49 protein-coding genes and 10 pseudogenes (2 of these 59 only partly in view) are annotated in these 56,291 nt (G+C 62.7%); 31 read left to right on the plus strand and 28 right to left on the minus strand.

Going from position 1 to position 56,291, the window contains the following annotated elements; translation table 11 throughout:
- Positions 1 to 585: the 5' portion of a universal stress protein gene (locus K3724_RS02960; protein WP_259989935.1), read on the minus strand. 255 nt of this gene lie to the left of the window's left edge; 585 of the gene's 840 nt are visible here — the first part of the coding sequence; it begins with the start codon at positions 583 to 585; its stop codon lies off the left edge, out of view.
- A gap of 204 nt (positions 586 to 789) precedes the next feature.
- Here K3724_RS02960 and ccoN point away from each other — a divergent pair, with 204 nt between their 5' ends.
- From ccoN to K3724_RS03005, 9 genes and pseudogenes are all read left to right on the plus strand, one after another.
- Positions 790 to 2,400 carry a cytochrome-c oxidase, cbb3-type subunit I gene (gene ccoN, locus K3724_RS02965; protein WP_259989937.1) on the plus strand — a complete coding sequence of 537 codons (1,611 nt, stop codon included), beginning with the start codon at positions 790 to 792 and terminating at the stop codon, positions 2,398 to 2,400.
- 14 nt (positions 2,401 to 2,414) lie between these two features.
- Positions 2,415 to 3,143, plus strand: coding sequence for a cytochrome-c oxidase, cbb3-type subunit II (gene ccoO, locus K3724_RS02970; protein WP_129369760.1), 729 nt, complete (start codon positions 2,415 to 2,417; stop codon positions 3,141 to 3,143).
- 10 nt (positions 3,144 to 3,153) lie between these two features.
- A complete protein-coding gene (locus K3724_RS02975; RefSeq protein WP_259989940.1) occupies positions 3,154 to 3,366 on the plus strand; it encodes a cbb3-type cytochrome c oxidase subunit 3 in 213 nt (70 codons plus the stop codon).
- Positions 3,363 to 4,232, plus strand: coding sequence for a cytochrome-c oxidase, cbb3-type subunit III (ccoP, locus tag K3724_RS02980; protein WP_259989942.1), 870 nt, complete (start codon positions 3,363 to 3,365; stop codon positions 4,230 to 4,232). Before K3724_RS02975 ends, ccoP begins: the two co-directional genes overlap by 4 nt.
- A 214-nt stretch (positions 4,233 to 4,446) precedes the next feature.
- Positions 4,447 to 5,875, plus strand: a pseudogene (locus tag K3724_RS02985) (IS1182 family transposase).
- Between the two features lie 46 nt (positions 5,876 to 5,921).
- A complete protein-coding gene (locus tag K3724_RS02990; RefSeq protein ID WP_259989944.1) occupies positions 5,922 to 6,179 on the plus strand; it encodes a hypothetical protein in 258 nt (85 codons plus the stop codon).
- Positions 6,180 to 6,224: 45 nt separating this feature from the next.
- A pseudogene (locus tag K3724_RS02995) lies at positions 6,225 to 6,865 on the plus strand (tyrosine-type recombinase/integrase); the annotation flags it as partial.
- Between the two features lie 65 nt (positions 6,866 to 6,930).
- Positions 6,931 to 7,365, plus strand: a pseudogene (locus tag K3724_RS03000) (helix-turn-helix domain-containing protein); the annotation flags it as partial.
- A pseudogene (locus K3724_RS03005) lies at positions 7,352 to 8,189 on the plus strand (transposase); the annotation flags it as partial. The pseudogenes K3724_RS03000 and K3724_RS03005, both read left to right, overlap by 14 nt.
- A gap of 391 nt (positions 8,190 to 8,580) precedes the next feature.
- Here the strand turns inward: K3724_RS03005 and K3724_RS03010 are convergent.
- Both K3724_RS03010 and K3724_RS03015 read right to left on the minus strand, forming a co-directional pair.
- Positions 8,581 to 10,212, minus strand: a complete 1,632-nt coding sequence (locus K3724_RS03010; RefSeq protein ID WP_259989946.1) for an arylsulfatase — start codon at positions 10,210 to 10,212, stop codon at positions 8,581 to 8,583.
- A gap of 20 nt (positions 10,213 to 10,232) precedes the next feature.
- A complete protein-coding gene (locus K3724_RS03015) occupies positions 10,233 to 11,069 on the minus strand; it encodes a TauD/TfdA family dioxygenase (protein ID WP_259989948.1) in 837 nt (278 codons plus the stop codon).
- Between the two features lie 90 nt (positions 11,070 to 11,159).
- Between K3724_RS03015 and K3724_RS03020 the strand changes: the two genes are divergently transcribed.
- On the plus strand, positions 11,160 to 12,098 hold the full coding sequence (locus K3724_RS03020) for a LysR family transcriptional regulator (protein ID WP_259989949.1): 939 nt from the start codon (positions 11,160 to 11,162) through the stop codon (positions 12,096 to 12,098).
- 171 nt (positions 12,099 to 12,269) lie between these two features.
- On the opposite strand, the gene K3724_RS23920 is transcribed toward K3724_RS03020, so the two are convergent.
- From K3724_RS23920 to K3724_RS23925, 3 genes and pseudogenes are all read right to left on the minus strand, one after another.
- On the minus strand, positions 12,270 to 12,599 hold the full coding sequence (locus tag K3724_RS23920) for a transposase domain-containing protein (RefSeq protein WP_409201400.1): 330 nt from the start codon (positions 12,597 to 12,599) through the stop codon (positions 12,270 to 12,272).
- Positions 12,488 to 13,753: pseudogene (tnpC, locus tag K3724_RS03025) on the minus strand (IS66 family transposase); the annotation flags it as partial. The gene K3724_RS23920 and the pseudogene tnpC, both read right to left, overlap by 112 nt.
- Positions 13,754 to 13,768: 15 nt before the next feature.
- Positions 13,769 to 13,819 (minus strand): annotated as a pseudogene (locus K3724_RS23925) (hypothetical protein); the annotation flags it as partial.
- 629 nt (positions 13,820 to 14,448) lie between these two features.
- Between K3724_RS23925 and K3724_RS03030 the strand changes: the two are divergent.
- Positions 14,449 to 14,598, plus strand: a complete 150-nt coding sequence (locus K3724_RS03030) for a hypothetical protein (protein WP_259989951.1) — start codon at positions 14,449 to 14,451, stop codon at positions 14,596 to 14,598.
- A 73-nt stretch (positions 14,599 to 14,671) separates the two neighbouring features.
- Here the strand turns inward: K3724_RS03030 and K3724_RS03035 are convergent.
- The 3 genes and pseudogenes from K3724_RS03035 to K3724_RS03045 form a co-directional block, all read right to left on the minus strand.
- A pseudogene (locus K3724_RS03035) lies at positions 14,672 to 15,816 on the minus strand (IS1182 family transposase); the annotation flags it as partial.
- Between the two features lie 383 nt (positions 15,817 to 16,199).
- Positions 16,200 to 16,892, minus strand: coding sequence for a DUF2270 domain-containing protein (locus K3724_RS03040; protein WP_259989953.1), 693 nt, complete (start codon positions 16,890 to 16,892; stop codon positions 16,200 to 16,202).
- Between the two features lie 262 nt (positions 16,893 to 17,154).
- Positions 17,155 to 17,334: a hypothetical protein gene (locus K3724_RS03045; RefSeq protein WP_259989955.1), complete on the minus strand. Its 180-nt coding sequence runs from the start codon at positions 17,332 to 17,334 to the stop codon at positions 17,155 to 17,157.
- Between the two features lie 98 nt (positions 17,335 to 17,432).
- On the opposite strand from K3724_RS03045, the gene K3724_RS03050 reads away from it, so the two are divergent.
- From K3724_RS03050 to K3724_RS03075, 6 genes and pseudogenes are all read left to right on the plus strand, one after another.
- The gene (locus K3724_RS03050) at positions 17,433 to 18,308 is read left to right on the plus strand and encodes a LysR family transcriptional regulator (protein ID WP_259989957.1); all 876 of its coding nucleotides are present in this window, start codon (positions 17,433 to 17,435) and stop codon (positions 18,306 to 18,308) included.
- A 232-nt stretch (positions 18,309 to 18,540) separates the two neighbouring features.
- A complete protein-coding gene (ccoG, locus tag K3724_RS03055) occupies positions 18,541 to 19,974 on the plus strand; it encodes a cytochrome c oxidase accessory protein CcoG (protein WP_259989959.1) in 1,434 nt (477 codons plus the stop codon).
- A gap of 3 nt (positions 19,975 to 19,977) precedes the next feature.
- Complete coding sequence (locus tag K3724_RS03060) at positions 19,978 to 20,442, plus strand: FixH family protein (protein ID WP_259989961.1); 465 nt, start codon at positions 19,978 to 19,980, stop codon at positions 20,440 to 20,442.
- A 5-nt stretch (positions 20,443 to 20,447) separates the two neighbouring features.
- Complete coding sequence (locus K3724_RS03065) at positions 20,448 to 22,625, plus strand: heavy metal translocating P-type ATPase (protein WP_259989963.1); 2,178 nt, start codon at positions 20,448 to 20,450, stop codon at positions 22,623 to 22,625.
- Positions 22,626 to 22,655: 30 nt separating this feature from the next.
- A complete protein-coding gene (gene ccoS, locus K3724_RS03070; RefSeq protein ID WP_027257996.1) occupies positions 22,656 to 22,814 on the plus strand; it encodes a cbb3-type cytochrome oxidase assembly protein CcoS in 159 nt (52 codons plus the stop codon).
- Between the two features lie 97 nt (positions 22,815 to 22,911).
- A pseudogene (locus K3724_RS03075) lies at positions 22,912 to 24,080 on the plus strand (IS3 family transposase).
- 267 nt (positions 24,081 to 24,347) lie between these two features.
- Here K3724_RS03075 and K3724_RS03080 read toward each other — a convergent pair.
- The 3 genes from K3724_RS03080 to K3724_RS03090 form a co-directional block, all read right to left on the minus strand.
- Entirely contained in the window at positions 24,348 to 25,964 is a 1,617-nt protein-coding gene (locus K3724_RS03080; protein ID WP_259989967.1) for a D-alanyl-D-alanine carboxypeptidase family protein, read from the minus strand.
- Between the two features lie 262 nt (positions 25,965 to 26,226).
- On the minus strand, positions 26,227 to 26,553 hold the full coding sequence (locus K3724_RS03085) for a hypothetical protein (protein ID WP_259989969.1): 327 nt from the start codon (positions 26,551 to 26,553) through the stop codon (positions 26,227 to 26,229).
- 80 nt (positions 26,554 to 26,633) lie between these two features.
- Positions 26,634 to 27,347: an HAD family hydrolase gene (locus K3724_RS03090; protein ID WP_259989971.1), complete on the minus strand. Its 714-nt coding sequence runs from the start codon at positions 27,345 to 27,347 to the stop codon at positions 26,634 to 26,636.
- Between the two features lie 106 nt (positions 27,348 to 27,453).
- Between K3724_RS03090 and clpS the strand changes: the two genes are divergently transcribed.
- The 7 genes from clpS to K3724_RS03125 all read left to right on the plus strand — a co-directional run bounded on the left by clpS (position 27,454) and on the right by K3724_RS03125 (position 32,537).
- A complete protein-coding gene (clpS, locus tag K3724_RS03095) occupies positions 27,454 to 27,777 on the plus strand; it encodes an ATP-dependent Clp protease adapter ClpS (RefSeq protein WP_129372831.1) in 324 nt (107 codons plus the stop codon).
- Positions 27,778 to 27,789: 12 nt separating this feature from the next.
- Complete coding sequence (locus tag K3724_RS03100) at positions 27,790 to 28,779, plus strand: class I SAM-dependent methyltransferase (RefSeq protein ID WP_259989973.1); 990 nt, start codon at positions 27,790 to 27,792, stop codon at positions 28,777 to 28,779.
- Between the two features lie 115 nt (positions 28,780 to 28,894).
- A complete protein-coding gene (locus K3724_RS03105; RefSeq protein ID WP_259989975.1) occupies positions 28,895 to 29,701 on the plus strand; it encodes an SDR family NAD(P)-dependent oxidoreductase in 807 nt (268 codons plus the stop codon).
- A gap of 15 nt (positions 29,702 to 29,716) precedes the next feature.
- Positions 29,717 to 30,610, plus strand: a complete 894-nt coding sequence (gene hemF / locus K3724_RS03110; protein WP_259989977.1) for an oxygen-dependent coproporphyrinogen oxidase — start codon at positions 29,717 to 29,719, stop codon at positions 30,608 to 30,610.
- Positions 30,611 to 30,790: 180 nt separating this feature from the next.
- Positions 30,791 to 31,606: a glycoside hydrolase family 25 protein gene (locus tag K3724_RS03115; RefSeq protein ID WP_259989979.1), complete on the plus strand. Its 816-nt coding sequence runs from the start codon at positions 30,791 to 30,793 to the stop codon at positions 31,604 to 31,606.
- Between the two features lie 238 nt (positions 31,607 to 31,844).
- Entirely contained in the window at positions 31,845 to 32,177 is a 333-nt protein-coding gene (locus K3724_RS03120; protein WP_259989982.1) for a hypothetical protein, read from the plus strand.
- Between the two features lie 57 nt (positions 32,178 to 32,234).
- Entirely contained in the window at positions 32,235 to 32,537 is a 303-nt protein-coding gene (locus K3724_RS03125; protein WP_259989983.1) for a hypothetical protein, read from the plus strand.
- Between the two features lie 305 nt (positions 32,538 to 32,842).
- Here K3724_RS03125 and cobA read toward each other — a convergent pair whose 3' ends face one another.
- The 13 genes and pseudogenes from cobA to hemC all read right to left on the minus strand — a co-directional run bounded on the left by cobA (position 32,843) and on the right by hemC (position 47,600).
- On the minus strand, positions 32,843 to 33,589 hold the full coding sequence (gene cobA, locus K3724_RS03130; protein WP_259989985.1) for a uroporphyrinogen-III C-methyltransferase: 747 nt from the start codon (positions 33,587 to 33,589) through the stop codon (positions 32,843 to 32,845).
- 11 nt (positions 33,590 to 33,600) lie between these two features.
- A complete protein-coding gene (locus K3724_RS03135; protein ID WP_259992549.1) occupies positions 33,601 to 36,231 on the minus strand; it encodes a nitrate reductase in 2,631 nt (876 codons plus the stop codon).
- Positions 36,231 to 36,563, minus strand: a complete 333-nt coding sequence (nirD, locus tag K3724_RS03140) for a nitrite reductase small subunit NirD (RefSeq protein WP_259989987.1) — start codon at positions 36,561 to 36,563, stop codon at positions 36,231 to 36,233. Before nirD ends, K3724_RS03135 begins: the two co-directional genes overlap by 1 nt.
- Positions 36,560 to 39,001: a nitrite reductase large subunit NirB gene (nirB, locus tag K3724_RS03145; RefSeq protein WP_259989989.1), complete on the minus strand. Its 2,442-nt coding sequence runs from the start codon at positions 38,999 to 39,001 to the stop codon at positions 36,560 to 36,562. Before nirB ends, nirD begins: the two co-directional genes overlap by 4 nt.
- 4 nt (positions 39,002 to 39,005) lie before the next feature.
- Complete coding sequence (locus tag K3724_RS03150) at positions 39,006 to 40,688, minus strand: ABC transporter ATP-binding protein (RefSeq protein ID WP_259989991.1); 1,683 nt, start codon at positions 40,686 to 40,688, stop codon at positions 39,006 to 39,008.
- 6 nt (positions 40,689 to 40,694) lie between these two features.
- Complete coding sequence (locus tag K3724_RS03155) at positions 40,695 to 41,768, minus strand: ABC transporter permease (RefSeq protein ID WP_259989993.1); 1,074 nt, start codon at positions 41,766 to 41,768, stop codon at positions 40,695 to 40,697.
- A 76-nt stretch (positions 41,769 to 41,844) separates the two neighbouring features.
- Positions 41,845 to 43,212, minus strand: coding sequence for a CmpA/NrtA family ABC transporter substrate-binding protein (locus tag K3724_RS03160; RefSeq protein ID WP_259989995.1), 1,368 nt, complete (start codon positions 43,210 to 43,212; stop codon positions 41,845 to 41,847).
- Between the two features lie 263 nt (positions 43,213 to 43,475).
- On the minus strand, positions 43,476 to 43,667 hold the full coding sequence (locus K3724_RS03165) for a hypothetical protein (protein ID WP_259989997.1): 192 nt from the start codon (positions 43,665 to 43,667) through the stop codon (positions 43,476 to 43,478).
- Entirely contained in the window at positions 43,592 to 43,999 is a 408-nt protein-coding gene (locus K3724_RS23930) for an ABC transporter substrate-binding protein (RefSeq protein ID WP_409201413.1), read from the minus strand. Before K3724_RS23930 ends, K3724_RS03165 begins: the two co-directional genes overlap by 76 nt.
- Positions 44,000 to 44,012: 13 nt before the next feature.
- The gene (locus K3724_RS03175) at positions 44,013 to 44,597 is read right to left on the minus strand and encodes an ANTAR domain-containing response regulator (protein WP_259990001.1); all 585 of its coding nucleotides are present in this window, start codon (positions 44,595 to 44,597) and stop codon (positions 44,013 to 44,015) included.
- Between the two features lie 375 nt (positions 44,598 to 44,972).
- Positions 44,973 to 45,187, minus strand: a pseudogene (locus K3724_RS03180) (transposase zinc-binding domain-containing protein); the annotation flags it as partial.
- Between the two features lie 186 nt (positions 45,188 to 45,373).
- A pseudogene (locus K3724_RS23795) lies at positions 45,374 to 46,072 on the minus strand (tyrosine-type recombinase/integrase); the annotation flags it as partial.
- A 568-nt stretch (positions 46,073 to 46,640) separates the two neighbouring features.
- Positions 46,641 to 47,600, minus strand: coding sequence for a hydroxymethylbilane synthase (gene hemC / locus K3724_RS03190; RefSeq protein ID WP_259990002.1), 960 nt, complete (start codon positions 47,598 to 47,600; stop codon positions 46,641 to 46,643).
- A 197-nt stretch (positions 47,601 to 47,797) separates the two neighbouring features.
- On the opposite strand from hemC, the gene hemE reads away from it, so the two are divergent.
- Both hemE and K3724_RS03200 read left to right on the plus strand, forming a co-directional pair.
- Entirely contained in the window at positions 47,798 to 48,832 is a 1,035-nt protein-coding gene (hemE, locus tag K3724_RS03195) for a uroporphyrinogen decarboxylase (RefSeq protein ID WP_259990004.1), read from the plus strand.
- 115 nt (positions 48,833 to 48,947) lie between these two features.
- Positions 48,948 to 49,085: a hypothetical protein gene (locus K3724_RS03200; protein WP_164982652.1), complete on the plus strand. Its 138-nt coding sequence runs from the start codon at positions 48,948 to 48,950 to the stop codon at positions 49,083 to 49,085.
- Between the two features lie 2 nt (positions 49,086 to 49,087).
- Here the strand turns inward: K3724_RS03200 and K3724_RS03205 are convergent, their stop codons facing one another.
- On the minus strand, positions 49,088 to 50,173 hold the full coding sequence (locus tag K3724_RS03205; protein WP_259990007.1) for a CaiB/BaiF CoA-transferase family protein: 1,086 nt from the start codon (positions 50,171 to 50,173) through the stop codon (positions 49,088 to 49,090).
- 44 nt (positions 50,174 to 50,217) lie between these two features.
- On the minus strand, positions 50,218 to 51,078 hold the full coding sequence (locus K3724_RS03210) for a helix-turn-helix domain-containing protein (protein ID WP_259990009.1): 861 nt from the start codon (positions 51,076 to 51,078) through the stop codon (positions 50,218 to 50,220).
- A 103-nt stretch (positions 51,079 to 51,181) separates the two neighbouring features.
- On the opposite strand from K3724_RS03210, the gene pobA reads away from it, so the two are divergent.
- On the plus strand, positions 51,182 to 52,363 hold the full coding sequence (gene pobA / locus K3724_RS03215) for a 4-hydroxybenzoate 3-monooxygenase (protein ID WP_259990011.1): 1,182 nt from the start codon (positions 51,182 to 51,184) through the stop codon (positions 52,361 to 52,363).
- 232 nt (positions 52,364 to 52,595) lie between these two features.
- Here pobA and K3724_RS03220 read toward each other — a convergent pair whose 3' ends face one another.
- Complete coding sequence (locus tag K3724_RS03220) at positions 52,596 to 53,270, minus strand: NAD(P)-dependent oxidoreductase (protein WP_259990013.1); 675 nt, start codon at positions 53,268 to 53,270, stop codon at positions 52,596 to 52,598.
- A gap of 213 nt (positions 53,271 to 53,483) precedes the next feature.
- On the opposite strand from K3724_RS03220, the gene K3724_RS03225 reads away from it, so the two are divergent.
- From K3724_RS03225 to K3724_RS03240, 4 genes are all read left to right on the plus strand, one after another.
- Entirely contained in the window at positions 53,484 to 54,023 is a 540-nt protein-coding gene (locus tag K3724_RS03225) for a CoxG family protein (protein ID WP_259990015.1), read from the plus strand.
- Between the two features lie 112 nt (positions 54,024 to 54,135).
- Positions 54,136 to 55,095 carry an ABC transporter ATP-binding protein gene (locus K3724_RS03230; RefSeq protein ID WP_259990016.1) on the plus strand — a complete coding sequence of 320 codons (960 nt, stop codon included), beginning with the start codon at positions 54,136 to 54,138 and terminating at the stop codon, positions 55,093 to 55,095.
- Positions 55,092 to 55,853 (plus strand): ABC transporter permease, encoded by a 762-nt coding sequence (locus tag K3724_RS03235; protein WP_129369797.1) that lies wholly within the window; start codon positions 55,092 to 55,094, stop codon positions 55,851 to 55,853. The genes K3724_RS03230 and K3724_RS03235 overlap by 4 nt, the downstream gene beginning before the upstream one ends.
- Before the next feature lie 243 nt (positions 55,854 to 56,096).
- Positions 56,097 to 56,291, plus strand: partial view of a S49 family peptidase gene (locus K3724_RS03240; protein ID WP_259990020.1) — the 5' end (the start) only. The gene runs 603 nt beyond the window's last position; only the first 195 of its 798 coding nucleotides appear in the window; its start codon is at positions 56,097 to 56,099; its stop codon lies beyond the right edge, outside the window.

Raw genomic sequence — 56,291 nt, forward strand, 5'->3', positions numbered from 1 at the left:
GTGCTGCGGCGGGTCGATCACTGCGATACGCACCAGATCGGCGCCTATCAGGAATGGCATTGCCCGGCGGATCGCGGTCATCGCCTCGATGCTTTCGTTCCAGGCCACCAGAACGGTTTTGGGCTGGCGCATCGGTGCGGCATCGTCGGGCACCACCAGCACCGGGGCGCGGCCTTCGAACAGGGCGGCTTCGACGATCGGTTCGGCTTCGGCACGCTTGCCCGGGCCATAGGGTTTGCTTAGCACAACCAGGTCGGAAAAACGCGCCTGACGCGCCACATGGCGGCCAAGGTCCGCGATTTGGGCGACACCGCTGTCGGTTGCAAACGGCACGCCGGCCTGCTGCAGCGCGGTTTCGGCCTGGGCTTCGACCTGCTCGGCCTCTTCCTGGGCACGGGACAGGGTTTCCTGCAGCACCATCGCATTGGCGCCTGCGTAATAATAGCCGGTCTGGGTACGGTCGACCCCAAGGCAGAGCGCATTGGCATGTGCACCAAAGTCTTCGGCCAGGGCCGTAATCTGCGCCAAAGGCGCTGCTGCTGTTTCCGCAGCTGTGAGAATGGTTAGCAAGGACTTGTAGGACATTGGCACCTCTCGGCGGATGAAGCGGCGCAGCCCGGATGGCCGCGGTGCGGAGAATTCCGTTACACGGGCAGATGTGTCACATGTTGCACGGATTTGTCTTGATGCAGATCAAGGCATCAAAGATGCGCCTTTTGCATGAAGGGCGCGGTCTAATAACGTTCCCGTATCCGCAGGATTCGCGGGGGCATGGCAAAGGGACGCAAGATGTCTAACTATATCAAGCTGATAGCGCTTGGTCTGGTCACGCTGTTTGCGATGATCGGTTCCAATTACGCGCGGGATCTGGCTTACCAGGTGCATGCGATCATCGTGATGATCGTGGCTGGCGGCCTGTTCCTTTATACTTTGCGCCACACCAACGAGCCGAAACCGGCAGTTGTTGGTCTGGAGAATGAGTATTTCGACAGCGTCGTGCGCGCTGGCACAATCGCAACCGCCTTTTGGGGCGTGGTCGGATTTCTGGCCGGGACTTTCATTGCGTTCCAGCTGGCCTTTCCGGCACTGAATTTCGAGTGGGCGCAAGGGCTTGCCAATTTTGGCCGCCTGCGTCCGCTGCATACTTCGGCAGTGATTTTCGCCTTTGGCGGCAACGCGCTGATTGCAACCTCGTTTTATGTGGTGCAGCGGACTTCCGCGGCACGGCTGTGGGGCGGCAACCTGGCGTGGTTCGTGTTCTGGGGCTATCAGCTGTTCATCGTGCTGGCGGCGACCGGCTATCTGTTCGGCTCAACCCAGTCCAAGGAATATGCAGAACCCGAATGGCACGTTGATCTGTGGCTGACCGTGGTCTGGGTGGCCTATCTGGCGGTGTTCCTGGGCACCGTGATCAAACGCAAAGAGCCGCATATCTATGTGGCCAACTGGTTCTATCTGGCCTTCATCGTCACCGTGGCGATGCTGCATCTGGTCAACAACATGACCCTTCCGGTCTCGATCTGGGGTTCCAAATCGGTGATCGTCTGGCCGGGTGTGCAGGATGCGATGATCCAGTGGTGGTACGGCCACAACGCTGTGGGCTTCTTCCTGACTGCCGGCTTCCTGGGGATGATGTATTACTTCATCCCGAAACAGGCCGAGCGTCCGGTGTTTTCCTACAAGCTGTCGATCATCCACTTCTGGGCGCTGATCTTCCTCTATATCTGGGCCGGCCCGCACCACCTGCATTACACCGCGCTGCCGGACTGGGCCTCGACCCTGGGCATGGTGATGTCGATCATCCTGTGGATGCCCTCGTGGGGCGGCATGATCAACGGTCTGATGACCCTGTCAGGTGCCTGGGACAAGCTGCGCACCGACCCGGTGATCCGGATGATGGTGATCTCGGTCGGCTTTTACGGCATGTCCACCTTTGAAGGTCCGATGATGTCGATCCGCGCCGTGAACTCGCTGTCGCATTACACTGACTGGACCATCGGTCACGTGCATTCCGGTGCTTTGGGCTGGAACGGCATGATCACCTTTGGTGCGCTGTACTATCTGGTGCCGGTGCTGTGGAAGCGGGAGCGTCTGTACTCGCTCAGCCTCGTCAGCTGGCATTTCTGGCTCGCCACCATCGGTATCGTGCTCTACGCCGCGTCGATGTGGGTGACCGGGATCATGGAAGGCCTGATGTGGCGCGAAGTGGACGCCAACGGCTTCCTGGTGAACTCCTTTGCCGACACCGTGGCAGCGAAGTTCCCGATGTATGTGGTGCGCGGTCTGGGCGGGGTCATGTTCCTCGCTGGTGCGCTTATCATGTGCTACAACCTGTGGATGACTGTCCGTAAGGCCCCGGCAAAAGAAGCCAGCCTGACGGTTCCGGTCCCGGCTGAATAAGGAGCCAGGCAGCTATGTCCATTCTCGACAAACATAAGATCCTCGAGACCAACGCGACCCTGTTGCTGATCTGCAGCTTCCTGGTTGTGACCATCGGCGGCCTGGTGCAGATCGCACCGTTGTTCTACCTGGAAAACACCATTGAGAAGGTGGAGGGCATGCGCCCTTACACCCCTCTCGAACTGGCGGGCCGTGACATCTACATCCGTGAGGGCTGCTATGTCTGCCACAGTCAGATGATCCGCCCGATGCGTGATGAGGTCGAACGCTACGGCCACTACTCGCTGGCGGCAGAGTCGATGTACGACCGTCCGTTCCAGTGGGGCTCCAAGCGGACCGGGCCGGATCTGGCCCGTGTCGGCGGCCGCTACTCGGATGAGTGGCATGTGGACCACCTGCGCAATCCGCAGGCCGTGGTGCCGGAATCGGTGATGCCGAAATACGGCTTTCTTGAGCGTAAGCGGGTCGACGGCAAATACATCGGCGACGTGATGGCGACCAATGCGATGCTGGGCACCCCCTACACGGACGGGATGATCGAGGCCGCTCAGGCCGACTTCCGCGCCCAGGCAGATCCCGACAGCGACTATGACGGGCTGCTGGAGCGTTACGGCGAGAAGGTCAATGTGCGCAACTTCGACGGCCAGCCGGGGGTATCCGAGGCCGATGCGCTGATCGCTTATCTGCAGATGATGGGCACGCTGGTCGACTTCTCGACCTTCACCCCGGACGCGAGCCGTTAAGGAGGGACAGATGGAATTCTATACACTCCTCAGGCAATTTGCGGACAGCTGGATGCTGCTGTTCCTGTTCACCTTCTTTATCGGTGTGGTGGTCTGGGCGTTCCGCCCGGGCAGCACCAAGGTTTACCAGGACACCGCCGACATCCCGTTCCGGCATGATGATGCACCGGCGCCTGCTGCAGGTGCTGACGAACCCGCCGAGACCAAGGAGGCGAGGGCATGAGCAAGAAATCGCAGAAGTTCGAAAGCGATCCGAACACCACCGGCCATGAGTGGGACGGGATTGAGGAATTCGACAACCCGATGCCGCGCTGGTGGCTGTGGACCCTGTATGCCACCATCATCTGGGGCGTTCTTTACACCATCGCCTATCCGGCCTGGCCGCTGATCAACGGCGCCACCGCCGGGGTGCTGGGCTGGTCGACCCGCGCCGACGTGGCGGCTGAAATCACCGCGGTGGAAGAAGCCAACGCGCCGGTCAACGCCAAGCTGGAAGCAATCGATCTGACAGCCATTGCGGAAGATGCTGAGCTGAACGCCTACGCGGTGTCGGCAGGCTCAGCCGTGTTCAAGACCTGGTGCGCCCAGTGCCACGGGTCCGGTGCGGCAGGGGCCAAGGGTTACCCGAACCTGCTGGATGACGACTGGCTTTGGGGCGGTTCGGTGGAGGATGTCCACGCCACCATCACCCACGGCATCCGCAACGAGGACAGCGACGATGCGCGCTATTCCGAGATGCCTGCATTCGGCCGTGACGAGCTGCTTGAGAAAGAAGAGATTTCCCAAGTGGTCAATTACGTGATGTCGCTGTCGGGCGAGGCGCAGGATGCCTCGAAGGTTGAGGCCGGATCGGTTGTCTTTGCCGACAATTGTTCCTCCTGCCACGCCGAGGACGGCACCGGCGACCGCAGCCAGGGCGCGCCGAATCTGGCCGATGCGATCTGGCTTTACGGCGGCGATTACGCCACTCTGAGCGAGACTGTGACCAATTCGCGCTATGGCGTGATGCCGGCCTGGAACACCCGCCTGACCGAGGCGCAGATCCGGGCGGTCTCGTCTTATGTCCACCAGCTGGGCGGCGGCGAATAAGCCGGATCCGGTTGATCAGAATGATGAGAGGGCTGCCTGCGGGCGGCCCTTTTTTAAACTTGTTGTGATGGGAGGCTCGGCAGTCAGCCCAAACCGGCCGCCGAGAGTCATTGCAGCGAAAGCCTGGAACGAGCCTATTCCGTTGAAAAACTCAGGTTGCCTTGCGGTCTGAGCGCTGATTCAATCTTCAAATTGGTATCTGGGATTGATGGCGATGATGGGACCGAGGCAGGACGCGCAAGGTGCGCTGTTCTATGAGTTCTCCATTGAGGATCATGTGCCGGGTGACCACATGCTGCGGGCGATTGACCAGTTTGTGGACCTGTCTGGTATCCGCCCGCACCTTGCTCCCTATTACAGTTCGACCGGCAGGCCGTCTGTGGATCCGGAACTGATCATCCGGATGCTTTTTGTGGGATACGCTATGGGCATCCGGTCCGGGCGGCGGCTTTGCGAAGAAGTTCACTTGAACCTTGCGTACCGCTGGTTCTGCCGCCTCGATCTCACCGACCCGGTGCCGGATCACTCGACCTTCTCGAAAAACCGGCCCTCTCGGCGATGCTTGCATCGCCTGCCGGGTGATACATGGGCGTTTCCGCGACAGCGATCTCCTGCGGCATGTCTTCGGGACCGTGGTTGCGCGCTGCATTGAGGAAGGGCTGGCCAGCGGCCAGCGTTTTGCAGCTGATGCCAGCCTGATCCAGGCGGATGCCAATCGGCAGAACTCCTCGCCGCAGGACGATTGGGAACCGGCGACGCTTGACCCGACGGATGCGCCGCGCGCAGTCAGGGAGTAACTGGACACACTGGATGACGCCGCCTTTGGCGCGGCAAGCCCGGTGAAGCCGAAGTTCACATCGCATTCCGGCCCTGCCTCGCAATGGACCGGCGCGCGGGGCGGGCCTGCCTATTTTGCCTATTCCGCGAACTACCTGACCGACACCGGCAATGCTGTGATCCTGGATGTCGAGGCCACCCGTTCGATCAGGCAGGCCGAGGTTGGCGCCGTACGGACGATGGTGGACCGGGTCACTGATACTTTTGGTCTTAAGCCCGAGCGGCTGATAGCCGATACGGCCTATGGAACCGGGCCCATGCTGAACTGGCTGGCTGAAGAGCGAGGGATTGCACCGCATATCCCGGTGGTAGATAAATCAGGCCGTAAGGACGGCACCTTCGAGCGAGCCGCCGTCACCTATGACGCCGCGAACGACGCTTACATTTGCCCAGGTGGCAAGGAGCTCAGGCAATTTCGCCGGGCGTTCTCAAAACCGAGGGAAGCCAAGCCGGATCAGGATGGCATGCTGCGCTACCGGGCCCGTAAGTCCGATTGTGATGCCTGTGCCTTGAAACCAGGCTGCTGCCCGAAAGCTCCCCAGCGCAAAGTGACCCGGTCGATCTATGAACCCTCCCGCGATGTGGCTCGTGCAATCGCCCAGACAACGCAATACGCGATTTCCTGCAAACTCGGGAAGAAGGTGGAAATGCTGTTTGCGCACCTGAAGCGGATCCTTGGGATTGACCGGCTCCGATTACGCGGCCCATGCCGCGCGCGGGACGAGTTCCACCTCGCAGCTGCCGTCCAGAACCTCAGAAAGCTCGCAAAGCTGCTGCCCGTACCGCAAACGCCCCGTCCGGCATGAAGAGCGGAGAACGCGCCTTGTTGAAGAAGACTTCAGGGCGGTGGCAATGCGGAGTTTTTCAACGGAATATGCCCGGAGCGGTCGTTGTGATTATTCTCTGCACGAGCCCGCAGCGGAAGAAATGCTGCATGCGCTCAAAATCTGGCGCTGTGACGCGGCGATGAAACTGGCCATTGGTGCAGCGCGCAGCGAGACTGGAACGGTCAATTCACAAAGAGCGGACGAAGCCGCTGTCGCGGCAATGGCGTTTGTGGCTGATGTAGGGGATGAACCGGAAGCGGTGAGCATTTTGCGATCTTGCTGACCTGTCTGACGATTGGGGCTTTCTCAGTCGACAGAGGAGGTTCCAATGACAGAGGAGAGAACGACACCGCTTCGCGAGCGGATGATTGAAGACATGCGCATTCACGGGATGGGCGACAAAGCCCAGAAGGCACGCATTCGGGCGGTGAAGGATTTTGCGGGGTTCCTGAAGCGCTCGCCCGAAACCGCGGCACCGGACGATCTTCGCGCCTATCAGCTGCACATGACCGATACCGGCGTGACGCCAACGACGTACAATGCGGGGATCATGGCGCTGAGATTTCTGTTCGGGAAGACCTGCAGGCGCGAGGACATGAAGAAGTACATGCAGTTTCGCACGCAGCCCCGGAAGCTGCCGACGGTGCTGAGTGTCGAAGATGTTTCGGAACTTCTCGCCGCAGCGCCCGGCCCGGGTCTGAAGTATCGCGCCGCGCTCAGCATTTCCTATGGTGGGGTCTGCGGGCTTCAGAGGTCTGCAGTCTCAAGGTCTCCGACATCGATAGCGACCGGATTCTGATCCATGTCGATGAAGGCAAATGCCGGAAAGACCGCAAGGTGATGTTGTCGCCCGCTCTGCTGGACCTGCTGCGGGAGTACTGGGTTGAGGCGCGACCCGAAGGCTGGCTTTTCCCGGGCAAGCCCAAGATCAATCCGGTCGCATCAAGGCAACTGGGCCGGGCTTTCAACTGTAGAACACGCGACTTGATCTGACATTTCTGCTCTGTTGGAGCGCAAGCATGGAGTGCCGATCAATGACGAGTATTCAGGATAAGATCATCAAACCGAAGCTGGGGCTGCTGGAACTTGCCAAGCAGCTCGGCAGCGTCTCGCAGGCCTGCACGGTGATGGGGTACAGCCGGGACAGCTTCTACCGCTTCAAGGAACTCTATGAACAGGGCGGCGAGCAGGCGCTGATGGATCTCAGCCGCCGCAAGCCGGTCCTGAAGAACCGGGGGCCGGAGCATGTCGAGCAGGCAGTGATCGAGCTGGCCATCGAAAACCCGGCGCTGGGGCAGAAGCGCGCCTCGTGGGAGCTTCAGCAGCAGGGCATCATGGTGTCGTCTTCCGGCGTCCGCTCGATCTGGCTGCGGAACGATCTGGAAACCATGAAGAAGCGGCTGAAGGCCTTGGAGGCCCTTGCCGCCCAGGACGGCATCCTGCTCACCGAGAGGCGATCCCAAGCGCTTGGGTGCACGTTTCGGCATGACGTCCGTGTTGCACACTTGGGGATCGGCGATGACGCATCATCCCCACATTCACATGATCGTACCCGGTGGCAGTCTTTCACCGGACGGCTCCAGATGGGGCGCCTGCAAGCCGGGGTTCTTTTTACACGTCCGTGTCCTGTCGCGGCTGTTTCGCCGTCTGTTCATCGAAGGGTTGATGGCTCTGCACTGCACCGCACCGGGCAGCTTGCTTTCTTCGGCGACCTGAAGGGACTGGCGGATGCAGAGGCCTTTGTCAGATACCTCGCACCGCAGCGCAAAACCGAACGGGTGGTCTATGCCAAACCGCCCTTCGGCGGACCCGGGCAGGTGCTGGCCTATCTCAGCCGCTACACCCACCGTGGCGCCATCTCCAACAGCCGCCTCATCAGCGCGGATGCCCAGGCGGTGGCCTTTCGCTGGAAAGACTACCGCGTCAAATCAGGTGACCGCCAAAAGGTCATGCGCCTGAGCACAGACGAGTTCATCTGCCGGTTCCTGATCCACGTCCTGCCCCCTTTCGGCAGATTTGGCTCTGCCAAATCGCCTGCCGGGCAATGGATGGCTTCCACCGCATCCGTCACTACGGCCTGCAGGCCAGTTCCGCCCGCAAAGCCAATATCGCAAAAATACGGCAGCTACTTGAAGTGGAACAGACGCCGGAACCCAAGGAAAGCACCGAGATCATCCCGCTCACACTGCGCGAGCCGTGCCCTGACTGCGGTGGCCCCATGCGCATCATCGAGATCTTCCGGCGCGGCCAGAAACCAACCACCCGCGCACCGCCAAGGAACCAGGCCGCATGATGGAACGCAAATCAAATTGCTCAATAGCAGCCTGAGCCGGTGAGGCGGTTTTGGACAGTGCCGCCCTGCACCGGATCATGCCGCAGCTCAAACATCCAGCAACGCGCACCGGGGAAATGGCGATGCCCGGATGCCTGACAGCGCTGAACAAGGCTCTTGGCACAAAGGAAAGAACCGCTTCCAATCGGTCAGCACTTCCCGGAAAATAACATCGGCGAAACGCTTTCCCCATAGACACCGGCCAGCTCCCGCGGCCTCCTCCTTGTCAGGGTTTCCCAACGCGGGCCACAGTCAGTACACGTCGATACCCCGCGCCATGGCACGCATCGAAAAACCTTAAAAGGACCGGCCTTTTTCCAAGTGGGGCCCAGTAGCCGCTTTGCCGTTAGTTTCAGCCACTTGGGGTTTCCATCTTCCACGCCGCCAGAAGTTTCGGCAGCGCTTCGTTCCAGTCCAGCACTCCGGTGGCGTCTGCCCAGGTTTGGTACTGGCGGATCAGGTCGTTCTCAAGGGCGGGGGTAAGGCCCGCAAGGTTGGTCAGTTCGGTGCGGTCGGCCTCGATGTCGTAAAGCTCCCAAGGGCAATCATGCAGTCGAACCAGCTTGAACTGCCCCAGCCGGATCGCGGCGTTGCCTTCGTGCTCAAAGAAGATCGGTTGCTCGCGCTGCCAGTCCTTGCCTTGAAAATGGCTCATCAGCGATTCCCCCTGCAGCGGCTGGATTTCATGGCCGCCCATCTCGGTCTGATAGGCGGCGCCGGCGGCTTCCAGGATGGTCGGCAGGATATCGACCACATGACAGGGAGCATGAGCAGTTTTGCGCGGTTTAAATCCCTCTGGCCAGTGGGCAACCAGCGGAGTCGAGATGCCGCCCTCATGCACATAATGCTTGTACAGGCGGAAGGGCGCATTGGAGACATTGGCCCAGGGCTTGTCATAGCTCTGGAAGGTCTGGGCATCGCCCGGGCGCAGGTCGGTCACATTGCCCATGGTTATCTGCCTGCCGTCGTGCGTTTTGTCCGGGTAGAACTTCGCCCAGCCGTCCTCGGCCATGAACTCAGCGCAGCCGCCGTTGTCGCTCAGGAAGAGGATCAGCGTGTTGTCGAACTGCCCCAGCCGTTTCAGGGCCGAAATCAGTGTGCCAATCGACTGATCCATGCGGTCCACCATCGCCGCATAGGTGGCCATCTTGCTGGCTTCCCAATCCCGGTTCTTTTCCTGTTCCCAGCCATGCACGGTGCTGTCACGCGGGGAGATGTCCCAGCTCCGCTGGAAAATGCCCTGGCCGTTCATCGTTTCATGGCGTGCGGTGCGGATACGGTCCCAGCCTTTGGCATAGACGCCGTCGTATTTCGCAATGTCCTCAGGGTGGGCATGCAGCGGCCAGTGCGGCGCGGTATGGGCAAGGTAGAGGAAGAATGGCTTTTGGTCCGCCACCGCGCCTTCGATCATGCCGATGGCCTTATGGGTGATGGCGTCGGTGAAGTAGAAATCATCCGGGAAGGTTTCGACCCGGCTGTCGTCCTCCAGCATGTAATGCGGCGAAAAGAAATGCGTCGCCCCGTCCATGATTCCGTAAAAGCGGTCAAAGCCGCGCTGGCGCGGTGTCGGATGCTCAACATCGCCGATCCGCCAGTGGTCTACGCTGCGGGGTTCGAAGTCGCCAGCCACATGCCATTTGCCGGACATCAGTGTGGCATAGCCGCTGGCGCGCAGATGCTCGGCAATGGTGGCGCTGTCGTTGCGCAGGAATCCCTGATAGGCAGGCGTGCCCAGATTGGCGCCCATATGTCCGACGCCGGCGTTATGCGGGTAGAGCCCGGTCAGCAGCGACGCCCGCGTCGGGCAGCAGCGGGCACAGTTGTACATCGCAGACAGCATCACGCCGCCCCGCGCGAGGGAGTCGATGTTGGGGGTCTGGATTTCCGACCCGGTGCAGCCGAGATCGGCAAACCCCATGTCGTCCGCGAGGATCAGGATAACATTGGGGCGACTGATTTCTGCCTGAGGGTTGTTGTTAGTCATACCGGTACATTCACTAAGACTCAGGCTGCGGGAATGGTCGCAAGCGGGCCGCCCTCAACGGTGACCCGATGCATCAGGCGGCGGAAGCCGTGATAGTCATTGATCGCCTTGTGCCAGGTGGCGCGGTTATCCCACATGGTAATGTCACCGGCCCGCCAGCGCACGCGGCATTGAAACTCCGGTTGCTGGCAGTGGGCATAAAGCATGGCCAGAAGCGCCGAGGATTCTTCCGGGTTCAGCCCTTCAATGCGGGTGGTGAAGACCGGGTTCACAAAGAGGCCGCGCCGTCCGCTCAGCGGATGGGTGATGACCACCGGATGACGGACATCCTGGGTGGCGGCCTTTGCATTGCCCAGACGGCCCGATTTCACCGCCTCGCTGTCCATCGCGGCGGCGCCGAACACATGCCGCGAGGAATGCAAGGCCGTCAGACCATCAAGAAACCTGCGCATCGGCTCTGAAAGCGCCTCATAGGCGGCGCCCATGGAGACAAACAGCGTGTCGCCGCCATAGGGCGGCATCTCGATGGCGTGAAGAATAGAGCCCATCGCCGGTTCCTGATCATAGGAATGATCGGTATGCCACCCCTCACCAACGGCCTCTGTCTGGTCCTTCTCTTTCAGGACCGTGGCGATTTCCGGGTGGCCCTCAACCGGCTTGAAGAACCGGTTGACATTCACAGGTCCAAAACGGCGGGCAAAAGCCAGGTGATCCCCCGGTCCGGCGGTCTGCCCCCGCAGCACGATCACCGAATACTCCGCAAAGGCGTCCCGGATGGCGCTGAAATCCTCGCTGCGGCGGATATCCGCCCCCAGGATTTCCGCACCTAGCCCGCCGGTCATTGGCAAAATGTCCATGATATCCTCCGCTGTTACCTGCAGGCAGCATAGGGCCTGCCCAAAAGCTGGAAAAACTGATTTAATCTGTTTCAAAGAGAGATTTTCCCAATGGTTCGCTTCACCCTTCGCCAACTCACCTACCTGACGGAAACCGCACGGCAGGGCGGTATTGCCCAGGCGGCGCGGCAGCTGAATGTCTCTGCCGCAGCCGTCGCCTCGGCTCTGGATAAGCTGGAGGCCGCCACCGGCCTGACCCTGTTTGACCGGTTTCCGGCACAAGGCATGCGGCTGACCCGCGCTGGCGAGACGTTCGCCACCCAGGCCGAGGCGCTGCTGGTACAGGCCTCGGCGCTGGACCGACGGGCCGCGGATCTTGCGTCAGGCCGCGCTGGCAGGATCCACATCGGCACCCATCACGCACTGGCGCAGCAGATCGTGCTGCCTGCGGTGCTTGCTTTCCGCGAAAACCATCCGGGCGTTCGTATCGAGGTGAAGGAAGCGGACTATCCGGCATTGGTGGCCGCGCTGGACGCTGGCGAGGTGGATGCGCTGGTGGTCTTTGACCAGGGGTTCGATCCCGGTCGGCATGAGGTTGAAGTGCTATTGGAGCTGCCGCCCTTGGTTCTGTTGTCAGGCTCACACCCCTTGGCAGCGAAAGCCCGGATCAGCCTGTCCGACCTGACCGGTCTGCCCTATATCTCCGTCTCGCCTGCTGGCCCCGGGCCAAGCTACCTGCAACTGCTGCAGGCCGCGGGCGTTCACCCCGAGGTTCCGTTCCAGTCCCAATCGCGCGAGCTGGTGCAGGCTTACGTGGGCAAGGGGTTCGGTTTCACGCTTGCAGGCTTCCCGCCCAAACAGGACTGCACAACTGAAGGCGACCCCATCGTTGCGCGGCCGCTCAAGGAAAGCATTGGTCATTACAGGGTGGTGATAGCCCGCTCACGCCAAGCAGTGCAAACAGCGCTGATTGACCGGTTTCTAGAGGTCTGCAGGTCGCCGATCTCTGTCTCAGACCTTGCAGGTATCCAAAGCTCTGCAAACCTTTGATGCTGCCGTTCGTCTTTTCTGCAGCATCAGTCAGAATGAGCTCAGTGCCGTCGAATGCCAACGCAGCAGGCGCCGCGGTAGGGACAGGCCGGAACCGGCCATCAGCGAAATGGGCTAAACCCTTGAACTTCAGCGGGCTCTTTGTAAGCGTTGCCCCCGCCCCACGCGGGATCAGCTTGACGGCTGGAAATTCCAGGGGAGGAGCTCGTCGAGCTGGCTGGCAGGGTGACCTGCAGCGATGGCTTCGAGGGTGGCCTGGAGGCAGGCGAAGGGCTCGGCGCCGTTGATCTTTGCTGTGGCGATGAGCGAAGCGATGCGGCCCCAGGCGCGGCCGCCTTCATCATGGCCGGCGAATAGCGCGTTCTTTCTTGTCAGGGCGATCGGGCGGATCAGGTTCTCGCACCGCTGCCCGGCAGGCGATTGCGAAGCAATCTGCCGAGAGGGGCATTGGAGCCGGTCCCGGCGCGGCCGTCGTGAAGGAAGGTCTGCAGCCCGCCCCACTGGCGGTGGATATAGGCCAGCTTCTCACCGAGACGCGACTTTGAGGAGATCCGGCGGCGCTGGTTTTGCAGCCATTCTCCGAACCCGGCGACCAGCGGCGCAGTGCGGGCCTGCCGGGCCGACAGCCGCTGGCCGGGACCCATGCCGCGGATCTCAGCCTCGATGCGGTAAAGCTCCGCAATCCGGCGCAGCCCCTCGGCGGCGATCGTCATGCCGGAGGCGTGCTTCCAGCACGGTGCCGTCGCGGTCGAAGACCTCCTTCAGCTTCCTGCGGGCATGCGCCCAGCAATACGCGACGGTGACCGGCGCGCCGCCTTTCCGCGAGGGGCGCGTCAGCCGGTTGCAGCCGGTATAGCCATCTGTCACCCGGCAGGCGCATCCGCAGGATGCTGCCGGGAGGGCAGCTGCAGGATGCCATCAAAGCCCTGCAGGATCTGTTCCGCGTTCTGCCCGGCGCGGCCGGGAGCATAGGTGAACACCACGCCGGGCGGGTCATCGCCGCCCCATCCCCTGTCGTCCCGGGCCAGGGCCCAGAGATCCCCGGTCTTTGTCCGGCCGCGGCCCGGGTCCAGGACCGGCGCCGTGGTCTCGTCTATTACCCGGCAGGCGCATGCGACGCATGCTGCCGAGAGGGCATGAACAGCTTGCCCGAGCCCTTCAGGTGCTCGGCCAGCCGGTCGACTACGGGACCGAGGTGGAAGGCGGCTGTCCCCACCCAATCGGCGAGCGTGCTGCGGTGCAGGTCGGTCCCGGAGCGGGCCAGGATCTGGCTCTGGCGGTATAACGGCAGATGATCCGAGAATTTGCTGACCAGAACATGCGCGATGGCGTCCTCGGTCGGCAAACCGCCCTCGATCAGGTGCGCGGGGGCCGGTGCCTGGGTGACGCCCTCGGCGCAGGCGCGGCAGGCATACTTGGGCCGGGCAGTGACCCCTCTCGTGCATGTAAACATGCACTGCCGGGCAGTGAATGACGCGGAGCTGCGCGGGAATAATATCCAGCCGCTCGGTGCGGTCGTCACGCCAAAGGCGTGCCTGCGGCACGACGCCGATCCGGTGCATCTCGCCGCACCCGCATGGGCAGTCCAGGCTGTCCGGCTCGATCACCCTCTCGATCCGCGGCAGGTCCTTGGGCAGATTGCCCCGGTTGCGGCGGGCTGGCTTGCGCGGCGCCGGACCGGTGGATGTCTGCGTGTTTTGCTGGATCTCAACCTCGGCCACTGCGGTCTCGAGATCCTCGAAGGCCAGCTGCCGGCCGCCATTGTCGCTCGAACCAATGGCGCATCAATGGCTTGCTCCTCGCTCAGCCTCTCCGGCCGTTTGCCACGCACGGCCTGGTTCAGCTCGGCAACGAGGTGCTCCAGGCGTTTGTTCGCCTCCCTGAGCGCATCCCGCTCGCGCAGCACCGCCAGGACAGCGTCACGCTGGTCTGCGGGAAGGGCAGAAAGGTCGATGGGCGGGGTGCTGGACATGGCCGGACCATACCCTGATCCACCCCTCTGGACGCAGGCTTTCGGCTGCCCGAGTCACTCTGCCACAGCCGGGCGCCGCGCCTCCAGCGGCCGCACCCGCCACGCCATTCACAGTCGCGCCCGGTTCGAGCGTATCCGCCACTGCCTGGGCCTTGGCTTCATCCGGCCACCGCCGGTGACCCGACGCGTAGATCTCCACGCCCAACGATTTGAGAAACGAATTTGCAGCGCACATTGTGAAACGAACTCCCCACTGTGAGATGTGCAAGATCTCGCAGCACGGGATAGGCGCTACAACGTGGGGCCGGGACAGCACTTACGGGTCATTGAATTCCCTAAGTTTACTTCTCCCGAGTTAAGCTAAAGACGAAATGTTAGATGGACAAAAAAACCCTGAAAAACCACCCGGCAAAAAAACGGTCGTTTTTATCACTGACCACCCCTACACCAGAGTCATGGAAAAATATCGTGCCACAAACCTTTGGCAAAACTCAGCTTGATTTTGTCACGTTTTTGGCCGTCTGTTGAAGGCCGGACCTTCGTTCACTGATCCTCCGTTTTCCTAAACATAACGGCGGGCCACTTCAGTGGGGGAGGATCACCGCGGCTTCAGGGCACAGGCCTCACAGTCTGGTTTGCGGGCCCGGTAGCGCAGGGTGCCGTCCTTATTGTCGCCCGATCTGGGTGTCGTGAACGCGCGCCGGTATTGCTTGAGCTCCTTGCCGCCAGGGCAGATGCAGGCGTCGTTCCCGGCATCCTAGGTGAAGCCGGCCCGTTCAAAGGTGCCGTCCTTGCGCCCGGACTTGTCCCCTCTCGGGACATTGCTGCGCAATGCCCTGCCGGGCAGTGGATCACCGGGATATGCGGGGCGATCCTGCGCTGCCGGTCCAGCCAATCGAGCATTTCGCCCGTGCCGTAAGCGGTATCGGCGATCAGGCGTTCAGGTTTCAGGTCGAAGGCATCGCTCACCCGATCCACCATTGTCCGCACGGCACCGGCCCCGGCTTGCCGGATCGAGCGGGTCGCCTCGACATCGAGGATCACGCCATTGCCGGTGTCGATCAGGTCGTTCGTGGAATAGGCAAAATAGGCGGGTCCACCCCGTGCGCCGGTCCATTGCGAGGCCGGATCGGAATGCGAGGTGAACTTCGGCTTTACCGGGCTGGCCGCGCCGAAGGCCGCATCGCCGAGCGTCGCCAGATCCTCCCTGACAGCGCGCGGCGCGTTCTCGGGGTTGATCTTCTCGGGGGCCCAGTCCGCTTGCGGCGACGAGTTCTGCCGGTTGGCATCGGCCTGGATCAGGCTGGCGTCCGCCGCAAAGCGCTGACCACTCGCCAATCCTTCCTTGATGCAGCGCGCGGCCACCGTCTCGAACAGATGCCGCAAGAGATCGCTATCGCGGAACCGGCCGTGCCGGTTCTTTGAGAAGGTCGAATGGCCGGGCACTGGGCCGGTCAGATCGAGGCGGCAGATCCAGCGATAGGCGAGGTTGAGATGCACCTCCTCGCAGAGCCGCCGCTCCGAGCGGATGCCCATCGTGTAACCGGCCAGGAGCATCCGGATCATCAGTTCCGGATCAACCGGCGGCCTGCCGGCCGAACTGTAGAAAGGAGCCAGGTGCCGCCGGATGCCAGACAGGTCGACGAACCGATCTATCGCCCGAAGCATGTGATCCTGCGGGACATGATCCTCGATCGGGAACTCATAGAACAGCGCGCCCTGCGCTTCCTGCCGTGGCCCCATCATTGCCACGCACCTCCGCTTGCCTCGCGGAAAGTGAATCAGCACTCAACACCCAAAACAACCCGGGTTTTTCAACAGAACAGGCTGGCTGCGGTCATCCAGACCAAGAGAGCGGATGGCAACAACGCCCGCTCCTCGTTGGCAGATCCTGGCTGCAGCGAAAGGACGGTTTGAATTCCGCGCCTCAGAGTGACTTTGAATGGCCGGTCTCGCGACAACGGGTGCAACGCAGCGATTAGCTTGCCGCACCTGCAAGCGAATGCTGCATCAGCAAACGCCTGGAAGGGCAATGGCAGCAAAGTCCCGTTAGCCACCAGCTACAACAAGGCTTTGCTTAGGTAGCTTCCAGCGCAAAGCGGCTGTAGAGATTCAGTGCGGGATGCCCCTTAGCCCATCGACGTCATCGAACTGCGTTTGCGGGCGCGGGCGGCGTCAGCTCTGGTGCTCCACCAGGCGATGCTGCCCCACAGCAGCACATAGAAAACACCGGTGCCAAGCACCAGCTCGCCCGGAAACGGGCCGATGTCAGCGCGGTCCACCGCTTGCTGCAGGGACAGGACAGCGGTTGGATGCACCACCAGTTTGCCCGCATAGGCCAGTGACTGGATCAGCAGGATCCAAAAGTAGTTGCGCCGGATCCGCCGTCCGATCGCAGTCATGACACTTACATGGTATTGGGGCCGCAGATAATCCGCGGCCAGAACGTCCTGCCAATGATCTTCCAGATGCAGGTCGCCCTCCTTCAGCATCGAGGTATAAAAATGCGTCTCCATCCAGCGGGCGCGGGCGCGGAAGACGTTGAAATAGCGGTAGCGGCGGGCCTCCAGCATCAGAAAGAAGATAATCAGCACCCCCACCAGGATCAGCGGCAGGGGCGAGGCTTCGGGCGAGGAAAAGGAAATCGACAGTGCCACGCCCAGCGTGACGACCGCCCAGTTTGTGGTGGTGTCCAGCCGGGTGCGCCAGACGGTGCTGCGGTAAATCTCGCCCCGGTACAAATGCGCCAGGGCGCCGACTTCGGCCGCCGTCAGCGGTGCACGGTCACTGGTGACCGCCTGTTCGCGCGTTTCGATGTTCATAAGACCGAGCGTAGATTTTTTCCCGGAGCCGGGCAATTAATTTGCGCCTTTTTGATCCGTGTCAAACTTTGCCGGCGGCAAACCGGGTAAAACCACAGGTGAAAGAGATTGCTGCTTGGCTTAACAGCCCTCCTGGGCAGCATGATATCCCGTAAGGCCGACGTGCAGGCTGAACGGGGTCATGCGCCGGTTTTCCGATCTGTTCGCGCGTTTCCTGGAAAACCGGCGCTTTTTCTTTCTTCCCCAAGGTCAGGGTCTCAGGTCAGATGTTCTGCGGATGAATGCAGCGGGTTTTTGGCGGCTTTGCTGCCAGCCAGCGCATCAGCCGGGTGAACCTGCCTGCAGGGCGGGACAGGGGTTCAGGCGCAGGCAGGTCCCGCAGCCTTACACAGTCCTGCCGCGTGGCGGTCATCATCGAGCGGGCATAGATATCAATCAGCATTTCAGTGCCTCCTATCCTGGCGTCTGTTTCTGATACTTGCGTGAATGCGCGATTCCTGCGAGTTAATTGGAATAGCATTATGTAAGGCTGGATTACATATGGATTGGCTGAACATGCCGCCATTGGCGGCGCTCAGGGCTTTTACTGCCTTTGCTGAGACCGGGAATGTGGTGCGGGCAGGGGCAGCTTTGAATGTCAGCCACGCTGCCATCAGCCAGCAGCTGCGCGCACTGGAGGCGTATTTGGGCGCGGCATTGCTGGACCGCAGCGGCAGGGCGCTGGCACTGACGCCGGACGGGGAGCATCTGGCCCGCGCGCTGCATCTGGGGTTTGGCGCGATCGAGGCGGCGGTGCAGGAGATTTCTGCCGCTGGGGCTGCCCGGCCGCTGCATGTGACCTGCACGCCGATGTTTGCCGCGCATTGGCTGATGCCGCGGCTGGCCGGGTTTCAGGCAGAGCATCCGGAGATTGATCTGGTGCTGGACCCGCGGGGCGAGATTGTCGAGCTGAAGCCGGGCGGTGTGGATATTGCCATCCGCTATGGCGACGGCAGCTGGCCGGGTCTGGAGGCCGGGATGCTGCTGCAATCGCCGATGGTGGTCATTGCGGCCGGCAGTCTTCTGGGCGGGCGGCAGGTGGCATCCCCGGAGGATTTGCTGGATCTGCCCTGGCTCGAAGAGCTGGGCACCTCGGAGGCCTCGCGCTGGCTGGAATCACGCGGTGTCACCGAGGCTTTGCGCGGGGCGCGCACCCGGCTGCCCGGCAATCTGCTGATGCAGGCGGTGCGGGCGGGCCAGGGGGTGGCCGTCAGTGTGCGGGAGTTTGTTGCCGAGGATCTGGACAGCGGGCGGTTGCTGGAACTGTTCACCGAAGGCGCAGACCGGGGCTATCACATCGTGACCCGCCCCGGCGTGCTGCGCCGGGAGGCGCGCAAGCTGACCAGCTGGCTGCGGCGGCAGCAGAAGGAGGAGTGAAGCCGCTGGCGTTCTGACGGAGATCATCTTTGCAATGCCGCAATCGCTGCGCTGCGGCAACTTGCCCCTGGCGGCGCCGGGCGGGCAGGCATAGGTGGCGTTTTGCCTTCACAGTACGCGGAGAAGGTGCCTGAAAACATGATTGTGCGATGCGCTTTTTGATCCACGTCAATGTTCTGGCATTATGCATCTGTGACAACGGCGCGAGACAGCCACAAGACGGAGAGTGTCCGTGAGCGATTCCAAACCAGCCCCGAGCCTGTACGCCGCCCAGGAGCCGATTTATCCGCGGCGCGTGTCCGGCCCGTTCCGGAACCTGAAATGGTACATCATGGCGGTGACGCTGGGGATCTACTATCTGACGCCGTGGATCCGCTGGGACCGCGGGCCAAGCTTGCCGGATCAGGCCGTGCTTTTGGATCTGGCGGGCCGCCGGTTCTATTTCTTCTGGATCGAGATCTGGCCGCATGAGTTTTACTTCGTCGCCGGATTGCTGATCATGGCGGGGCTGGGGCTGTTCCTGTTCACCTCGGCGCTGGGCCGGGTCTGGTGCGGTTACACCTGCCCGCAGACGGTGTGGACCGATCTGTTCATTCTGGTGGAGCGCTGGATCGAGGGCGACCGCAACGCCCGTTTGCGCCTGCACCGGCAGAAGAAGATGGATTTCCGCAAGGCGCGGCTGCGGCTGACCAAATGGGTGTCCTGGTTGCTGATCGGTCTCGCCACTGGCGGTGCCTGGGTGTTCTATTTCGCCGATGCGCCGACGCTGGCCTATGATCTGGTGACGCTGAATGCGCACCCCGTTGCCTATTCCACCATGCTGGTGCTGACCGGCACCACCTTTCTGTTCGGCGGTTTCGCACGCGAGCAGATCTGCATCTACGCCTGCCCCTGGCCGCGCATCCAGGCCGCGATGATGGATGAGGACACGCTGACCGTCGGCTACCGCGAGTGGCGGGGCGAGCCGCGCGGCAAGCCGCGCAAGACCGACGAGGCGGGCACCGTGCATGGCGATTGCATTGACTGCATGGCCTGCGTCAATGTCTGTCCGATGGGGATCGACATCCGCGACGGCCAGCAGATGGAATGCATCACCTGCGCCCTGTGCATCGACGCCTGCGACGACGTGATGGCCAAGATCGGCAAGCCGCGCGGGCTGATCGACTATATGGCGCTGTCGGATGAGGCAGAGGAGCGCGCAGGCAAACCGCCCAAGAACATCTGGAAGCACATCCTGCGGCCGCGCACCATCATGTACACCAGCCTTTGGTCGCTGGTCGGTGCGGGGCTGCTGTTTGCCCTGTTCATCCGCTCCGACATCGAATTGACCGTCGCACCTGAACGCAACCCGACCTTTGTGACGCTGTCCGATGGTGCGATCCGCAATACCTATGACGTGCGCCTGCGCAACAAGCATGGCGAGGACCGGGTGTTCAAACTGTCGATCAAGGGCGATCCGGCTATGCGGCTGCAGCTGGAGGGTACGATGTATCACTCGGTCAACGTGCCGGTCGATACCGCACTGCTGCAGCGGGTCTATATTGTGGCACCCAAGGGCTCCGCCCCGTCGCAGGCAGGGTCAACCCCGGTTCGCATCTGGGTGGAGGATCTGATAAACGGGGAACGCGCCCACAAGGACACCAGCTTTAACGGCACGGGGGACTGAGCCATGGCGAAAAGCGAACGCGAATTTACCGGCAAACACGCCCTGATGCTGTTCTGCGGTGCCTTTGCGGTGATCATCGGGGTGAACATTGCCCTGGCGGTCAATGCAGTGAAGACCTTTCCAGGGCTGGAGGTGAAGAATTCCTATGTTGCCAGCCAGGAATTCGATCTGCGCCGTTCTGCGCAGGAGGCGCTGGGCTGGTCGGTCTATGCGTCTTCGCAGGGGGATCAGGTCAAGCTGGAGATCACCGATGCCGGCGGCGCCCCGGTGGAGGTCGCCAAGCTGAGCGCAACGCTGGGCCGGGCGACCCATGTGCAGGACGACCAGCGCCCGGCGTTCACCTTTGACGGCCAGGCCTATGTGGCGCCGGCCAAGCTGGGGCCGGGCAACTGGAATATCCGCATGGTGGCGCGGGCCAAGGATGGCACCGAGTTCACCCAGCGCGTGATCCTGCATGTGAAAGGCTGATTGCCATGACTGCCCAGATCCGCCCCTCGCTTGCGGCCTGTCCGGCCTGTGTCGCGGCCCCGCAGGACGTTGCTGAACAAGCTCCAACCGAGGCGCGGCTGGCGCTGTCCTTGCCCGGCATTCACTGCCAGGCCTGTATTTCAGCGGTGGAGCGGGAGCTGAGCGCACACCCCGGCATTCATTCCGCACGGGTCAATCTGACGCTGAAACGCGCATTGATTGAGGCCGAGCCGGACCTGCGCGCCGTGGATCTGATTCCGGTATTGGAAAGCATCGGCTACGAGGCGCACGAACTGGATCTGGCAGCGCTGGCTGCCACCCAGAACGACAAGGCAGGCCGCGATCTCTTGATGCGGCTGGCGGTGGCTTTCTTTGCCTCGATGAATGTGATGCTGCTGTCGGTTTCCGTTTGGTCCGGGGCATCGGATGCGACGCGGGACATGTTCCATTGGATCTCTGCCGCGATCACTTTTCCCGCGATCATCTTCGCAGCACAGCCGTTTTTTGCCAACGCCTGGACCGCCTTGCGGGTCGGGCGCCTGAATATGGATGTGCCGATTGTGCTGGCGCTGGTTCTGGCGCTGGTCACCTCGCTTTGGGAGACGTCACTGTCGGGCGAGCATGCCTATTTCGATGCCGCGCTGACGCTGACGTTCTTCCTGCTGGCGGGCCGCTATCTGGATTACCGCACCCGTGCGGTTGCGCGTTCTGCCGCCGAGGAGCTGGCAGCGTTGGAAGTGCCCCGCGCCATCCGGTTGCTGGACGGGGATGAGTACGAGGTGCCGGTGGCGGATCTGGCCATCGGCGACCTGATCCTGGTGCGCCCCGGCGGGCGGATGCCGGTGGACGGTGCGATTGTCGAGGGGCGGTCGGAACTGGACCGCTCGCTGCTGACCGGCGAGACGCTGCCGGTCTTTGCAGAACCCGGTCTGGCGGTGTCAGCCGGCGAGGTGAACCTGACTGGCCCGCTGACCATCCGGGCGACTGCGGTGGGCGAGGATACCTCGCTGCACCGGATGACCGATCTGGTCGCCATCGCTGAATCGGGCCGCTCGCGCTATACTTCTCTCGCCGACAGTGCGGCTAAGCTTTATGCGCCCGGGGTGCATATCCTGTCGGCGCTCGCTTTTGCTGGCTGGTACTTCTACACGTTTGACATCCGCACGGCGCTGAACATTGCCGCGGCGGTGCTCATCATCACCTGCCCCTGCGCGCTGGGCCTTGCGGTGCCAGCGGTAACCACCGCTGCCTCGGGCCGGTTGTTCAAGAAGGGCATGCTGATCAAACACGCCACAGCGCTGGAGCGGCTGGCGGAGGTCGATACCGTGGTCTTTGACAAGACCGGCACGCTGACTGCCGGCACGCCGCAAGTGATCAACCTGGGTGATCATGCCCGCGCCGATCTGGAGATTGCGCTGGCGCTGGCCGAAGGGTCCTCGCATCCGCTGTCGGTGGCACTGGTGCGTGCTGCGCGGGACGCCGGGGTCGCTGCTGCCGAGGTGCAGGACATCGCCGAGGTGCCGGGCTATGGCACAGAAGGCCTGTTCCGCGGGACCCGCGTGCGGCTGGGGCGTGCGGCCTGGGCCGGCGCCGAGCAGGGCAGCCAGACGGCGGCCTGGCTGGACAGCGGGACGGGGGAGGCGAAGGCGTTTTTGTTCACCGATGCCCTGCGTCCCGGTGCTGCGGAAGCGGTGCAGGCGCTGAAGGACGCAGGCAAGGATGTGCTGCTGATCTCCGGCGACACCACTGGCGCGGTGGAGGATCTGGCCGGGCGGCTGGGGATTGCAAAATGGGTGGCCGAAGCGCTGCCGGCTGACAAATCCGCCCGTGTGCAGATGCTGACAGAGCAAGGCAAAAAGGTTCTGATGGTTGGCGACGGCCTGAATGACACCGCGGCGCTGGCGGCGGCGCATGTGTCAATCTCGCCTGCATCGGCGCTGGATGCGGCGCGGGTGGCCTCGGATATCGTGCTGCTGGGGCAGGATCTTTCCCCGATTGCCGAGGCCTGCAGCGTGGCGCAAAAGGCAACCCGCCGGATCCGTGAGAATTTCCGTATTGCCACGCTGTACAACGTGATTGCAGTGCCGCTGGCGATTGCCGGGCTGGCAACACCCTTGATTGCGGCGCTGGCGATGTCTACCTCTTCCATCACAGTCTCTCTCAATGCGCTGCGGCTGCGATAAGCCGGCGCCAGCCACAACGGACCTGAAGCCATGAGTGTCCTTGCCTATCTGATCCCGATTTCACTGATCCTCGGCTCGGTCGGGCTGGCGGCGTTCTTTTATACACTGCGCAGCAACCAGTATGACGACCCGGAAGGCGACTCCCGCCGGATCCTGAGCGATGAGTGGGACGACAAGCCCAAGCCATGATGCGGGCGGCCTGCGCCTGTGCGAATAACAAAACTGGACTCGCCGCGATTCAGTTCCGGTCTCTTTCAAGCGATGCCCGCATTGAAGGAGGCAATGCATGGCACCGGGATACAGCGGCGAATTCCTGCGTGATGCGGTTCGAATTGCAACGGCAAGCGGCTTGACGCGCCCGTAAACCGCTTCATATCCGGGCGTTGGGGTTTCGACCCTGAACAAGGGGGGCAGCAACACCAGAATGACGGCCTGATGTCTGGCCCGCATGAAGATGCAGAGAAAGAAAATGCCCGCCTGCGCAAAGAAGCCCGCCTGCTGCGTGAGGAGAGGGAGGTGCTAAAATAGGCGGTAATAGTCTTTGCAGGCCTAAGCCGGTGAGGGTCGCTTTCACTGATGCCTGGAAGGACGTTTGGCGAGTCGAATTTCTGTGCAGGGTCATGCAGGTAACATCACGCACCATATCATGCGTGGCGGGTTCGCCCAATGAGCCGCCGGCAGCGCGATGATATTGTGATTTTGGCGCATATCCGGGAACAGCACCGCCTTAGCCTGCAAAGCTGCGGGCGGCCACGAATGATCGGGGAAATGCAGGCGGCGGGCCTGAATGCAGGGCATCGAAGAGCAGGCCGGCTGATGCGGGAGAATGAGGTCAAAGCCATCCGAGTCCGCCTGCGCAAAGCCACAACAGACAGCAATCACGCTTTCAATATTGCGCCAGACTTGCTCAACTAGGATTTCTCAGCCAACGGACTCAATCAGAAATGGGCTGGGGACATCTCCTTTATCCAGGCCAGCGAGGGTGGCTGTAGCTGGCCGTGATCATCGGCCTTTACTGCCGCCGTGTCATTGGGTGGGCGGCGGCACTCGGAAGACAGGGGACTTGGCGATCCCTGCGCTTTATATGGCCGTGGCATTGCGCCGGCCGCTAAAGGACTGCATCCACCAACTGGTCGCGGATCTCAGTATTGTTCTGGTAATTGTCAAAATCGCCTGACGCAGCATGGCTTTCTCGTCTCGATGAGCGGCAAAGGCAACTGCTGCGACAATTCCCTTCCCGGCAGATTTGCAACGTAAACCGCCTGCCAGGCAGTGCATGGTCGAAACGGTCTTCAAATCCCCAAAGCTGAACGGATCCGGCGCAATCGTTGGGAAACACGGCGGTAAGCCGAGGGGGCGGTATTCCAATACACCAATGGGGTCTGCAATCCGCGCAGGCGGCGGCCGTCCCTTGGCGGGAAAAGTCCATTGGCTTTCGAGAGAAGGGCTGCCTGACATGAGCTGAGAGACCGGAACTTATGCGCGGCAAGTCCAAACCCTCCCGCCCCAGCAGGTGTCCTGGCTAGCGCCAGAGCACCTTGGCAGCGTTGGGCGTGGCACCGCGCAAAGCGCGGTGCCACGCCCAACGCAAGAAAGTCTTTTTGCAGAAAAGGCTGACGACGGGCGGGAGCGTTTGATCGAATCTTGGCCGGGTTCTTGGGGGGCGGCTATGAAAAAGGCGCCGCTGGGGCGCCTTCTATTCTGCATTCTGTGCCGTTCGCGTCAGGATGGGCCGATCGGTTTGCAGGTCACGTTGCGGGCGTTCAGGCGGCGGCAGACGAGTTCCGCCTGATCCTGGCTCATGCCGAGGAAATTGGCTTCGAACCCGCGCCGGGTCTTGGCTACTTTGCGCAAGGAGCCGTCCAGTGTTTCCAGCTCCGACAGGGCCGTGCGAAGCAGAACCTTCTCGGCCTGGTAACGGCTGGTGTAGAGACCGATATTTACACCCCAGTAACGCCCGCCGGAAGTGGAGAGACGGGTCACAACCACCGGCTCCGGTTCGGGCGAGGCGTTTGCAAGGGCCAGGCTGGCCGGGCGGGCCACGGGCCTCAGACCGGTAAAGGGCACCTGTTGCACCGCTGCGATGACCGTGGCTGTTGCGGCTTGGGCTGGCGGCGCGGGTTCTGCCTCCGCTTCGGCGAGGGCAACGGCAATGCTGTTGCGGATGGCATCGCCCTGCACGGCACCTTCGGCACTGACGGTCTGGACATTTTCGATCTGCTCCGCTTGCGGTGCGGTTTGTGCAGTGTCCTCAGCAGCTTCGGCCGGCGGCGTCTGCAGGGCTTCCTCAAGTGCGGCTACCAGCATCGGCGACTCGGCGCGGCCCGGGCGCGTTTTGGGCCGCAGGCTGGTGTTGACCTGGCCGCTGACCCGGATGGTCTTGCCCGCAGCACCTTCGCTGCTGCCGCTGTCCCCAGCGTCTGCTACCACTACGCCTGCACCTTGGTACGCGGGCCGGCGCGGCTTGCGCAGAGCAGCACGCGACGGCGCCCGGCGGAAGCCGAGATCCAGCAGTTCCGCCACTTTGGCATTGCGTGCGGTGGAGGATTTGCCGCCGAACACGGTCGCGATGATCCGCTCGTTGCCGCGCTTGGCCGAGGCCACCAGATTGGAGCCGGCGGCCCGGGTATAGCCGGTCTTGATTCCGTCGGCACCGCGATAGCTGGCCAGCAGGCGGCGGTTGGTGTTGGGCACTTCGCGCACGCCGGCATTAGTGGTGCGGCGGGAGAACAGGTTGTAGTATTCAGGGTAGTCATAAAGCAGATGCCGCCCCAGCGTGGTCATGTCGCGCGCCGTCGACATATGCCCGCTGGCCGTCAGGCCATGGGCGTTCTTGAAAGTTGTACGACTCATCCCCAGCGCCTTGGCGGTGCGGTTCATGCGGCGGGCAAAGGCCGCCTCGGAGCCGGACAGCGTCTCGCCGATGGCGGTGGCGGCGTCATTGGCGGATTTCACTGCTGCGGCGCGGATCAGATAGCGAAAGGCAATCCGCTGGCCGGAACGCAGCCCCAGTTTCGAGGGCGGCTCGGCTGCTGCGTTGCGGCTGATCTTGACCTTGGTCTCAAGCGTGATTTCGCCGTTCCGCACCGCCTCGAACGCGATGTAGAGGGTCATCATCTTGGTCAATGATGCGGGATGCAGGCGGGTGTCGGCATTGCGCGAATGCAGCACTTCGCCGGTGCGGGAATCAATCACCATCGCCGCATAGGGCGCCGCAGCGGCCTGGTGCGGCTGAAGCGCCAGCACAAATGCTGCGATAAGAAATACCGCGGCTGCCCTCAGGAACCGGGTACACGTACCCCCGCCTGACGCCGGATTTACCTGCGTGATCACTGCCATGTTTGCCTCATGCCGCCGGTTTTCCGGCTGACGTTTTTGCCTGTGACCCAAAGCCTAACACAGGGTTACTGAGGAATAAACAGCGGCGACACGGGCCGTTCAGCGCTATGCGCGCCATCCTGCCGGCATCTTGTGGGGGTGTCCAACGGCTCCTCTAGATGCAGTAAGTGCTAACAGAAGGTTACCGAAAAAAGTTGTGTTTTCCAGATCGCGCGGTGGCCGAATGTCAGCCCTGCAGGCCGTATAGGCCGGGTCTGAGCCGTTAACCTGCGTGAAAATTGGTCACGTAGAAGGGAGTGGAATAGCTCAGGCCAAGGGAAAATTCGCAAGGCTGGGACAACTGCGCCTTGATACGGGATTCGAGGTCCGCCAGCAGGGCGCGGGAAAATGCTTCGTCCCGGTGCGGCTTGGTCAGCAGCGCCACAGTGATGGCAATGTGGCTGTGATGGAACTGCGCTGCCGGATAGGCCCGGCCTTTGCAGGCCCCGGCGCCGCTGTCGTGTTGCAGGATCACGGTCTCGATCTCTGCCAGGATGGATTTGGCGTCGATTTCCAAATCGCTGGAGAATTTCAGTTCGGCATGCGGCATCTATCCGGCGTCTCCGCTTTGGTTTGGCAAAGGGATAGCTGGCCGGAATAGGTCCGTCCAGCATCCAATCCCCGGGACTGTCAGCAAAGGCTGTTCACCAAATCCGCCAGCCCGCTCAGATCGGCAATTTCGGTATAGCGGGGGCTCTGTTCGGGGGCTTCGGCGTGTTCGACCTCCCAGACCAGCCCGTGCGGCACATAGGTGCCCCAGGCGCCGGCGCCGATGGCTGCAACCACGTCAGAGCGCATGGAATTGCCCACCATCATCGCGTGCGCCGCCCCGTCGCCGTGGCGGGCGAAGATGTCGTGATAAACCTCTGGTGTTTTCTCCGAGACCACCTCGACCCCGTCGAACAGTTCGCCCAGGCCCGATTGCGCCAGCTTGCGTTCCTGGTCCAGAAGGTCGCCCTTGGTGATCAGCACGACCTTGTAGCGGCCGGCCACCGCCTCAACCGCTTCGCGCGCATGGGGCAGCAGTTCGATGGGATAGGAGAGCATCATCTGCCCTGCAGTGATCAGTTCCTTGATCACAGAGGCAGGCACCTGTTCCTGCGTCACCTCGATCGCGGTTTCGATCATAGACAGCGTGAACCCCTTCACCCCGTAGCCATAGCGCCCCAGATTGCGCTTTTCGGCGTCCAGAAGCAGCCGTTCCAGCCGCTCCGGGCCGATGTCGGCGGGGGTGTGATCCATCAGCAATTCGGCGAATCTTTCCTGGGTGACGCGGAAGAACCGTTCGTTGTGCCAAAGGGTATCGTCGGCATCAAAGCCGATTGTTGTCAAATTACGTATCAATCTGCGGGTCTCAGTCTCTTTTCCTAAACTGTATAGAGGCTATATAAGCCTCACAGGAAATTCCACGTATCAACGGATCAAATTGCTTATGCCGCTACAGCACATCATGATGACCGACCATTCAGATGACGATATCGAATCTGGCGTCCTGACCAAGACGCGGCCGAAAACCAAGCGCCCGCCGCGCTATAAGGTGCTGCTGCTGAATGACGACTACACACCGATGGAATTTGTCGTCCTGGTGCTGGAGCGGTTCTTTGGCATGACCCACGCACAAGCGTTCGAAATCATGCTGACAGTGCATAAGAAAGGCGTTGCCGTGGTTGGTGTGTTCAGCCATGAGGTGGCTGAGACCAAGGTTGGCCAGGTGATGGATTTCGCCCGCCGCCAGCAGCACCCGCTGCAATGCACCATGGAAAAAGAAGAATAAAGAGGCTCTTAGATGTCCGTTCGCCTGTCATTGGCCGCCCAATCGGGCGGCTTTGCTGTTCCGTCAGAGGGCCGCATCGCCGTGTTTCATCCGCGCAGCGATCACGACCTGTCAGCCCTGCCCAAGGAGCAGCTGCTGATCGTCCAGCCTCTGCGCCCCGACCACGATCACTTTGCCGCGCTGGGCTATGCCTGCACCCCGGCACTGGAGGCGGATGAGGCGCTGGCCGCAGCCGTTGTCTTTATTCCGCGTGCCAAAGCGCTGGCGCGGATGCTGATCGCCCAGGCGGCGGCAGCGACACAGGGGCAGGTGCTGATTGATGGCGTCAAAACCGAGGGCATCGATTCGGTTCTGAAGGATCTGCGCAAGCGTTGTGAACCCTCGGTTCCGGTTTCCAAGGCGCATGGCAAGGTGTTCTGGATCGACGGCGGCACCGATCTGTCCGAGTGGCTGCCAACAGAACCGCAGCAGGTTGAAGGCTTCACCACCGCGCCGGGCGTGTTCTCGGCGGACGGGATTGACCCCGCGTCCCGTATGCTGGCGGCGGCGCTGCCGCAGAAGCTGGGCCGGTGCGTCGCCGATCTGGGGGCAGGCTGGGGATATCTGTCGGCTGAGGTGCTGAAACGCGAGAGTGTCGAGGAGCTGCATCTGGCCGAGGCGGATTACCACGCGCTGGCCTGCGCGCGGCAGAATGTGGCAGACAGCCGGGCACAGTTTCACTGGGTGGATGCCCGCACCTGGAAGGCGCCGGGCACTGTGAACACCGTGGTGATGAACCCGCCGTTCCACACTGGCCGCACGGCGGAGCCGTCGCTGGGCCAGGCCTTCATCGGGGCAGCAGCAGCGATGCTGGCGCCCTCGGGCAGCCTGTGGATGGTGGCCAACCGGCATCTGCCTTACGAGGTGGCGCTGGGTGAACGCTTTGCCCAGGTGCGCGAGGAGGGCGGCGACAACCGTTTCAAGATCCTGCATGCGGCGCGGCCGAAACGGCGGCGCAAGTAACCGCGTGCGGGGCGCAATGCCGGTTTCCAAACCGGCAGGCCCGGTCTAACGTGCCGCCCAGAGTGCCACAGGCCAGATTTTTACAGGCCAGATTGTTACAGGGGAGTGCCCTAACATGTCCTTTTCGATCTCCGGTAAAACCGCCATCGTGACTGGCGCCTCCAGCGGCATCGGCCTGGCGATCGGCAAGCAGTTTGCCGATGCCGGCGCCAATGTGATGTTTGCCGACACCCATGAGGCGCAGCTGGTGGCCGAGCTGGGCGAGCAGGCCGAGGAAAGCAATATCCGCTATTTCGCAGGCGACCTGCGCGAGCGGCTGACCATTGCCAATCTGCTGTCGGCCACCATCGACGCCTTTGACGGGGTGGATATCCTGGTCAACGGTGCGCGCCAGATGGTGGCAACCGATCCGCTGGATCCCGCCGATGACACCTTGGACCAGCTGCTGATGCAAAGCCTGCTGCCCGCCGTGCGCCTGTCGCAGCAAGTGGCCAAACGGATGATCCGGCAGGGCGAGGAAGATGAGGACAGCAACGGCCCGCTGGGCAGCATCATCAACCTGTCGTCGATCGCCGCACGCCGCACCCACCCTGAGCTGATGGCCTATTCGGTGGCCTCTGCCGCGCTGGATCAGGCGACCCGCTCCCTGTCGGTGGCGCTGGCGCCGTACAAGATCCGGGTGAACTCAATTGCTTTTGGTTCAGTGATGAGCGCGTCGATGCGGACCACCCTTAAGGACAACCGCAGCTACCGCCAGGATATCGAGGCGCATACACCGCTGGGCCGTATCGCCTCGCCCACTGAACTGACCGAGACGGCGCAGTATCTGGCCTCCGACGCCTCTGGTTTCATGACCGGCCAGGTTCTGACGCTGGACGGCGGCCGCACGCTTCTGGATCCGGTGGCGGCACCGGTCCACTGATCAGAAAGACCCCGTATGACTGCTGAGATGAAGACCGAAAAGGCCCAGGCTGCTGCCTGGTTCCGGGACCTGCGCAACCAGATCGTTGCGGCGTTCGAGGGGCTGGAGGACAGCCACAGCGAAGGCCCGTTTGCAGACATGGCGCCGGGCCGGTTCGAGGTGACAGAGACCACGCGGACGTCGGATGACGGATCAGATGCGGGGGGCGGGCTGATGAGCGTGATGCGCGGCGGCCGGGTGTTTGAGAAGGTCGGGGTCAATATCTCCGAGGTGTACGGCACCCTTGGCGAACGGGCGCAAAACGCGATGGCGGCGCGCAAAGGCATTCCGGGGATGAAGGACGATCCGCGGTTCTGGGCCTCGGGCATCTCGTTGGTGGCGCATATGCGCAATCCGCATGTGCCGGCAGTGCATATGAACACCCGGATGTTCTGGACCCCGCACGCATGGTGGTTCGGCGGCGGCTCGGATTTGAACCCCTGCATTGAATACGATGAGGATACCGCGCATTTTCACGGCCAGCAAAGGCAGCACCTGGATCCGCATGGGGAAGATCAGTATCCGCGGCTGAAAGAATGGGCGGATGAGTATTTCTACATCCCCCACCGCAAGCGCGCCCGCGGGGTGGGCGGCATCTTCATGGACGACCAATGCTCTGGCGATTGGGCGGCGGATTTTGCCCTGACCCGGGATATTGGCCGCGCCTTCCTGCCGGCCTTTGTGCCGCTGGTCGAAAAACGCCGGGTGCAGGCGTATTCCGAGGCAGACAAGGATGCCCAGCTGATCCACCGCGGCCTCTATGCTGAATACAATCTGGTCTATGACCGCGGCACCAAATTCGGGCTGGAAACCGGCCATGACGCCAACGCGGTGCTGATGAGCCTGCCGCCCCTGGCGAAATGGGTCTGAGCCAGCCGCAGCTGTGACATGCTGAACGCGCCGCCTGCAAAGCGGCGCGTTTCTTTCTGCGGCGGATTTATGCTGGTTTTCCGCCTTCAGGCGCGACTTTGCGCCACCCTGCGCTAAGGTGAAAAATAACAGGCAAAGAAAACAGCAGTTTTTCACGAGGCGAGGCAGGGAGCAGATCACATGCGCAGATTGGTTCTGGGGATTCTGGCAATGGCACTGGCGGCGGGGTGCGGCGGGCCGCCGGACAGGGCGGTGAAGGCGCCGGAAGTCACCCGCACCGAGCCTGCCAATGGGCGGCTGTCCGGGTTGCGGACATATCCCCGGTTCGGCGACCGTGATCCGCATGCGTGGGAGGGGCGCAAGCCCTGGTCCTATCCGGTTCACGGCATCGACGTGTCGCGCTATCAGGGAGAGATCGACTGGCGCAGGGTGCGCCGCTCCGGCGTTTCATTCGCCTATATCAAGGCCACCGAGGGCGGCGATCACACCGACGCGATGTTCCGCGACAACTGGCGCGGCGCGCGTGCTGCGGGGCTGAAACGCGGCGCTTATCATTATTATTACTTCTGCCGACCCGCGGCCGAGCAGGCGCGCTGGTTCATCCGCAATGTGCCAAGGGATGCAAACGCGCTGCCGCCGGTGCTGGATATGGAGTGGAACCACCGCTCCCGCACCTGCAGAACACGGCCCGACGGCGCCAAGGTCAGGGCCGAGGCGCGCAAGTTTCTGAACATTCTTGAACGTCACTACGGCAAGCGCCCGGTGGTTTACACCACGGTGGATTTCTACCACGACACCGGCATCGGGCGCCTTAGCGGCACCGAGTTCTGGCTGCGTTCAGTCGCGGGCCATCCGCGCAAGGTCTACCCGGGCGAAAGCTGGAGCTTCTGGCAGTATTCCGGCACCGGCGAGGTGCCGGGGGTGGCGGGCGACGTGGACCTAAACACCTTCCGCGGCAGCCCGGAAAGCTGGCTCAGGTGGTCGGGCCAGATTTGATGCGTGATGCAAGGGGGCTTTGCCCCCTCGCGCCTTGGGCGCTTTTCCTCAGGATTAAGTGTTTGTCATTGCCGTTGATGCGGCCTGTGCCAGATTGAGGGCGGCCGGTTTTCCGGGTGGCCATCCGGGGAACTGGCGGCGGGTGGGCGATCCCTGGAAAGACCTGAAACTGGCGGCATTGCGGTGGTAAAATATCCCGCCAGCCGCCGCGCCATATGTCCGGCCATCCGAACGGTAGATGGGCCTTCGCCGCCGCCGCGGCGATCTGGCCCCATTTGCAAAGGATCCCGGCCACTGTCAGGGCCGCCGTCATGCATCTGGCGGGCGCAAGGATGTACGCGCCAGTCTCTATACGGCGGCGCTTTCCGCCCTGGACAGCAATGCGGAGATCCGCAATTTTGCAGCCAAGTTGAAGGCGCGCGGCAAGCCAACAAAAGCGACCCTCACCGCCATCATGCGCAAACTGATCGTCATCATGAATACCGTGCTCAAAGAGCGGCAGGCGTCAAATCACTGCTGTGCGGCAAAACCGCGGCTGCGGCCGTTCGCAGCGATGCACATGATCTGGTAAGGAGCGCAGACAAACCTGTCAGTGGCTATCAGATCTGGTCGTGTAAGCTGTTGAGAAATGAAGGCTGCATTGCCCGCCCCTTATCTTACCGGCATCTTGTTGGCCTATGGCGTATTCATGATTGCCATGGGCAAGATCACGAAGCAGGGTGATCGCTGCATTCGCAAGCTGTTGGCCGTAGGGATGGCAACGCGCGCTGTGATGGCGAAACGTTCGCCAGAAAAGGCCGGTCTGTGGACCGCGAAGATCATCGCAGACAAACCATTCCGACTGGCAACAACAGCAATGGCCAACAAGGCCGCTCGGGCCGTCTGGGCGATGCTCACGAAGAAACAGGAATACCGGCAGCCTGCGTTCTGACCGCGCCGGCTGCGTACGAGATGCAAGACGTCGAAGTGATGATGCGGAATTAAGACAACCAAGTGCAAGGTGCGGATACGCCCCGTAATCCCGATGCATTGGTTCTGGAGATGCATCGTTGTTGACAGTTTTCTGTATCTGATCCGAAGGCGGGTCGAACAGTGCATTAACAAACTCAAGAACATCCGGAGGATCGCAACCCGCTGGAGTAGGAAAGCCGAGAGCTTTCTGAATGCCATCGGCGTCACTTCAATCCTGGTCTGGCTGCGGCCTTTGCCGACATGACCTTGTTGCCAGCGGAAACCTTACCCGGACCTGTGTTTGGGACATGTGATGAAAATTATTGCGCAGCCAGAGATCCCATGCTGAGCTATGGTTTCCGAGAGCGTGCTGAGACCGCAAGACACTGTCCGTGCTCCCGGCTTGGAGACATCCACAGCTATTGTGACAGGCGTGGCGGGAGGCATGCCTTGGCGGAGCAGCCCGTCGCGGACCCGGGGGGCCTGTCCGACCGACATGTAAAAGACAATTGTGGTTCCGGGCTTTGCATACCGGGCGCAGTCGGGCAGAGGGTCTCCGGCCCGGCATCTGGCGGTGGTCAGCACAAGCGTGTCCGACACGCCACGTTCAGTCAGCGGCAGGCCCGTCTGCGCCGCGGCAGCGCAGGCGGCGGTCACGCCGGGTATGATTTCCGTTGCAATTCCGGCCGCGCGGGCGGCGGCCAGTTCTTCGGCAGCACGGCCAAAGATGCCGGGATCCCCCGATTTCAGGCGCACGACATGCCGGCCCTTCAGTGCCTCTGCCACAATGACCGCGTTGATCCTGTCCTGCGGCCAGGCGTGGGCGCCGACGTGTTTGCCGACAAAGACCCGTTTGGCCGCAGACGGGACCAGTTCCAGGACCTCCTCATCAACCAGGCGGTCGTAGAAAACCGTGCCGGCCTGCTGCAGCCGTTGCATCGCGCGCAGCGTCAGCAGGTCGCGTGCGCCGGGGCCTGCGCCGACCAGGGCAAGCGTGCCTGGTGCGGTTTGATTTGCCGGAGAATCTGTCATTCGGAACCGTCCTATTCTGCGGCTTGCCGGATCGGGCGCCGTGCCAGCAAGTCAGCAATGTCAGGGCGGCAGGAGCCGCAGTTCGTGCCCGCCTGCAAGGCGGCGCCGACGTCTGCAATGCTCATCAGCCCGCCGTTTTCAATGGCGTGCAGAATGGTGTTGGCCCCGACGCTGAAGCAGGCGCAAACCACCGGGCCGGGGTCGGGCTGGTCCGCTGCGGGACGGCCGGTCAGCACGCCTGCCGCGCCGGTTCCCGGCAGGCCGGCCAGGTAATCCCGGCTGACCGCCACCGGTTCCGGCGCGGTGAACAATGCGGCCATGACCTTGCCATCTTGAATCAGGGCCAGCCGGGCAATGCCCTTGCACCTGTCTGTCATCATTTGCACTTCGGCCTCCGGAAGGGCGAACAGCTCCCGCGCGGCGGCCTCCGGTTCCACAAGGGAGGCCAGCCCGGCGAGTTCTGCACGGTATCCGGCTTTGGTGCGTGCCATGGCCCAGTAGTCCGCCACCGGCGTCATCGGCAGGCGCGAGACTGCAAACCCGTACCAAGCTGGCTGCCAGCGTTCCGCCGCAACAACCGTGGCCTTGCTTTCGGGCTGTCCCGAAACCGGATCGACGGCGGCGGCGACAAGTCTGTCAATACGCGCAGCGGGGGCGGTTTCGCCGGTCCAGTGGATCGGCACGAACAGATCGCCGGGCTGCACATCTGCCGTGATCCGGGCGCGCAGGATGGCCTGCCCATGCGGGCTGCTGAGGCGCAGCAGATCCGCAGTTTTTACCCCAAGCGCCTGGGCGTCCTGCGGATGGATGTCGGCAAAGGGCTCTGCCAGGTGGCCCGACAGGCGCGGCGCCAGCGCGGTGCGGGTCATCGTGTGCCACTGGTCCCGGATGCGGCCGGTGTTCAGGCGGAACGGGTAGCGGCGGCCTTGCGCGGCCGCCGGAGGGCAGCAGCGGACCGGCAGCATGCGGGCCTTGCCGTCCGGGTGAAAGAACTGCCCGTCTGCAAAGAAACGGCCGCCCTGGCGGCTGCGGCTGACCGGCCAGCGCTGCGGGAGCAGATCGTCGTAGTCCTGGCCGGAGATCGCGGCGAGGCCGGAGATGTCGAAGTCCAGCCCGAAGCTGCCGGCCAGGCCGGACAGCGCTGCGTGCTCGCGGAAGATCTCTGCTGGTGTCTGATAGCCGAACGCCGCGCCCCAGCCAATGCGCCTGCCTGCGTCTGCCAGAATGTCCCAGTCGGCGCGGGCCTGGCCGGGCGGCGGCAGAATGGCACGCTGGCGGCTGATTGTGCGGTCCGAATTGGTGACAGTGCCGTCCTTTTCCGCCCAGGCAGCGGCGGGCAGCAGCACATCCGCCAGCCGGGCGGTGTCGGTTGCGGCGGTGATATCGCTGACCACGGTGAAATCGCAGGCTTTGATGGCGGCGGAGACGGCATCGGCCTCCGGCATGGTCACGGCGGGGTTGGTGTGGATGATCCAGAGTGCCTTGAGCCGCCCGTCGCCCGCGGCGCGGAACAGGTCGACAGCCTTCAGGCCCGCCCGGTCCGGCATCGCGGGAGCGCCCCAGAACTCCTGCACCGCCGCGCGGTGGCTTTCATTTTCCAGATCCATGTGGCAGGCCAGCATATTGGCCAGCCCGCCCACTTCGCGCCCGCCCATGGCGTTGGGCTGGCCGGTCACCGAAAACGGCCCGCTGCCGGGCTTGCCGATCCGGCCGGTGGCCAGATGGCAGTTCAGGATCGCATTCACCTTGTCTGTCCCGGACGTGGACTGGTTCACGCCCTGGCTGAAGATGGTCACCACTTTTTCCGTGCGCATCCAAAGGTTGCAGAAGGCTGTGATTTCGCTGCCAGACAGCCCTGTCACCGCGGCATCGCAGACAAAGGCGGCTTCCAGCGTTTCACCGAGCCCATTCACGTTACTCAGGTAATCCGCGTCCAGCGCGCCGCCTTCGCAGAGGACAGCCAAGAGCCGGTTGAACAGCGCCACATCGCTGCCGGCCCGCAGTTTCAGATGCATGTCGGCCTGGTCGCAGCTCGCCGTGCGGCGCGGGTCAATCACCACCAGCTTGGTGCCGCGCGCCGCGCGCGCTGCCAGGATGCGCTGGTGCAGCACCGGGTGGCACCAGGCGAGGTTGGAGCCGACCAGCACGATCAGATCCGCTTCCTCCAGATCGTCATAGGTGCCCGGTACCGTGTCGGAGCCGAAGGCGCGTTTGTGCCCCGCCACGGTGGAGGCCATGCAGAGCCGCGAGTTGGTGTCGATATTGGCGGAACCAAGAAAGCCCTTCATCAGTTTGTTGGCGACATAATAGTCTTCGGTCAGCATCTGGCCCGAAAGGTAGAAGCCGACGCTATCCGGGCCGTGCTTTTCCACAGCCTGCCGGAACTTGGCGGCAACCAGATCAAGCGCGCTGTCCCAATCGGTGTCCTGCCCGTTCACCCGCGGCGCCAGCAGGCGGCCTTCCGGCACCACGGTCTCCCCCAGCGCCAGCCCTTTGGAGCAAAGCCGCCCGCGGTTGGCCGGATGCTCCGGGTCGCCGCGCACCGTCAGCCCGCCCATGCCGTCCGGGCGCAGCAGCACGCCGCATCCAGTGCCGCAATAGGGACAGGTGGAGCGGGTTTCCTTGCCGCCGCCGCTCGCCATCACGCCGCGCTCCGCTTACCGACGGCAGCGCCGTCGATCAGCAAGCGGCCCGCCTTGATGTGCAGCGGATAGGTCTCGATCCGGCCCGCGTCGGCGCCCTGCGCTACGCCGGTGTTGAGGTCGAACACCCAGTTGTGCAGCGGGCAAGTCACGCTTTGCCCATGCACGATGCCTTCGGAGAGCGGGCCGCCCTTGTGCGGGCAGCGGTCGTCTGCGGCAAGGACCTCCGCCTCGCCGGTGCGGAACAGGGCGACGCAGCCGACGGGTGTTTTCACCACCCGCGCGCCGTGGAGGGGGATGTCGCTGATGTGGCCGATGTCGATCCAGCTCATTCCGCAGCCTCCAGTGTGAGATTGGCAAGCGGCGCGTATTGTACCCGCGTGGTGCTGTCCTGCGCGTGTTCGGCCCAAGGGTCCTTGCGATAGATTGATTGCGACAGCGTAAACCGGTCTGCCAGCGCCTTGCGGTTCTCCAGATCGTCCACGATCTGCTCCTTGATCCAGTCAAGCCCCACCTTGGCCAGCCATTTGTAGATCCGGTCCAGATACTTGGCGTTCTCGCGGTAGATCTGGGTCATCGCCGAGATCACTTCTATCGCCTCGTCCTCGCTCTCCACCTTGCACAGCAGTTCGGTGCCCTTGATTTCCATGCCCGCAGCACCGCCGACGTGGATCTCATAGCCGCTGTCGACACAGACCACGCCGATGTCCTTGCAGGTCGCCTCGGCGCAATTGCGCGGACAGCCGGAGACCGCGAGTTTCAACTTGTGCGGCGTCCAGGACCCCCAGAGGTGCTGTTCCAGCTTGATGCCCAGCCCGGTACTGTCTTGGGTGCCGAACCGGCAATGGTCGGTGCCGACGCAGGTCTTCACCGTGCGCAGCCCCTTGGAATAGGCATGGCCGGAAACCAGCCCGGCACGGTTCAGATCAGACCAGATGCCGGGCAGATCCTCGCCCTTCACGCCTAGCAGGTCAATGCGCTGCCCGCCGGTGACCTTCACCGTCGGCACATCGTATTTGTCGGCGGCATCGGCGATGGCGCGCAGTTCATCCGGGGTGGTGATGCCGCCCCACATGCGCGGCACCACGGAAAAGGTGCCGTCCTTCTGGATGTTGGCGTGCTTGCGTTCATTGACAAAACGGCTTTGCGGGTCGTCGCGGTATTCCAGCGGCCAGTCCGCCAGCAGGTAATAGTTCACCGCCGGGCGGCAGACATGGCAGCCGTTCGGGGTGGTCCAGCCCAGTTCCTGCCAGACCGCGGCCTGGCTTTTCAGCTCCTGTGATTTGATCAACCGGCGCACGTCCTCGTGGGTGTGGCTGGTGCAGCCGCAAACGGGCTGGGCCTGGGGAACCGCGTAGTCATCGCCCAGCGTCACCGACAACAGCTGTTCCACCAACCCGGTGCAGGTGCCGCAGGAAGCGCTGGCCTTAGTCTGTGCGCGGATTGCGCCCAGATCGGTGGCGCCGCCTTCGATTGCGCTGGTGATCTGCCCCTTGCATACGCCGTTGCAGCCGCAAATCTCCGCCTCAGGCGGCAATGCTGCAACGGCTGACAAAGGGTCCGCGGAGGCGCCCCCCTGAAACGCGGGACCGAAAATCAGCGTCTCGCGCATCCGGGAGATGTCCGTGCCGCCCTGGATCAGCCCGAAGAACCAGCTGCCGTCGGCGGTGTCGCCGTACATCACGGCGCCAACCAGCCGGTCGTCCTCGATCACCAGCCGCTTGTAAATGCCGCGGGCCGGGTCGCGGAAGACGATATCCTCGCGCCCATCGCCCTCGGCGAAATCCCCGGCGCTGAACAGGTCGCAGCCAGTGACCTTGAGCTTGGTCGCCAGTTCCTTGACCGCAAAGGCATTGGGCTGGTCCAGCAGGCTGTCCGCCAGCACTTTGGCCTGATCGTAAAGCGGTGCCACAAGGCCGAACAGATGGCCGTCGAACTCCACGCATTCGCCCACTGCATAGATGTCCGGGTCGGAGGTCTGCATCTGCGCGTTCACCTCGATGCCGCGGGCCACAGTCAGATGCGCGTCATTTGCCAGCCGGGTTTCCGGGCGGATGCCGACCGCCATCACCACCAGATCGGCGCCCAGCGTCTCGCCGCTTTCCAAAAGCACCGCCCCGGCGCGGCCTTCGCCCAGGATCGCCTTGGTCGAAGCCTGGGTTTTCACGGTGATGCCGCGGGCCTCCAGATCCTCGCGCAAGAGATAGCCCGCCGCCTCGTCAAGCTGACGCTCCATCAGATGGCCCATCAGGTGCAGCACGGTCACATCCATGCCGCGTTCGCTGAGCCCCGCAGCCGCTTCAAGCCCCAGCAGGCCGCCGCCGATCACCACCGCCTTGCCGCCCTTGGCCGCGGCTTCGATCATCGCGTTGGTGTCGTCCAGATCGCGGTAGGTGATCACCCCTGGCAGGTCATGGCCCGGCACCGGAATGATGAATGGCGCAGAGCCGGTAGCAATAATCAGCTTGTCGTACGGAACATGCCCGTTCTCTCCTTCGACCACTTTCAACTCGCGGTCGAATTTCACCACATGCTCGCCAAACCGGCAGGTCACGCCGTTCTGCTCGTACCAGTCATCCGAGTGGGTGACGATGTCCTCATAGGTCTTGTCGCCCGACAGCACCGGGCTGAGCATGATGCGGTTGTAATTGCCGCGCGGCTCGGCGTTGAAAAGGGTGATATCGTAGGCGCTGGGGTCGGCATCGAGCAATTGTTCGATCACCCGGCCCGAGGCCATGCCGGCCCCGATGATGACGAGTTTCTGGGTCATGTCCTTACTCCGCTGCAATCTGGTTTGCGGCTGCCTTGGGCTTGGGTTTCGTCCCGTGCTCGTAGTCTTCCAGGAAATCGAGCACCTCCTGCCGGTAGGTGTAATAATCCGGGTGCTCCAGCAGCGCCTTGCGGGTGCGGGGGCGGGGCAGGCCGACGTCGGTGATCTTGCCGATGGTGGCCTGGGGTCCGTTGGTCATCATCACCACCCGGTCGGCGAGCAGGATCGCCTCGTCCACGTCGTGGGTGACGCAGATCGCGGTGACCTTGGTGCGGGACCACACCTCCATCAGCACCTCTTGCAGCTCCCAGCGGGTCAGGCTGTCGAGCATGCCGAAGGGTTCATCGAGCAGCAGCAGCTTGGGCGACAGCGCAAAGGCGCGGGCGATGCCGACCCGCTGCTGCATGCCGTTCGACATGGCGTTTGCGGGCTTGTCCATCGCATCACCCAGGCCGACGCGCTCCAGATAGTATTCCACCACGTCCTGCCGCTCCGCCTGGCTGGCCTTGGGATAGACCTTGTCGACCCCGATGGCGCAGTTCTCCCGCGCGGTCAGCCAGGGGAACAGGTTTGGCGACTGGAACACCACGGCGCGCTCCGGGTTGGCGCCTTCGACGTGTTTGCGGTCGAGCTTGATCGCGCCCTTGGAAATCGGATTGAGTCCCGCCGCCATGGTCAGAACCGTGGACTTGCCGCAGCCCGAATGGCCGATCAGCGAGATGAATTCGCCCTTGTTGATCTTGATGTTGAAATCCTCGACCACGGTCAGCGGCCCCTTTGGCGTGGGGTAGATCTTGTGCAACTGCGAGAATTCCAGAAAGCGTACTTTGGTCAGCGACTTAGAGGCCTCGGCCACTGCCGCAGGCAGCCCGTGGACCGGAATGACATCCGGCAGGGTTCTGGTGCTTTTGATTTTGGCCTCGATCCCTGCATCCATCAGGCAGGAGGTCACTTCCCTCCGCAGGCGCTTGAAGGTCTCGTCGCTGTTCATGGCGGATCGCTCGCGCGGGCGCGGAATGGAAACCTTGAACGCTGCCCCCAGCGTGCCGTCGGGGTTCAGCGCGATGATGCGGTCGGCCAGCAGGATGGCTTCGTCCACGTCATTGGTGATCAGCACGCAGGTTTTTTTGTCCGCCTGCCAGATCATCTCGATCTCATCCGCCAGGTTTGCGCGGGTCAGCGCATCCAGGGCTGACAGCGGCTCATCCAGCAGCAGCACCTCAGGGTCCATTGCCAGCGCCCGCGCCACATTGACCCGCTGGCGCATCCCCCCCGACAGTTCCGCCGGGCGGCGGTTTGCAGCGTGGCCCAGGCCGACCATTTTCACGTAGTGGTCCACCTTGGCCTGTTTTTCCGCCCTTGCCATACCGGGAAAGACCGTGTCGACCGCAAGCGCGACATTGCCGGTCACCGTCAGCCAGGGCATCAGCGAATAGTTCTGGAAGATCACGCCGCGTTCGGGTCCGGGTCCGGAGATGCATTTGCCCCTGAAGGTGACAGTGCCCTGCGACGGCGTTTCCAGCCCCGCCATCAGGTTGATCAGCGTGGTCTTGCCAGTACCGGAGAAGCCCAGCAGGACAAGAAACTCGCCCTCCTCAACCTCCAGGCCGATATTGTTCAGGACATCGGTGCGGGCGGTGCCTTCACCAAAGCTTTTGGAGACATTTTTGAACTCAAGAACGCTCATGGCGGATCACCTGTTGTTCGAAAAGGTAAAGAGCGACTGCAGCGCGTACATCACCCGGTCCAGCAGGAAGCCGATGATGCCGATAGTCAGCACTGCGACGATGATCTTGGCCAGCGACTGCGAGGAGCCGTTCTGGAATTCGTCCCAGACGAATTTGCCAAGCCCGGGGTTCTGCGCCAGCATTTCGGCCGCGATCAGCACCATCCAGCCGACCCCCAGCGACAGCCGCAGGCCGGTGAAGATCAGCGGCAGGGCCGAGGGCAGCACCAGCTTGGTGATCTTGGTCCAGGTGTTCATTTTCAGAACCTTGGAGACATTCACCAAGTCTTTGTCGATGGAGGCCACTCCCAGCGCGGTATTGATCAGTGTTGGCCACAGCGAACACAGCGTCACGGTGATGGCGGAGACCAGGAACGACTTGGCAAACAGCCCGTCGTTGGTGGCGTACAGCGCCGAGACGATCATGGTGACGATCGGCAGCCAGGCCAAAGGCGATACCGGCTTGAAGACCTGCACCAAGGGGTTGATGGCCGAATTGGCCACCGGCGACAGACCAGCCAGGATTCCCAGTGGAATCGCCACAGCAGAGGCGATCAGAAAGCCGAAGAACACGGTCTGGATCGAGGTCCAGATCTGCTGATAGTAGGACGGCGCGCCGGTATAGGGGATATCCTTGACCCGCTCCGGCTGGCCGCGGTCGATGAAACGCTGATTGCGGGCCTCCACCTTCTTGTAGTGGGCCAGTTTCTTGGCGTCTTTGGCCTGCGCATCCCTGTGCAGGTTCACGGCTTCAGTCCAGACAGCGGCAGGGCCGGGGACCGCCCCCAGCGAAGTTTGTACTTTGGGGGCCATCGCGGCCCAGAGCAGGAGAAAGGCCGCAATCGCGATGACGGGAACCGCCAGCAGGCGCCAGATTTCCTTCATCTGCGCCTTGGGGTTGTCTCCTGCAGCGGCTTTCAGAACCGGGGTGATCCAGGCCAGGCCAAAAACCTGAAACCAGGCGTCCAGCTTGTTGATCCGGGTAAACAGCCGCGCGCGGCGGGCCTCGGAGCTGAGCGTGTCGGGGTCGATGGTGGTCATGGTGGGATCCTTTTCGAGGAATACTGCGGCAGGGCGGCGGCGGCCTTGGCTTGCCGCGCCGCGCACCCGTCCGGGCTCAGCCTTGAACGGCGCCGCCGGCGACGGTCTGGCCGGCCTTCAGGCCGATCGGCAGGCTGTCGATGTAGGCGTTGGGGGTTTTGCCATCAAAGGGGATGCCGTCGATGATGTCCTCTGCCGGGGTCGGGGCCTTGTATCCGTCACTGTCCCAGGGGAAGTCCGCAGCATCGGCAAGCCCGTCATCCACCAGCATTTTTGCCGCTTCCAGGTAGATCCCGGGCTTGTAGACCGAGCGCGCGACTTCATCATACCAGCTGTCGGGTTTGGGCTCGGCGATCTGGCCCCAGCGGCGCATCTGGGTCAGGTACCAGACCGCGTCCGAATAGAACGGATAGGTGGCGTTGTAGCGGAAAAACACGTTGAAATCCGGCACCGCGCGCGTGTCACCCGGTTCGTATTCAAACGTGCCGGTCATCGAATTGGCGATCACCTCCGGGTCGGCACCGACGTAATCCGGGCGCGACAGGATCTCGACCGCTTCCGCACGGTTGGCGTTATCGTTTTCATCCAGCCACTGGGCCGCGCGGATCAGCGCCTTGACTACGGCGCGGGTGGTGTTGGGGTTTTCCTCGGCAAACTCTGCAGTGATCCCGAACACCTTTTCCGGGTTGTTTTTCCAGATCTCGTAATCGGTGATGACCGGTACGCCGATGCCCTTGAACACAGCCTGCTGGTTCCACGGCTCCCCCACGCAGTAGCCGGAGATGGTGCCCGCCTCCAATGTCGCAGGCATCTGCGGCGGCGGTGTCACCGACAGGAACGCCTCGGCGCCGATCTGGCCGGTCACGTTGTCGGGCGAGTAGTAGCCGGGGTTTATACCGCCAGCCGCCAGCCAGTAGCGCAGTTCATAGTTATGGGTGGAGACCGGGAACACCATGCCCATGTTGAACGGCTTGCCCTTGGCGTTGAAATCCTCGATCACCGGCTTCAGATAGGCGGCGGAAATCGGATGCGCGATCCGGCCGCCGGCGTCTGCCGGGAGGTTCGGCTTCATCATCTCCCAGACCTCGTTGGACAGGGTGATGCCGTTGCCGTTCAGATCCATCGAGAACGGGGCCACGATGCGGGCTTTGGTGCCATAACCGATGGTCGCGGCCAGCGGCTGGCCTGCCAGCATATGGGCGCCGTCCAGGGTGCCATCTATCACCCCGTCCAGCAGCACCTTCCAGTTCGCCTGCGCTTCGAGGGTCACAAACAGCCCCTCATCATCGAAGAACCCCTGCTCATAGGCTACCGCCAGCGGCGCCATGTCGGTGAGCTTGATGAAACCGAAGGTCAGAACGTCTTTTTCCAGGTCGGGCATGTCAGCCAGAGCCGGCCCGGTCAGCGCGGTTGTGGCCGTCAAGGCGAGGATCAGTTTCTTCATCGGGTCGGTTTCCTTTGTTTGCTGTGTCCGGCCCGAAGGCCGAATAGAAAAAGCCGCTGACACGCACCGCCGGGAGGAGTGGCGGTGGGTCGAGCGGCTTTGCTCAGTGAAACCCGGTCTTCGGGAAAATTCTCAGTCAGGCACCGTTGCCTGTCTGACCTCAGGCTGCCGGAGGAGGAGCAAGGCGGCAAAGACTTCTTTGCTCATGCAGCAAGAAATTCTGCGTTGCAGCATGATGATCCGGAAAGCTGCCTGCTTTTTCATCAGTCCGCGGCCTGGGGGTCAAAAACGCGGCCATCGAAGAACCGGTTCTGCAACAGGCTGACCGCTGCCGATTCTCCCGCTGCCAGCAGCAGGGCGCTGATTGCACCTTCCAGTGTCAAAGGGACGCCGGGCAAGCCGGCGCCGGTCCCGCGCAGGGCGTTGCAGTACAGATCGCTGCGAAGTACTTGCATGGCCTTTGCAAGTGCCGTCTCGCGGCCCAGGCCGTTCCGCTGTGCGGGCTGTAAGGCAATCCATTGCACCTGGCTCCGCCAGGGGAAGGCTGCTGCGTCGTCATGAAAGCCGATGAAACCGGGCGCTTCGCGCTGCGGGCCCTGAGGTGTGACCGTGAATTTTCCCGACAGCGCGCGATCGAAGATTTCGGCGGGCAGATCGAGATACCGCCGCGCGGCCAGGAAGGCGCGCGGTGCAGCTCCAGCGTCAGTTGTTGTTCGGCGGCAACGCCCAATTCCTGCGCGGCAATCAGCGGCGCCGCATCGGTCAGCGGGACATAGCCGGCAGGGATTCCCGTGTCGTGCTCATGCCAGCAGCCCTGCTGCGGTGACCAGCGCCTGCGCCACGTCTGCGACGCGCTTGTTCTGGTTCATCGCGGTCTTGCGCAGCAGCGCATAGGCTTCATCTTCGCTGATGCCGCGGGCCTTCATGACGATGCCTTTGGCGCGGTCGATGACCTTGCGCTCTTCCAGGGCGCGCTTGACTTCGGCAAGCTCGGTGCGCATCCGCTGAAACAGCCGGAACCGGGCGATCGCGGCGTCCAGAACCGGCTTCAGCCGGGCGGGCTGCAGCCCGTCGACTACATAAGCCGAAACACCGGCCTCCACCGCGGCAGCAGACAACCCGTCTTCGCTGCGATCGACAAACATGGCCACCGGACGTTCCTTGGGGCCGGATGCAAGCGTCAGTTCCTCCAGCACGCCGCGCGAGGGATTTGCAATATCGATGAGGACAACATCCGGGTCACGCACCTGTATCCGGCGCGCCAGGCCTGAAGGTTCCGATATGACCTGAATGTCGAAATCCCCGGCTTCCCGCAGCCCGCCCACAATCATGAAGGCGCGTTCGCGGTCTGTTTCTACAACAACAATGGACAGGGCGTCGGGCATGCGGCAGAGCATGAAAAGGGCGGAAGATGTCTGTAAAGGTCACAGATGCGGCGCGATTTTCAGATAACGTGCTTACGCCGAAATTTTAAGCGAACAGCCTGAACCTTTGGCTTGGTAGAAAGAAACTGGCGGCAGCCAAACGTCGGACTAGGGGAGGCTGCTTGAAGTTCGCAAAGGGTGATATGTGCAGGTTCCTCGGACGCTATGCCAGCACGGACCTGGGTCCGATGAAGGGGTCCTTGGCATACACGACCCAGTCGTTTCGGCGCAGCGGTTGCAGGAACGCGTCGAAGGCCGCGCGATCCGCAAGCCCGGCATGACCGCCGAAGACGTGCAGCTTCCCGGCGACGAGCGGCCGGGCCAGCCCGTCCAGTTGGGACAGTGCCTGTTCCGGCGAGAGTTGCAGGCAATGTATTCATCCCGCAGTCATCACATCGCGCGGCATGGCCGCCGAGCGCCGCCGTGCGGCAGCGCTCGATGGCGCTCATCACCTTCAATTGGCCGAGGCTGATGCGGCCCCTGTTTGCTGCCCGGTACGCAGCACCACTGGCGCGGAAGGTATCCGCGACCTCCAGCTTTGGCAGAGGCAACGCGGTCGATGATGCGCCTTTCTTACTCTTCTTCCGCTTGGCCTGTGCCGAATCATCGAGCGGGCTCTCAACCTCCGAGATCTGCGCCCTCTCATCGATTGCTGGGCAATCGTCTGCCGGGCAGTAGATGACCCGGATGTCCACGCCGCGCTCCAGCAGATGTGTTGCGAAAGAATGGCGCAGCGTGCCAGAGGCGCGTCTTTGACACGACGTGCGCAGCGTCACCGGCTTGGTAATCCCCGCGGCCCGCGCCGCCTGCTTGAACAAACGCGAGTTCTGACGGGCAGACAGGTGCTTGCCGCCATAGCCGGGGAAAATGACCTGATCAGGCCCGGGCACGCCAGTGTCCTGACCGGTGGGACGTTCTTTCCACCAGTCCCGCAATAATCCCAGAATGCCGGCGGGCAGCATCACGTTGCGATCCTTGCGGCCCTTAGATTGCACGATGCGGATGATGTTTTGGGCGCCGTCGTGTCGAAGACGCGCCTCCGGCACGATATCGCCAACCTTCAGCCGGACGACCTCGCCCGCGCGCATACCGCAGCCATAGGCCAGCGATAGCATCACACGCGCCTTAAAACAGGGGGCCATGGTGAGGATGCGACTGACCTCGTTGCGGCTCAGCACAACGGGAACCTTCACGGGCTTCTTGAGGTGGAACACTTCGGCCGCCAGGTCATGCCGCCGCAGCGTGACCCGGAACAAAAACTTCACCCCGGTCATGGTCTGGTTGCGGGTGCAGATGCTGGTGCCGCTTTCCATCAGATGCCGCTGGAAGTCCCGCAAGTGGCTGGTTTGAGACGCTGGTCCCAGATTGCGCGCCGGCATACCGGTAATCATCCGGACGCGAGGGGGTGCCCTCGGTGTGGACTGCTGAAGGGTCATGGGAAACCCTCTGTCAACCGAGGCAAAATCACCTCGGCCAACAGCACCCACCCGTCATCGAAATCCGCGAAGCAAATCCCGGTTTCCCGCAACGCCAGCCACAGGCGCCCATATCGCGGAGCGATTTAGTGCCCGGTGCCTAAAGCAGACTTGGGCGGGTTGCCTGTCTGCATGTACAGAGAACGTCAGGATTGTACCGGGTTGGGTAAATTCAGCGCTTCGGAATTGCTGCACCTTGCCTGAATGACTGCATTTCCTCTTGCTGTGCAGCGGGTGATTTTCGGCAGTGCGGCGGGTAGGCACGCTGCGAGCGCGCGCAGCGAGAACTCAGCACGTCCGCAATGGGCTCCCTGACCGAATTCGCCGCGTAAGCGACGGACGGCTGCTCTGTTGAAATCACATGGGCCAAGAGCGTGCAGACCTCAAATATCGGAACGCTCACTGCCCATGCTATCGTTGCGGCCAGATGGTGACCGAGGCAACACTGTAGATATTTTCAGCCAGATGAAGAGAGGATCCTTTATTCTTCTGGCCTCAAATATCCCGGAGCGCGAGGCAGAGCCTCGCTTCAGGCCTTCCAGTCAAAGAACCCCTTACCGGCTTTCTCCAGTAGCTTTGCCGCCATTTCCCGACCCAATTCCGCACCGTCTTCCACCGGGCAGGTCTGATCATCGTTGATCGCTTCGGAACCATCCGGGCGCAGCACTTCGCCGCGCAGGCGCAGGGTGGGGCCGTTGAGTTCGGCAAGGCCCGCAATCGGAGTCTCGCAGGAGCCGTCAAGCGCCGCCAGAAAGGCGCGTTCGGCTGCCAGGCGCTGGCCGGTTTCGCCGTCATGAATTGCTGAGAGCATCTCGGCGGCGCGGCTGTCATCCGCGCGCCGTTCAATGCCGATGGCGCCTTGCGCCACTGCGGGCAGCATGTCGTTTGTTTCGATCGCTGTGGCAGGCACATCCGCCATCGCCAGCCGGTTGAGGCCGGCCATCGCCAGGAAGGTGCATTCCGCGACACCCTCGGACAGTTTGCGCAGCCGGGTCTGCACGTTGCCGCGGAACTCTACCACGTTCAGATCGGGACGGCGGTTCAAGAGCTGCGCGCGGCGGCGCAAGGACGACGTGCCGACCACCGCGCCCTCGGCCAGGACATGAAGCGATTTGAGAGACGGGGAAATGAATGCATCGCGCACGTCCTCGCGCGGCAGATAGGTGTCCAGCGCCAGCCCCTCCGGCTGCAGCACCGGCATGTCCTTCATCGAATGCACCGCGATGTCGATGGCACCGGACAGAAGATCCTCTTCGATCTCCTTGGTGAACAGCCCTTTGCCGCCCAGCTCTTTCAGCGGCTTGTCCGCTGCGATCAGTGCCTGATTGTCGCCGGTGGTCTTGATCACCACGATCTCGAACGCCTCCTGCGGCAAGCCGAAGGCGGCGGCCAGGCGGCTGCGGGTCTCATGGGCCTGGGCCAGCGCCAGCGGCGATCCGCGGGTGCCGATTTTCAGGGGCGAAGCGGGGGTGGGCAGGGTCAGTGTCATAAGAAGAAGCCTTAAATCAGTTTGCGCCCCGGAGGAAACCGGTTTTTGCCTCTCTCACATGCCCGGGGAGGCAGCTTTGATATAGGACAAGGCGCTTGGGGGCAGGGCGCGGCACATCGCCCCTGCTCTTGACATTCCGCGGCGCAGGCGTGACCTCAGAGGGCGATGTATACGGGCGATTGATAGCGAGGATGACCATGGGTGGACAAAAGAAGCTGCTGCGCGCATTGGCGGGTGAGAAACAGGATGTGCCGCCGATCTGGATGATGCGTCAGGCGGGCCGCTATCTGCCGGAATACCGCGCGACGCGGGCCGAGGCCGGGGATTTCCTGTCGCTTTGCTACAATCCTGAATTGGCCGCCGAAGTGACCCTGCAGCCGATCCGCCGCTATGGCTTTGATGCGGCGATCCTGTTTGCCGATATCCTGCTGATCCCGCAGGCGCTGGGGGCGGACCTGTGGTTCGTGACCGGCGAAGGCCCGCGGCTGTCGACCATCACTTCTGACGCAGATTTTGCCAAGCTTGGCCCGGCTGCAGACATTCACGAAACACTGAACCCGATTTACGAGACCGTCCGCATCCTGTCCTGCGAATTGCCGTCCGAGACGACGCTGATCGGTTTTGCCGGCGCGCCCTGGACCGTTGCGACCTATATGATCGCGGGCCGCGGCACCCCGGACCAAGGACCGGCCCATGCCCTGCGCGAGGAAAACACCGCGCTGTTCGAGGCGCTGCTGGCGCGGATCACCGAAGCCACCATTGACTATCTGTCCAAGCAGATCGAAGCGGGTGCCGAAGTGGTCAAGATCTTTGACAGCTGGGCCGGGTCGCTGAAGGGCGAAGCGTTCCAAAAGTATGCTCTGGAACCCTGCCGCCAGATCACCGCGGCGCTGAAGGAACGGCATCCGGGCATTCCGGTGATCGGCTTCCCGCGGGAAGCGGGCGACAAATATGCGGGCTTTGCCAAGGCCACCGGAATTGATTGTGTGGCGCTGGACAATTCGGTGGATCCGGCCTGGGCTGCGGCCCATGTGCAGGCGGACGGCTGCGTGCAGGGCAATCTGGCGTCCCGCCACATGGTGACCGGCGGGCAGGACCTGGTGGATGAAACCCGCCGCATTGTTGATGCCTTCAGGAACGGCCCGCATATTTTCAATCTGGGCCATGGCATCACGCCCGATGCGGACCCGGACAATGTGCAGCTGATGATCGACACGGTCCGCGGCGGCTGAGCGGTTCAGCTGCGGCCCGGCCTTGTGCCGGGCGGCGGTTTCGGGCATCAGCGCAGCAGCACGCGCCGCGAATAAGGACATAACGGTGGATTACGGTAAATCTGGAGCACCCAAAATGGGCAAGAATAAACCTCGTCACGCCGAACATAATGCCAAGGGAACCAAGAAGAACCCCTTTGGCAAGCAGTCGGACAAAACCGAGCTGCTGAAGCGTATGAAAGCGGCAGCCGAGAAACCCAAGAAAGAAGACTGAGCCTATTTGAGGCCCAATTCCGCCAGGATCTCGTCCGTATGCTGTCCGCGTGCGGGGATTTCCGGCGGGGTCCATTCCGGCTGATCTGAAAACCGCGGGGCAGGGGCAGCCTGCAGCACGCCCTGCGCTTCAGTCCATGTGCCGCGGGTGTTCATCGGGTGAGCTAGGGCTTCCTCGGGGTTCAGCACCGGGGCGACGCAGGCGTCAGTTCCCTCAAAAAGCACCGCCCAGTGATCACGCGCCTGGCTGGCAAAAATCCCGGCGAGGCGGCCTGTGAGGGCGGGCCAGAGGGCTTTGTTGAACTGCTGACGAAACGCTGGATCCTCGGACAGCTGCAGCTTTTCCAGAAACAGCGCATAAAACTTCGGCTCGAGGCATTGCACCGAGACATAGCCGCCGCAGGCACAGGCATAGGTGCGGCTCCAATGCGGCCCGTCGAGCAGGTTTGCGCCGCGTTGCACGCCGAAATGGCCGGCCTGGCGGATGCTCATCAAGAGGTTCATCATATGGGCCGAGCCGTCATAGATTGCGGCATCCACCACACAGCCGCCGCCGGTTGTTTTGGCCCCGAGGATACCTGCCAGCATTCCCGCCACCAGATACATCGCGCCACCGCCGATGTCGCCGACCAGCGTGGCGGGTGTTTGCGGCACATCGCCGGGGCATGAGGCATACCAAAGCGCGCCGGACAGCGAGATATAGTTCAAATCATGCCCCGCCGCATGGGCCAGCGGGCTGTCCTGCCCCCAGCCGGTCATGCGGCCATAGACCAAGGCGGGATTGACCGCGTGGCAGGTTTCCGGACCAAGGCCCAGCCGTTCCATCACGCCGGGGCGGAAACCCTCGATCAACCCGTCAGCGGCGGCGGCCAGAGCCAGAAAGGTTTCGACATCAGCGGGCTCTTTCAGGTCCAGCTCAATCGATCGTTTGCCCCGGTCCAGCAGCGAGCGTTCCGGCATTCCGGGGGTGACGGCGCCGCCCTTGCGGTTGACGCAGATCACCTCGGCCCCGAGGTCGGCCAGTGTCATTGCTGCAAAGGGGCCGGGGCCTAGGCCTTCGACCTCAAGAATACGGATCCCTTGCAGCATTTCGGTCCCTTTCGTGATGCCCGGCTGGATCAGTCTGCGGCGGCTCAGCTGCTTTGGGCAAGCTGCTGGCGGAACTTCCGTGGCGGCAGTCCGGTGCCCTTGGCAAAGATCCGGCTGAAATGGGCCGGATCGGTAAAGCCCAGTTCATAGGCGATCTGCGCCGCAGTCAGGTTGGTGTAGATCAGCAGCCTCCGCGCCTCGCGCAGGACACGGGCGCGGACCAAGGCCGAGGCCGGCTGGCCGGTGGCCTGATGGGCGATACGGTTGAGGTGGGTCGCGGACACAGCCAGCGCGCAAGCGTAGTCCGCCAGCGGGCGCCGCAGGCGGAAGTCGCGCTCTACCAGCGCCTCGAACCGGGCAAACAGCGGGCTGACCCGGGCCTGCGGATCCTCTCCCTGGGCGGCGGCGATGGCGCGGGCGGCCAGCGCGGTAACCGACAACGCTAGTCCGCGCAGCATCTGCGCGCGGCCAAAGCCCTTGTTTCCGTACTCCCGGAATAGGCGCGCAGCCAGGCTTTGCAGCCCATCGGGCAAGGGCATGACGGCAGGCAGATCCAGCGGTGCACGCATCCCTTCGCCCGGCGCCAGGCTCTGGTCCAGCAAGTCCGAAGCGAGTGTGATCACCCAGCCGCCGGTGCCATTGCCAAAGCGGAAACCATGCACCACGCCTCGGGGCACGTTTATCAGGCAGGGCGGGGACAGGGCGTGGCTGTTTCCGTCAAGATCCGCCTCTCCCGAACCGCAGGTCAGCACCAGTATCTGGTGCAGCCGGGCATGGCGGTGCGGCCTCAGCTCCCAATCATACAGCTCGGACCGGCTGCGGATGGTCTCCACATGCAGGATATCGGCAAGTTCCGCGGTCTCGCCAAACAAGTTGTAGGTGTCGATGGAGATTTGCGTCTGCATGTTTAAAATGTACAAGAACTGGCGCGGTGGGTCCATTCGCAAAGATGTGCGCGCAGCGCATAATTCACCCTGCAAGCACAAGTCGAAAAATCGGGGAACGCGCATGTCCACGCATCAGACGCAGGTTGTCATTATTGGCGGCGGGCCTTCGGGGCTGCTGCTGTCGCAGCTGTTGCATCGCCAAGGGGTCAGTTCAATTGTTCTGGAAAAGCACAGCCGGTCGCATGTGCTGGGCCGGATCCGGGCCGGGGTGCTGGAACATGGCTTTGTCAATCTGATGCGCGAGGCCGGCTGCAGCGGGCGGATGGACCGCGAAGGGGAGATCCACGAGGGGTTTCATATTGCTCATCAGGGGCGGCTGGACCGGATCGACCTGGCGAAACACACCGGCGGCGAGACGGTAATGGTCTACGGCCAGACCGAGGTGACCCGCGATCTGTATGAGGCGCGCGACGCGATGGGTGGTGAGGTCCTGCATGAGGTGCAGAATGTGCAGCCGCATGCGCTGACAGAAGCGCACCCCTATGTGACCTGGGAGCAGGATGGCGCATCGCAACGGGCAGACTGCGACTTTATCGTTGGCGCCGACGGCTTTCACGGGGTCAGCCGCAAATCTATTCCGGCGGAGGTGCTGAAGGAATACGAAAAGGTCTATCCCTTCGGCTGGCTAGGGGTTCTGTCGGAAACGCCGCCGGTTGCGGAGGAACTGATCTATGCCCGCCATGAACGGGGGTTTGCGTTATGCTCGCTGCGCAGCCGGGTGCTGAGCCGTTACTACATCCAGGTGCCGTTAACGGACCGGGCTGAAGATTGGAGCGAAGCAGCCTTCTGGGCAGAGCTGAAGCGCCGCCTGCCGGAACAGGTGGCAGGGCAATTGGAAACCGGCCCGTCGATCGAGAAATCCATTGCGCCCTTGCGCAGTTTCGTGGCGGAGCCGATGCGGTACGGCAATCTGTTCCTGGCGGGCGACGCAGCCCATATTGTGCCGCCGACCGGCGCCAAGGGGCTGAACTCGGCGGCCTCGGACATCTACTACCTCTATCATGGTTTCCTGGACCACTATCTGCAGGGCGACAGCAGCAGGCTGGACGAATATTCCGAAAAGGCACTGGCGCGGGTCTGGAAAGCGGAGCGGTTCAGCTGGTGGATGACCAACCTGCTGCATCGTTTCCCGGAAGGCACAGAGACCGATCTGCGGTTGCAGCGCGCGGATCTGGACTATCTGTTCTCTTCAGAGGCGGCGCGGGCCTCGCTGGCAGAGAATTACGTCGGATTGCCGTATTAGGCGCGGAGCCTCCCTCAGGGCAAGCATATCCGCCGGGCAAGGAACGGCAGGCTCCCGCGCCTTTGCCATGCATCCTGGATGCAAGACAAAGCCTTGGGCCCGGCGGCGCCTGGAAGCTGTCCCGGTGGATGCGTAAACTTGGCCTGACTGTCTGAGAGCTGCAGACGCCGCTGGAGCACGGCAGCAGCGTGCGCAGCACGCTGCCCGGCCCAACGCTGCCCAAGGTCCGGCGTCAGCCGGCCGCCAGGGCGGGGGCGGGAGCGCCCCAGGCGACAGTCAGTCTTTTGCTGGCAGGGCGCGGGTTTTCAGCCAGATCCAGCAGCGCAGCGCCGAAATCCGCAAAGGAGATCTGCGACACACCAGCTGCGTCTGTCAGCAGCGTATCAGTGCCAAGCTGGTATTGGCCGGTCAGCGGCCCCTCTGTCAGCAGCGCGGGCGGACGCAGGCAGGTCCATTCCACCCCGGTTTCCTGCTCCAGCATGGCGTCTTGCGCCGCGCAGGCTTCGGCAATCAGGCGGGAGGCTTCAGGCAGGAAACCCGGCGCGCTCAGCACCGTGTGACCGCTGCCATCCGCCAGCTTCAACAAGGCCGCGCCGCCTGTTACCAGGGCCGGAACGCCGGCGTGGCGCGCTGCCTGCACCGCGGTGCGGGTCAGCGGGATCAGATCCTCTTCACGCCCGGCGGGCGGGCGCAGGGCGCTGATAACCAGATCATGGCCTTTCGCGGCATTAACCGCGGCCCGGGGATCCGCCAGCAGATCCAGCGGCAGCGGAGTGACCAAGGGGCTGATTGCGGCAAGGGCTGAAGGCGCGCGCGATACGGCCGTTACCTGATGGCCACGCTGTGCTGCGGCCTTTACGGCTGCACTGCCCACGTCGCCGGTGGCGCCGAAAATGATGATCTTCATTGTATGCTCCTTGACTTATCTTGGCGTCGAGATAGCGTGTATAAATCTCGACGTAAAGATAAAATGGCAAAGATTGACGCAGCGGCAGTTACGCCGCTTTTGCTGACCTCAGCGGTGCAGATCAGGGGCAGGGGCCAATGCCGGCTTGGCAGGGGGCTGCGGTGCGGCTAGGTCTGAGAGGAACCAGAAACATGCGCCAGGGAGGCCAAGCCCATGCAGATGAGTGACCAGAAGGAGATCGCCGCCGATCCCGCAACCGTCTATGCGGCACTGCTGACGCCGGAGGTGCTGAAGGCCTGTGTGCCCGGTGCACAGGAGGTCACCGGCACGCCGCAGGAGGGGTTCGAGGCCACAGTCACCCAGAAAGTCGGCCCGGTCAAAGCCACCTTCAAAGGCCAGGTCAGCCTGTCGGATCTGGTAGAGAATGAAACGCTGACCATTTCCGGTGAAGGCAAGGGCGGCGCGGCCGGCTTTGCCAAGGGCGGGGCGGTTGTGACGCTAGCGCCGTCGGACACGGGCACGCTGCTGTCGTATGAGGTCGAAGCCAAGGTCGGCGGCAAGCTGGCACAGCTTGGCAGCCGCATCATCGACGGTTTTGCCAAAAAGATGGCGGATCAGTTTTTTGCCAATCTGCAGGCCCATCTGGCACCGCAGGAGGAGGCCGAAGGAGACGGGGAAACCCCGGCTGACGGCGAAGCCCCGGAAGGCAGCGGAAAAAAGGGCTGGTTCAGCAAGGTAACAGGCCGCGGCTGAGCCAGCCGATCAGCTCTGCGCAGACGCACAACCGCGTCTGCAAGGCGAGGGCTGGCAGACGCGGCACGCCGCCGTTAGGGTGGCCGGGATTTGACAACATGCCGGAGGCACCATGTCGCCCATCCTGTCCATCCGCGATCTGCGCAAGGTCTATGACGGCGGTTTCGAAGCGCTGAAAGGCGTCTCGCTTGATATAGAAGAAGGCGAGATTCTGGCTCTGCTCGGCCCCAATGGCGCGGGCAAGACGACCCTGATTTCTACCATTTGCGGCATCACCACCGCAACTTCGGGCAGTGTCAGCGTTGGCGGTTTCGACAATGTGGCAGAGTTCCGCGCCGCCCGTGCACTGATCGGGCTGGTGCCGCAAGAAATCACCCTGGAGCCTTTTGCCAAAGTGCATGACACGGTCAGTTTTTCGCGCGGCCTGTTCGGTAAGCCTGCTGATCCGGCGCGGATCGAGGATATTCTGCGCAAGCTGTCGCTGTGGGAAAAACGGGACGCCAAGGTCATGGAGCTGTCCGGCGGCATGAAACGCAGGGTGCTGATTGCCAAGGCGCTGGCGCATGATCCGCGCATCCTGTTCCTGGATGAACCTACCGCAGGCGTGGATGTGGAACTGCGCAAGGACATGTGGGCGATCGTGGCTGAGCTGAAGGCCGGCGGCGTCACCATCATCCTGACCACTCATTACATCGAGGAAGCCGAAGCGATTGCGGACCGGGTCGGTGTGATCACTGGCGGCGAATTGCTGCTGGTCGAAGCGAAAGAACAGCTGATGGCCCGGATGGGGCAGAAACAGCTGGAGGTGCAGCTGACCACGCCCGTTGACGCTATTCCGGAAGCGCTGGCGCAGCATGAATTGCAGCTGGTGAATGGCGGCGCTGCGCTGCTTTATACATATGACACAAGGGCCGAGCGGACGGGCATCACCACATTGTTGAATGACGTGGCGCAGGCCGGGCTGGTGTTGGCGGATGTGCAGACACGGGAATCCAGCCTGGAAGATATCTTTGTCGGGCTTGTGTCGGGGGACGGCGCTTCGGCGGGCGCAGTTCAGGGGGACGCAGCATGAACTGGACAGCGGTCGCAACCATCTACAAGGCGGAAATGGCGCGGTTCTGGCGCACTTTTCTGCAAAGTTTCATCTCGCCGGTGTTGTCCACATCGCTTTACTTTGTGGTCTTCGGCAGCGCCATCGGCAGCCGGATCCAGGAGGTTGACGGGATCGACTACGGGGCCTTTATCGTTCCGGGGCTGATCATGCTGTCGGTAATCACCCAGAGCATATCCAATGCGTCCTTCGGGATTTATTTTCCGAAGTTCATCGGCAACATTTACGAAATCCTGTCAGCGCCGATCAATTTCCTGGAAGTGGTTGCGGGGTTTGTCGGCGCGGCGGCAACCAAGTCGCTGTTCATCGGCGTAGTGATCCTGTGCACGGCGTCGTTGTTTGTGGATCTCTCCATCCAGCACCCGATTGCAATGGTGGCGTTTCTGGTGCTGACCTGCCTCAGCTTCTCGCTGATGGGGTTCATTATCGGCATCTGGGCCGGGAATTTTGAGCAGCTGCAGCTGGTACCCCTGTTGGTGGTGACGCCGCTGGTGTTCCTGGGCGGCTCTTTCTACTCAATCTCGATGCTGCCGCCGGTGTGGCAGACCATCACCCTGTTCAACCCGGTGGTCTATCTGGTGTCGGGTTTCCGCTGGGCGTTCTTTGGCCAGGCGGACGTGCCGGTCTTGCTGAGCCTCTGCGCTATCGGCGGCTTTACCCTGGCCTGCATGGGCGTCATCTGGTGGATTTTCAAGACAGGCTGGCGCATCCGGGCCTGATCCGGCGGCTTGATGCGGTGCGGGGGAGGCTCCCGCCCGCAGCGGGTGCCCGTTGGGCGCCCGGCCCAACGGGAGGGTGGCTGCTGCAAGCAGCCTGCCTGACGGGCGGGAGCCTCCTGGGGTATTTGCCGGGTGCAAACCAGCGTTGCATTTATGCCCGCGGCTGTGCGGTTTTTGCCTTTCACCACAATTCCCCGGGACGCGCACCTTGTTTCACCCCGGGCGGCTCTCTACATCGGCGCCATGAGATTTCGCCTGCCTTTCCTGAAAAGACAGCCCTTGGTGGCAGTAGTGCGCCTGAATGGCGCCATCGGAATGCCCGGCCGCGGCTCGCTCAGCGATGCGGCCCTGGCGCCGGTGCTGGAACGTGCTTTCCGCAAGGGCAAACCTGCCGCGGTGGCGCTGGAAATAAACTCGCCCGGCGGCTCGCCGGTGCAA

It is taken from the genome of Leisingera sp. M658, from assembly GCF_025144145.1.
Classification (GTDB): domain Bacteria; phylum Pseudomonadota; class Alphaproteobacteria; order Rhodobacterales; family Rhodobacteraceae; genus Leisingera.

What these genes read in the sequence shown, in the direction of transcription:
- K3724_RS03220 (WP_259990013.1), bottom strand. Translation starts at nt 53,270, where the DNA reads ATGAAGATCATCATTTTCGGCGCCACCGGCGACGTGGGCAGTGCAGCC.
- K3724_RS03135 (WP_259992549.1), bottom strand. Translation starts at nt 36,231, where the DNA reads ATGGCGAGCGGCGGCGGCAAGGAAACCCGCTCCACCTGTCCCTATTGC.
- K3724_RS03165 (WP_259989997.1), bottom strand. Translation starts at nt 43,667, where the DNA reads ATGCAAGTACTTCGCAGCGATCTGTACTGCAACGCCCTGCGCGGGACC.
- K3724_RS03225 (WP_259990015.1), top strand. Translation starts at nt 53,484, where the DNA reads ATGCAGATGAGTGACCAGAAGGAGATCGCCGCCGATCCCGCAACCGTC.
- K3724_RS03155 (WP_259989993.1), bottom strand. Translation starts at nt 41,768, where the DNA reads ATGACCACCATCGACCCCGACACGCTCAGCTCCGAGGCCCGCCGCGCG.
- hemC (WP_259990002.1), bottom strand. Translation starts at nt 47,600, where the DNA reads ATGACACTGACCCTGCCCACCCCCGCTTCGCCCCTGAAAATCGGCACC.
- K3724_RS03105 (WP_259989975.1), top strand. Translation starts at nt 28,895, where the DNA reads ATGTCCTTTTCGATCTCCGGTAAAACCGCCATCGTGACTGGCGCCTCC.
- K3724_RS03115 (WP_259989979.1), top strand. Translation starts at nt 30,791, where the DNA reads ATGCGCAGATTGGTTCTGGGGATTCTGGCAATGGCACTGGCGGCGGGG.
- K3724_RS03085 (WP_259989969.1), bottom strand. Translation starts at nt 26,553, where the DNA reads ATGCCGCATGCCGAACTGAAATTCTCCAGCGATTTGGAAATCGACGCC.
- K3724_RS03060 (WP_259989961.1), top strand. Translation starts at nt 19,978, where the DNA reads ATGGCGAAAAGCGAACGCGAATTTACCGGCAAACACGCCCTGATGCTG.
- K3724_RS03065 (WP_259989963.1), top strand. Translation starts at nt 20,448, where the DNA reads ATGACTGCCCAGATCCGCCCCTCGCTTGCGGCCTGTCCGGCCTGTGTC.
- K3724_RS03030 (WP_259989951.1), top strand. Translation starts at nt 14,449, where the DNA reads ATGGACAAAAAAACCCTGAAAAACCACCCGGCAAAAAAACGGTCGTTT.
- nirD (WP_259989987.1), bottom strand. Translation starts at nt 36,563, where the DNA reads ATGAGCTGGATCGACATCGGCCACATCAGCGACATCCCCCTCCACGGC.
- ccoO (WP_129369760.1), top strand. Translation starts at nt 2,415, where the DNA reads ATGTCCATTCTCGACAAACATAAGATCCTCGAGACCAACGCGACCCTG.
- K3724_RS03160 (WP_259989995.1), bottom strand. Translation starts at nt 43,212, where the DNA reads ATGAAGAAACTGATCCTCGCCTTGACGGCCACAACCGCGCTGACCGGG.
- cobA (WP_259989985.1), bottom strand. Translation starts at nt 33,589, where the DNA reads ATGACAGATTCTCCGGCAAATCAAACCGCACCAGGCACGCTTGCCCTG.
- K3724_RS03045 (WP_259989955.1), bottom strand. Translation starts at nt 17,334, where the DNA reads ATGCTGATTGATATCTATGCCCGCTCGATGATGACCGCCACGCGGCAG.
- K3724_RS03015 (WP_259989948.1), bottom strand. Translation starts at nt 11,069, where the DNA reads ATGGACATTTTGCCAATGACCGGCGGGCTAGGTGCGGAAATCCTGGGG.
- K3724_RS03100 (WP_259989973.1), top strand. Translation starts at nt 27,790, where the DNA reads ATGTCCGTTCGCCTGTCATTGGCCGCCCAATCGGGCGGCTTTGCTGTT.
- K3724_RS03210 (WP_259990009.1), bottom strand. Translation starts at nt 51,078, where the DNA reads ATGCAGACGCAAATCTCCATCGACACCTACAACTTGTTTGGCGAGACC.
- K3724_RS03125 (WP_259989983.1), top strand. Translation starts at nt 32,235, where the DNA reads ATGAAGGCTGCATTGCCCGCCCCTTATCTTACCGGCATCTTGTTGGCC.
- hemF (WP_259989977.1), top strand. Translation starts at nt 29,717, where the DNA reads ATGACTGCTGAGATGAAGACCGAAAAGGCCCAGGCTGCTGCCTGGTTC.
- K3724_RS02990 (WP_259989944.1), top strand. Translation starts at nt 5,922, where the DNA reads ATGCGGAGTTTTTCAACGGAATATGCCCGGAGCGGTCGTTGTGATTAT.
- K3724_RS03040 (WP_259989953.1), bottom strand. Translation starts at nt 16,892, where the DNA reads ATGAACATCGAAACGCGCGAACAGGCGGTCACCAGTGACCGTGCACCG.
- K3724_RS03150 (WP_259989991.1), bottom strand. Translation starts at nt 40,688, where the DNA reads ATGAGCGTTCTTGAGTTCAAAAATGTCTCCAAAAGCTTTGGTGAAGGC.
- K3724_RS03080 (WP_259989967.1), bottom strand. Translation starts at nt 25,964, where the DNA reads ATGGCAGTGATCACGCAGGTAAATCCGGCGTCAGGCGGGGGTACGTGT.
- pobA (WP_259990011.1), top strand. Translation starts at nt 51,182, where the DNA reads ATGTCCACGCATCAGACGCAGGTTGTCATTATTGGCGGCGGGCCTTCG.
- nirB (WP_259989989.1), bottom strand. Translation starts at nt 39,001, where the DNA reads ATGACCCAGAAACTCGTCATCATCGGGGCCGGCATGGCCTCGGGCCGG.
- K3724_RS03020 (WP_259989949.1), top strand. Translation starts at nt 11,160, where the DNA reads ATGGTTCGCTTCACCCTTCGCCAACTCACCTACCTGACGGAAACCGCA.
- K3724_RS03050 (WP_259989957.1), top strand. Translation starts at nt 17,433, where the DNA reads ATGGATTGGCTGAACATGCCGCCATTGGCGGCGCTCAGGGCTTTTACT.
- K3724_RS03235 (WP_129369797.1), top strand. Translation starts at nt 55,092, where the DNA reads ATGAACTGGACAGCGGTCGCAACCATCTACAAGGCGGAAATGGCGCGG.
- K3724_RS02975 (WP_259989940.1), top strand. Translation starts at nt 3,154, where the DNA reads ATGGAATTCTATACACTCCTCAGGCAATTTGCGGACAGCTGGATGCTG.
- K3724_RS03205 (WP_259990007.1), bottom strand. Translation starts at nt 50,173, where the DNA reads ATGCTGCAAGGGATCCGTATTCTTGAGGTCGAAGGCCTAGGCCCCGGC.
- clpS (WP_129372831.1), top strand. Translation starts at nt 27,454, where the DNA reads ATGATGACCGACCATTCAGATGACGATATCGAATCTGGCGTCCTGACC.
- K3724_RS03010 (WP_259989946.1), bottom strand. Translation starts at nt 10,212, where the DNA reads ATGACTAACAACAACCCTCAGGCAGAAATCAGTCGCCCCAATGTTATC.
- ccoP (WP_259989942.1), top strand. Translation starts at nt 3,363, where the DNA reads ATGAGCAAGAAATCGCAGAAGTTCGAAAGCGATCCGAACACCACCGGC.
- ccoS (WP_027257996.1), top strand. Translation starts at nt 22,656, where the DNA reads ATGAGTGTCCTTGCCTATCTGATCCCGATTTCACTGATCCTCGGCTCG.
- K3724_RS03230 (WP_259990016.1), top strand. Translation starts at nt 54,136, where the DNA reads ATGTCGCCCATCCTGTCCATCCGCGATCTGCGCAAGGTCTATGACGGC.
- K3724_RS03200 (WP_164982652.1), top strand. Translation starts at nt 48,948, where the DNA reads ATGGGCAAGAATAAACCTCGTCACGCCGAACATAATGCCAAGGGAACC.
- ccoN (WP_259989937.1), top strand. Translation starts at nt 790, where the DNA reads ATGTCTAACTATATCAAGCTGATAGCGCTTGGTCTGGTCACGCTGTTT.
- K3724_RS03175 (WP_259990001.1), bottom strand. Translation starts at nt 44,597, where the DNA reads ATGCCCGACGCCCTGTCCATTGTTGTTGTAGAAACAGACCGCGAACGC.
- K3724_RS03120 (WP_259989982.1), top strand. Translation starts at nt 31,845, where the DNA reads ATGGGCCTTCGCCGCCGCCGCGGCGATCTGGCCCCATTTGCAAAGGAT.
- hemE (WP_259990004.1), top strand. Translation starts at nt 47,798, where the DNA reads ATGGGTGGACAAAAGAAGCTGCTGCGCGCATTGGCGGGTGAGAAACAG.